The sequence below is a fragment of the Klebsiella sp. X1-16S-Nf21 genome (assembly GCF_002837615.1).
Taxonomy (GTDB): Bacteria; Pseudomonadota; Gammaproteobacteria; order Enterobacterales; family Enterobacteriaceae; genus Klebsiella; species Klebsiella variicola.
Window position 1 is genome coordinate 1 of sequence record NZ_PJDK01000036.1, and the last position, 57671, is coordinate 57671.

Below are 57671 nucleotides of genomic sequence, written 5' to 3' on the forward strand. Positions count from 1 at the left end.
ATAATGGTTGGTTACAGCATCTGAAGTAATGTCCCGCTCACGTAGCAGCCGTCCCGAGTCTTCATTAACCAGCAGAGGTGCATCGGTCCAGGTCCTGACAAACGCCTCGTTATACCCCTCTTCCAGCAACTGACGTATAAACCCCATGGCAAGCACTGCGTCAGTACCTGGGTTGATGTTAAGCCAGACATCAGCGTCGCGAGCAAATTCTGTGTGCCGAGGGTCAATAACCAGCATTCTGGCACCTTTCTTACGCCCTTCACCAATGGCGCTGGCCTGCGCCAGCCATGTGGCGGCCGGATTGTTACCCCACAACATAATCAGTTCCGCATTACTGTAATCGGCAGCCGGCGTTATGCAGCCAAAAGTGAAAGTGTGAGCGGTATCTTTATGCCAGTTACATACTTCAGTGCTGTAGCAGGTATTAGGGCTGCCGTAGTGGCGCACAAAACGTTCAATCCACTCCACACTGTCGATAATTGGGGTCCCACTAGGCGTGGTTACCCCAAACGCTACCGATTCTGCACCACTTTCCGTTTTAAACTGCGTTAGCTTTTCAGCAATCTCTGTCAGAGCCTTATCCCAGGAAATACGTTTCCAGCCGGGATCCGCAGCCCCTTTCTCTCGCGTCCGGCGCAATGGCCATAGAACCCGGGCTTCGCTATAAATCAGTTCCGGGGCCGCTTTACCTTTCAGACAAACCGCGCCTCCAGTAGGGTGATCTTCATCAGGGCAAACAGATACCAGCCGTCCGTCAATGATTTCATTTAAGGTTCCACAACGCGAACGACAGAGCGCACAATACCCTGGGACAAAATGTTCAGACATGCCAATTACCTTTGTATTTGAGTCAACAGCCGGGTAGCCAGGTACAGACATTTGAAATCGTTCTCTGGCAAGGTAGAGCTGTTTCTCCGGAAGTTAAAGTTAATTAATAAATGAATAAATAACGTGCCCATAATGAGCGAAAAAAATAGTCGTTATCAGAAGTTACACTGAACAGATGAATTAATGCCCCCACGACCGGAGAGAAAGCGCCGTCCAGCTTCATGTATTTTCTGTAGTTCTTTCTCTTGTTATCAATCCATTTTTATTGCTTACTACGCAGTTATTCTCTTCTCCTTACCATCGCTATCTTTCCCGGGCACATAGTCCTTGTATTCTCCAACTCTGTCGGAGGAGATTTACCGACAAATAAGACATTCACTCTTAATAAGGTCCAGAATAGAAGTCATCTCTACCAATGATAGCTAATCCCGGTATCCAGCTTGTCCGCGCAATCCACCCCCGCCGCCCTGTCTCGCGCATTGTTAAATTTATAATCGACGAAAACCTGCATATTCTTATTAAAATAGTAGCTGAACCCTAGCTCTTCATAATCGAGAATTTGAGTTCGTCTGCCAGCAACTGTTTGAGTCAGTCGGGTATAACTGATATCCGGCTGGAATTTGTTGGTCAACATATATTTTGCCAGTGCTTCATAACTTATGGATGATGTATTGTTATCCCGAACCTGAGGATTGATGGCGTTGTTACTTTGAGTCATCACTGTTGCCAGATACAGTTTTCTGCTGTTGTAGTTTAGCCCTTCCGCGAAGGTGCGGATGTTCTTCTGATAACCTGCATTCTGTTGCTGGTAAAAGGTCGTTGCGGAAGAGGAAGCTGAAAATAGCGCACTTAATTCTGGTGTGAAGTACCAGATCAGAGAAGCGCCATAACCATTGCCATTTTGCTGCTTTATAGTTCGATAGTCATTATTACCCTTAAACTGATACTGCAACGCCATCTTTAATGGATGCTGGAAAAGTGTTATTTCTTTACGCCATGTCATCAGATTAAGAGCACGGCCACGCATAAAGTTGTCGATGTAGTTATAGGACATCTCCCGAAAGAAAGGTGAGCGATCAGTCAACGAAGTCACATCGTACAATACGCCCCAATTGCGGCCAATATCCAGACTTCCCCAGTCGGGATTATCAATACCTATAAATGCCAGTCGAGTGGCGTTTCTGCTGGCATCTGATGCACTCACCGTATATTCCCATTGGGCGTAAGCTTGCCAGCGTCTGGCGAGATCTTTTTTTCCGGTTAACCCAAAGTAGAGATAGCTCCGATCACCATCGTCTTTTACAGTATTGCTGGTAAAACGTCTGGCGATAATTGTGCCGTAAAAATCGAGTTTTTTTCCATCCTGGTTCATAAGGTTAACCGCCAGTACACCTGGTGAGAAAAGTAGTGACAACGCGACAAGACAGTAGCGTGAAAATTGCAATGTCATGATAAATGCCCCAAAAGATGCCTCGGCATCTGAATAGTTGTAGGGAGAAAAATTTACCGGGACATATGCTCAGTGCTTCCTTCCAGTAAAATGTGAGGATATTGTTATGCTGAAACTGTTTGTTTATGACTAAAGTAGCTAACAACGCCGTTAGTAATGGCGGAAGCAATTTTGTGGCGAAATGCAGTAGTGCCCAATAATCTCTCCTCTTCCGGGTTAGTAATAAATGATGTCTCTACCAGGACAGAAGGAATGTAAGGAGATTTAAGAACAACAAAAGCAGCTTGTTCTGTCTGGTTTGAATGCATATGGTGAACTGGTGAGATGTGACGAACAATATGTGAGCCCAGCAGCAGGCTCTCTTTAATTGTCTCTGTCTGTTCAAGATCGAAAATTATCTTGTCCAGATATCTATCTTTATGGATGACGCTCTTACCGGCAACATCATCTGCAGCGTTCTCACTTTTAGACAAGTATTTGGCCATTGCACTACTAGCGCCCCGAGTTGAAAGAGCAAATACAGAGGCGCCGTGAGCCGCTGGGCTAGTGAACCCATCGGCATGGATGGACATAAACAGCGAGGCGTTATGCGCATGAGCAATCTGTACACGCTCATAAAGCGGAATGAACGTATCGTCTGATCGGGTCAGCACCCCCTCAATACCGTATCCTTTTAACAGATTTTTGACATTATTGGCTATTTCCAGCACAACATGTTTTTCCAGTGCCCCCTGATGACCCACGGCACCAGAATCAATACCGCCGTGCCCAGGATCGATCATTACCGTATATTTGCCACGGCCATGTGTTAGGGCTCCCGAATGAGGACTAATAATTGATGAGCGAGATTGTGCATAAGTAAACGGGCTAATGAGCGTATTTGCTGCGAGGGTGGCTAAGCTCGCAAGAAGTAGTTTCCGCCGGGTAATTTCGTAATCCAATGTAATAACCTCATACTGTAAATTTAAGTTATGTTATAACGTAACATTAAGCTCTAAGTCGAGGTTTTGTATGTTATATACTGTTGCAGTAGGTTACTTTGTGTTTCCTGTACTCCAGTGAGCGACAGGCAGACAAAAGCTGCAATAAAACCTCAGAAAACAATATGCTGCTTGCGGAAACATCCTGATACACACCCTTTCAAAAGATAATCATTCTCATTTAATAAAGTTATGTTATAACATAATAAATCATTATAAACCCGCTCAGCAGGTCATGATGACCCCATTATTCAATGACGCTTCCTGGGGAGGAATTATGTCTACCGAACTCATTAAAGAAGAAAAACTAAATATTGGTGCCGTGTTAGCAGTTTCACTCAGTACTGTTATAGCAATGTTGGATAGTACGATAGCTAATGTTGCATTACCGGTTATTGCTAAAGATTTTGCCGTTTCCGAATCGTCGTCCATCTTGATCATTAATGCTTATCAGTTTGCAGTGATCGCCTCTCTGCTGGTATTTGCAGCTCTGGGGAGAAAAGTGGGTAACAAGCGCATTTTCATTATGGGGACCATCCTTTTTGCTTTCTCATCGCTGGGCTGTGCTCTCTCTGAGACGCTGAATATGTTGACTGTTTTTCGTGTCGTTCAGGGTTTTGGCGCAGCTGCAATTTTGAGCGTAAACGCGGCACTGATAAAAGATATCTATCCGGCCAGGCTATTAGGCCGCGGATTGGGGATAAATGTCATGGTCGTATCCGTTTCCGCAGCTGCCGGGCCTTCAATAGCCTCTGCAATCCTGTCCATCGCGAACTGGAATTGGTTATTTACAATTAACGTACCCATTGCCTGTATTGCCCTTGTACTGTGCATAGTATCACTGAAACCCAGGCAACGAATGGAAGCTCGGTTTGATAAAGCAGGAGGTGTTCTGGTCTTCCTGACGTTTATTTCGTTCTCGACGATGATGTTAGGCTTAACCAAAAATAATCTGATTGAAGTTGTCTTGAGTGCGATAATACTTATCATTCTGGCATTCATTCTGTATAGGGATCAGCGAAAAAAACAGGATTCGGCTTTGATTCCGGTGGCTATGTTCCGCAGTAAAACCTTTTCCTTGTCATTGTTGATGTCAATGCTGTCATACAGCACGCAACTGCTGGCATTTGTCTCTTTGCCTTTCTATTTCCACAATGTGTTACACCGCAGCGTGATTGAAATAGGTATGCTCTTAACAGCATGGCCACTGGCAACGATGTTGACGTCACTGATATCGGGTGATCTTATAAAAAAACATGATCCCAACCTGGTGGCGCTCTCAGGGTTATCATTATTGCTGGCAGGAACACTACTAATGACATGGCTGCCTGCGGCACCTACAAATTTACAGATCCTTTGGCGAGTAGCAATTTGCGGTTTTGGTTTTGGTCTGTTTCAGGCTCCTAATAATTATCTCATTATGACTTCAGTTTCCCATGAGAATAGCAGTATTGCTAGTGGGCTGTTAGGCAGTTCGCGTCTGGTAGGGCAAATCATTGGTTCGGCATTGGTAGCCATATTCATCAATATTTATGCGAGCCACGGTACTTCGATTAGTTTGTTCGCTGGGGCATTATTCTCGTTACTGTCTCTGACTGTCAGTTACTTTCGTTATAAATCTGAAAATCAAACTCAAAATTTCAATAAAAAAATTGTATGAGGTTCCCTTTGAAAATCAAATCAATTATGACAGTGTTGTTACTCATGATTTTTTCGGTACTCTCTGGCTGTTCAACCTATAATCCAGTCAGTCTACAAAAGAAAAGCATTGCGCCGGAAACAAATTACTATGAAGTTCACCCTGCGATATATGTCGGCGATCAGCTTAAATATGGTTTACTGAACGGAGAGCATGGCGAACTGACCGTAGCGAAAATTGAACCAACCCGCATAACGGGCGTTAACGGAAAAGTTCTCCCTTTTTCAGAATTAGCATTTCTGGAACGGAAGGAAATTTCAACAGGTAAAACTGCTGCATTAGTCGGGGGTGGAGTAGCAGCGACAACGGTAGTTTTATTTTTAGCCGGTGTCACCATCATTGGTATAGGTACTGCGGCCGCTCTAACCTCATAAACGGAAATTTTAATCTACCGAGGCATTAAATATGGGAAACAATAGAGTTCTATTTGTATCATTTTTATCCATCATGCTTATTTTCCCTGTAGCGGGTTATGCTAAGAGTACATTGCAGGATCAAACAGGAACACGTGCAGAGAACGTCGCGAAGGCACCTGCGTTGAAATTTAACCGTATTGTCATTACCGGTAACTGTCCTTTTGGCGTCATCATGGCAAATAACCTGGCTTATAAGCATGTTGTGGGCGTAGGTCCATGGGCATTTTTGCACTCTAATATGAAAATCCTTAAAGATATGAAGCCGGATATCGCTCGTATCACAACAAACTTTATTAATAAAGACTATGTGGTTAATATGGAATCTTTACTGAATCTGAAGCCAGATATCATTTATTATTATGGTAAAAGTCAGGATGATAATCTTGAGCGAGCTGGTGTCCCTACAGTTAATCTTGATGAAGGTGGTGATACAAAATTCGAACCTGTTGAAACACAGGTCTACTGGGAGAATATGTATAATCAGACTTTGGGGCTTCCGCCAAGCCACAAATTTGCCGATGCCTGGAAGGCAACGCTCGCTATAGCGCAGCCTTATGTAAATAAGATTAAAGGACAGCATATTCGTGCACTTTATCTTGAACAAAGTGATGGCAAGCAACTTAAGGTAAGTGGGCCAAAAACCTATGGTGATACTTATCTCAAAATGGCAGGAATGGACAATGTTGCCAGTAACCTGGTTGTGAAAGGTGATGCCGGGAGATATATCGCTGTTTCGATGGAGCAAATCATTGAATGGAATCCTGATATTATCTTCGTTGTATTTGGTAGCGCTAAAGACATTCTTGACAATAAAAACCCCGGTCAGGACTGGCGTAATGTGAAGGCGTTCAAGAATAAAATGATCTTTTCCACACCGGTGGGGATACACAACTGGGGCGGGTTGACAGCCGAAACTGCTTTATTACCTTTATATATGATTAATAAATTCAACCCCAATTACATTAGTGACGAGAAAATGAAGGAATTTACACGTTTGCATTATAAAAAGATGTTTAACTATGCGATCCCTGATGCATTACTTGATGATGAGCTCAGCCAACATTAAATGTTGTGTTCAATAAAACAAATATTTCGGGATGACGATGCATGCAGAACAAAAAATACTTATTGGTAATGACAGTGTTGTTGGTATTACTCATTATTATATCAATTTCTTCACTTTTCATCGGACGCTATACGTTATCTTTTAGTGATATGCTAAGAGAATTAGTACACTATGATGGCAAGTACGGTCTGAGTACCGGACTTGCTGTTATTTCCAATCTCCGGTTGCCAAGAATAATTGCTGTCATGATGGTTGGAGCCGGGCTATCGGTAGCGGGATGTACCTATCAGGCTGTACTACGCAATGCGCTGGCGAGTCCGGATGTACTTGGCACATCTTCGGCGGCGGCATTCGGTGCTGCTTTAGGAATTTTGCTCGGCCTCCCCTTGCAGTTAAGCGCGTTTTCTTCGTTCATGTTTGGCGTTGTTAGCCTGTTTTGCGTTATGGGCCTTTGCCATCTCAAAAAAAATCACAGCGAACTAACCACTATTCTATCAGGTATTATTGTTGCTTCTGTATTCATGTCTTTTGTTTCAATTATTAAATACGTGGCCGATCCACAGGATCAATTACCAGCCATCGTATTCTGGTTAATGGGGAGTTTTGCTTCGTTGGTTAAAGGGCAAGTATATGAATTAATACCTCTGTTTGTGATTTGCTACCTGATAATCTACAGGCTCAGATGGAAAATGAATGTTTTATCACTCGGCGATGACGATGCCAGAATTGCCGGAATGAAACCGCAATCGCTAAAGGCCACATTGTTAATCACCGCCTCAATTCTGGTCGCCGCATCCGTCACGATTGCCGGTGTGGTTGGCTGGGTCGGTCTGGTGATCCCGCATCTGGTCCGGACGCTTGTCGGCTATAACCATGGAAAGCTTATCCCTGCATCTGCATTATGTGGAGCTCTGTTTTTACTGGTCATCGACAACCTGGCCAGAACAGTGACCTACGCAGAAATCCCAATTGGCATTCTGACTGCGCTAATTGGTGCTCCTCTATTTGCCGTACTCTTCATTATGAGTAATCGCTATGATCGAAGTAAATAATCTCACGTTTGCATTCAAAGGACGTAGCCCTACATTTGAAAACATCAGTTTCTCTTTGCCGGAGGGGGAAATACTGTGCATTCTGGGCCCGAACGGTGTGGGAAAAACCACGTTGCTTAAAACGATAACGGGACTGTACCAACCCTTAAGCGGCACATGCCATATCGGAGGAATAGACGGTAGAAAGGCCCGTCTGGCACATGTACCGCAGGCAAGGCACATTCAATTTTCCTATAGTGTACTTGATTTTGTTTCATTTGGACGTCCGTTATGCCGTGGTATATTACCCTCTCCCGGAAGCAAGGACCTTGAACAATCTGCACAGATGTTGGCCGATCTTGGTGTTTCATATCTTGAGTCTAAAAACATTAACCAGATTAGCGGCGGTGAACTGCAAATGTGCTATATCGCCAGAGCACTGGTTTCTGAACCAGACATCGTGGTACTTGATGAGCCTGAATCCAATCTGGATTTCAATAACCAGGCACGTATTATTAAGTTATTGCAACAACTATCGCGAGAGAAGAATGTCACTATCATTCTTAACACGCATTTTATAAATCATGCAAACAGTATTGCGGACAAATGTTTGTTGATGAAGAGAAAGGAGTATTTTTTTGGTAATAAAGAGGTGGTTCTCCAGGAGGAGCGTCTTGGTGAATATTTCAATGTCCCCGTAAAACGGTGCTATTTTGAGCATAGAGGTGTGCAAGAGGAGTCATTTGTGATTGCATTATAAATGACAGATAGTGAACATTAAGAATAACCGTTCTATTACCTCGTTATCATTTTCAGGAATGTTGTTTAACTATGTTTTATATTTTTACATCCACACAAATTCAAACGCAACTGAAACCATTTCAATCAAGGGTAGTTTTAAATTGGCTTCAAAAAGATCGCCTTTGTAATAAACAATAGTAACCAATAATATTATTAACTTGCGTAATTATTTCAAGGAGCCATGGAATTTAAATTTATTACACTACCTGGCGTTCTAACGACCGGCCCGATTCATTAGCCGAGGTTATCTAATAAATTATTTAACCACCATTTTATTATCTCTTGATAATATGCCACAAACAATAACATTGAGGTTAAATTATGAAACATAAAATTCTTTTTTATCTGATGCCGGTTATGTTAATACCGGGTGCTGTAAATGCAGCGGAAATCTATAACAAAGACGGAAATAAATTAGATATTTACGGTAAAATTGCCGGCTTACACTACGTCTCTAAAGATAAAAATGCTGATGGCGATCAATCATACGTTCGTAGTGGCTTTAAGGGCGAAACGCAGATCAATAATCAAATCACGGGTTACGGCCAGTGGGAATACAACATTCAGGCAAACAACACCGAGAGTGCCAGCAATCAATCATGGACTCGTCTGGCTTTCGCCGGCCTGAACTTTGGTGACGCCGGATCGTTTGACTATGGACGGAATATTGGCGTGGTCTACGATATAACCTCCTGGACTGACGTCCTTCCCGAGTTCGGCAGTGACGGTAGTAACGGAACCTATGATTCCGATAATTTCATGCAATCCCGTGCGAATGGACTAGCTACATACCGGAATAGTGATTTCTTTGGGCTGATCGATGGTCTTAATTTTGCTCTGCAATATCAGGGAAAAAATGGTAGCACTAGCGGCGAAGATGCTACCAATAATGGTCGGGGCGCACTCAGTCAGAACGGTAACGGATTCGGTACTTCCGTCACCTATGATATCGGAGATGGTTTTAGCGCAGGTGTCGCCTACTCTCATTCCAGACGTACTGATGCTCAGAACAAGCTAGCTGTTGGACGCGGCGATGACGCTGAAACTTATACGGGCGGGCTGAAGTACAATGCGAACAGAGTCTATCTTGCTACACAGTTCACGCAAACCTATAATGCCACTCAGCTGAGGGGGAATGGCGGACAGGATTCCATTAGCGGTTTTGCTAACAAAGCGCAGAACCTGGAAATGGTTGCTCAGTATCAGTTTGACTCGGGCCTGCAACCCTCCATCGCGTACTTACAATCTAAAGGGAAAGATATTGAAGGTTTCGGGGATCAGGATTTATTGAAGTATATAGATGTTGGTACGACATATAACATCAATAAAAATATCTCGACTTATGTTGACTATAAAATAAACCTTCTTAAGGACAACGACTTTACACAACGCGCCGGAATATCAACAGATAACATTGTTGCCGTCGGATTAGCATACCAGTTTTGACACTCTTATCACCCAGTTCAACCTCTTATAGGTTATTATAGGGGTTCGAAAAAGGATAAAAAATGAGAACGCAGAAAAAATGTCTTGCATATGTCTCTATTGTGGTTGATGACTACGATGAGGCTATCGAGTATTACACAGAAAAACTTGGGTTCATGCTTATAGAGGATACACCTCAACCGGGCAAGCGCTGGGTTGTCATTTCACCAAACCCAGAAAGCGATTGTCATTTGTTATTATCAAAAGCATCTAACGAAACGCAGCAGGCCTTTATTGGCAATCAGTGTGGTGGGCGTGTTTTTCTGTTTCTACAAACCGATGATTTTTGGCGGGATTACAACTCAATGAAGGCTGCTGGCGTACATTTCAGTGAAGAGCCGAGAGAAGAAGAATATGGTACCGTAGTGGTCTTTGAAGATCTATACGGTACTCGTTGGGACTTACTGCAAAAAACCTGACAGTAGTCATTCCCAGGCATGGATATTCTCCATGCCTGATCCAAACTTCTACCAGTCGTAGCCAAGGCTGACCGACTCTTCTTCTTTCTCACCGGTGTAGGGATTGAACTTCGTGGTACCGCTAATACTTATTTTCCCACTTTTCGTCGTATAGGTTTCTTCCTGATAACCCCCGCCGAACATCGATTTCTTTTGCGTGAACTCAGGATAGTTGGCCTTTTCATCATGCCACTTAAGCTGCTTCTCTTTGTATTCAGCAGCAGATGAAGATACTGTACTCGCAGGCTCCGGGCCGCTATAACCATAGCGACCGGCAGGAAGTTCGGCCATTGCGTTAACTGCAATAGCAACCAAAATAAAGGGGATGAAAATAGTGAGTGTATATTTTGTAGTATTATGCATATCCGCTTGCCTACCAGAAGACGATAGAATAATCACACAGGATTAATATTGTTATTTACCAACCGAAGCGAGCGACGCTATCAGTACTATTGTCTGTGCGTCCTCTTTCCTGAAGTCGTTGTATACATTGCTGTCTTAAGTATTCTTTTTTCTGCTCTTTACTCATATGACAGATTTTGTTGAGACCATAGGAGGATGCCAAACTATTATATGGATAAACACCATTGCGCTTTCTCATGGTTTCGGAGCAACAGGTCCGGACATCACCAGAATTGCAAGCTGTCAACACAAACAGCGGAATAACCAAAAATCCATTTCTTAAAACTATCAACACCGAAAATCCTTGTCTATTAAGCAATTTATTACGTAAAACCCGTTCTTTCCATTCTCGTTTTTACGATAGTAACACCGCAAAGAGATGATAACAATAATCATTACCATTTTATCACCTCTGCAGATGAGAGGTCTGAACAGTTTACCCTGTTAAAAGGTCATTATTATGTTGAGTCTGACAGCCACTGCTATTCACTATCGCTTTTGATTAAAACCTGGCTTCGTCGCGGCTATTTTCACTACCTCTTCTTCACCCAAGCCCCTTTACCCTTCGATGTCTCCGTTTGTGATCGCCATTCTGATAGCTTCTGCAGTCGCCGCAAGACCTAATCGCTGCCGGGCTGATCGAAGATGGTTTTCGACCGTACGGCGGGAAATTCTCAGCATCGCTGCGATGTCAGCCTGTCTCCGACCGGTTGCAGTCCATGCAAGTACCTCATGCTCATGTCTCGAAAGCGTTCCGCCATTGTGCCCACGAACAAGTCCCATCATTCTGCGCAAACGATAGAAAACCGTAACAGCAACCAGTGGGATCCCTGGTTGCTCCTCTGAGGAGCTGTCGACCTTCTCACCGCCAAAGCTTACCGCCCCCTCCAGCCCCGTGCAGGCCAATCACCGGGGTTTGTAAACCGTGGACGCCACTTTCCTATGGTTTACGCACAACTCGATACAACTCGCCTGTTTGTTCTGAAAACTTGCTCCAGTAAAATGCTCATCAGTTTCTAATACATGTTGGGTCATCGGGCAACGGCGCATATATGTCTGTTCATCGACGGTTCCACCGTTGTTAAACCAGTCCCCTTCGACCCAGAAAATTCTGTCAATCATGGCCACGTGATATGCAGAAGCAGAATAAAAAACATCGCGCCTCTAGCCTAATCATGTCGCAAATTGGCATACGGTAACCTGTATCTCCAGCAGGCTGTTGCTATTTTCGATAGTGATTGCCGTACGAACTGCATTATTTTCCAGCATGTCGTAGTTCTTTACTGACTTCGCTTAATAAAGCTTTCGCGGCAAGTTGACCTAACGCGTTACCGGCCAGCGGGCTATCGCCGGTCAGCATTTTCCTATCCTGACATGTAGCACCGCTGATATCCGTGTTAACTATCTCAAAACCTATGCTTTTTAGCTGCTCGCCAAATTTCCAGGTCAGGTGGCCTGGCATATACCCAATCTCAGGTGTCTGCGCATCCAGTGTATCCGGGAAAGCGCAAATCTTATACCCAGCAAACAGATCGCTACGTTCAACTGAGAGAAATGCAGCTGGGCCATGACAAAGCGAAATGATGAATTTATCGTGGGCGATGGCCCACTCGAGAAGATTTTTCACTTCGATACTAGCAGGAAGTCCGATAAGTGCGCCATGGCCACCGGGAATAAATATGCCAAGATAATCCGAATTGTCCCCCAGTTCAGTGCTGAGGACATCTGCGAGTTTCAGCGGTGATTTAAAGTGCTGATGGTATTTAGAAAACAGCCCCGTAACTTCAATATCCTCAGTTGGCATGGCCCAATACTCGAACTTTACCGGGTTACCGGATAGAGTGGCAATATCGAAACTAAAGCCTGCTTTATCGAGATGATACATGGGCAACAGCGTTTCTACCGGATGGTTTCCCGTGGAGAAGAAACTCCCGTTATCCATTTGCAAATAGCGCTCGTCGGTACATAACATCAGGATCTTCCAACGTCCCCCTGTGTAAGGTGAAGGATAATTGGCGTCGCTAAGATTTGATCGAGCTGATGTAAACTGGCTTAGTGAGTACGGTGAAGGGAAAAAAGCATCATATTCAGCCGGGTCCGCTGTCGGATGTTTGTCATTGGAGGTAGTTGCAGTCATGATATTCTCCTGAGATTAATGATATAGCCTTGTCACTATAGAATGATCAGATTACATGTAAATAAGGGATTTCCCTCAGGTATACGGCGAAATGCTATTTAAGGCAACCATTAACTCATTGTTTAACATTACACTTAGTATTGTTACCTATGGAAATAGATATCAATACTGCTTGTCGTGCTTAGCTCATCCATGAGCCGTATCCGCTTTCCCTAAATTATGCGCATGCGGCGATCCGCTCATTGAGCGTGGTGCTTATCTTCTCAACCAGCGATGAAATACTTTCCTTGGTTCTCTGATTGCGTTTGATATCAATGTCAAAAGTATCTGTGATTGTACTGGGAAGTCCCCCCAGTAGACATACCCGGTCCGAAAGCATCACGGCTTCTTCAACGCTGTGTGTCACCAGCAGCATCGAGCGTGTATTAATGACCCGCTCTTCCCATAATTCAATCAGATCCTGGCGAAGCTTATTGCCAGTGAAAATATCCAACGCAGAGAATGGTTCATCCATGAGTAAAAGATCCGGCTCAACTGCCAGTGCACGAGCAAACCCGACGCGCTGGCGCATCCCTCCTGAAAGCTCACGCGGGTAGGCTTTTTCATAGCCAGTCAGGCCAATCAAATCCAGCATATCCATTGTTCTTTTATCCACTTCATCAGACGAAAGCCCCTGCGCCTGAAGGCCAAATGCCACACTGTCAAAAACATTTAACCAAGGGAATAACGCAAATGACTGAAAGACCATGCTGGTATTTTTGCCGGGACCGTTGACAGGCAAATCGCAGCACACAATCGTGCCCAAATCAGGTTCGACCAGACCGGCAGCCATTCTCAACAACGTCGATTTACCTGAGCCGGAACGCCCGAGTAATGCAACAATCTCATTCTCTTTGACCTCAAGATTGATATGCTCCAACACCGTGATTTTTTGCTTCCGGTCTTTTTTATAAAATTTGGAGACATTCTTAACTTCCAATACCAAGTTTGAATTTTTCATATTATGTCCTGATAGCGAACTTTTAATTGTTAATCGAATTTGAAACGATTTTCTGCATAGCGATACAGGGGTTGCCAGACGAAAATAATGCACAGCAGCACCATCAAGCACATCGCCAGACATCCTAATGCTTCCTGCGGATTTTGCCCGGCATCGCTGGCGATAGAGATAAAGGCGCCCAGACCATACGTTTGTAGGGTAATTTTTCCCCAGTTTAATACCTCAGCAGCAATCGCAGTATTCCATGCCCCCCCGGCTGCCGAAATAACGCCTGTGACGATATAAGGGAAGACGGCCGGAAGCGTGAATTTAGTCCACCACAGCCATCCGCGAAGATGAAAAATTTTACTCGCCTCAACCATCTGGCTGGGGATCATTGATGTGCCAGCGATGACGTTAAACAGTACATACCATTGTGTACCGAGCATGATCATTGGGATGGTCCAGCTCCCCAAATTCTGGTGCCACGCCACAATCATAAAAGCAATCAACGGATAAAAGACGTTGGCAGGAACCGCAGCGAAAACCTGAATAATTGGCTGGAAAAAACGAACCAGACCGGGCCGTAGACCAATCCAGACACCAAGCGGCGTAAAGATAATGACGCTAAGTACCATAGCGGCAATGACCCGCCCCGCAGTTAACCCCATCCAGCCCGGAAGTGAAGTCAGATACTCCTTAGGAATAAACAACCACAGCTGATGACCGTAGTAAATGCAGCCAACTACGATTGCCAGATACCACAAGCTTGACCACAGCCAGTTCATTTGGCCCAGAACAGCAAACACGCGATGAAGCCGTAATCCATACCAGATTTTTGGTAATACAAACAACCAGATCCGGGAGAACTGTTTACAAACGTGCTCCAGCCCATGTCCAATCATTGAATGACTCAGACAGTGATAGAACCATGAACTGGGTACTTTTCTGTCACTCACATCCTCATATTTAAACTGATGAGCGTAGCGGACTAACGGGCGAAAGAGTAATTGGTCAAAGATGACGATATTAACGATAAGCGCCAATACCCCGCGAATAACACCAGGAACACTACCATCCTGAAGCGCAATACCGATATAAGAACCAACGCCAGGTAAATTTGTACTCCCATTACCTACTGTCAGCATCTCGGAAGCAATCAATGCAAACCAAGCCGCAGACTGCGATACCATCGTATTCCACAGTAACCCGGGAAATGAGTAGATAAACCCCAGCCGCCAGAATTTCTGCCATGGGTTATAGCGGAATGCATCCGCCGCTTCTACCAGTTCGTTAGGCACCACTCTTAGCGTCTGGTACAGCGTCAACATCATATTCCAGGCTTGCGCGGTAAACACGGCAAATATCGCTAAACCCTCAAGCCCCATAACACTATGTGGGTAAAGTCCCAGGAAAAAGGCGGTAGTGAAAGTCAGGAATCCTACTAACGGTACAGACTCCATAAAGTTGACAAAGGGCAAAATAACTCTTCTCATCGGTGCATATTTTGCTGCCAGAACCGCGAAGACAATTGAAAATAGCATTGAGTAAAAAAGCCCGATAACCAGGCGCATAGTGGTGCGCAGCGTATAATAAGGAAGAACATGATAATCCAGGCTAATCACAGGTAAATCACGCCCATTGAATACGCTATGCATCCCCTGCCAACCGTAGATAAATGAAGCAATACTTGCCATAAAAATGAAACAGACGACTACATCATTAAGCCATGAAGTTGTCTTACTTCTGTGTTCTGTCAATGAATACATAATAAGAGTCTCCGCTCATCAATTCACGCGCAGAAAACACCATTCACTGGACGCAAATGAATAATTTAAGATGGAATTTAAAACTCCAAACAGCCACAGAGGTACCCCGTTTTATCCGATCCTCTGTGGCGTATTATGAATTAAGGCAGCAGCGTATTTATATAATCTATAACAGCACGCTGTCTTTTTTTTGCTAATTTATGCAAGATACGACTAACGAGACTTTTCCTGCCCGGGAAGGTTTTATGAATGAAGAAAGGTGATGAATTCCGCGGTGGTTGGCAGACATTCGTCAACGCTGAAAAAGGAATAGTGCTATCAACATCAATTAAAAACATATAACGTTTGGTTGTGAGCAACATGCTACACCTCATCTAAGTGCATAAAATGAAAGGTCATTCTCGACAGTTTTAAGGCAACTGTAATGACTACCTCCATTGCATCCACCTAATTTCAATGCAGATAGTCAGCCTGTAGCTAGCCCTCTCGATGGAGGCTCATCAGAAATGTTGAGTGTCATATCATGTCTCCTCATGAAGATACTGGATTAATTAAGCGGTATCTGGATATTATTGATAAGCACACCGCACTACCTCAATGCTAATGTTATAGCGCAATCTCATGTTCCAGGTAAGATTGCTTCCCATCGGGACCGGCAAGCAGCGCCAGCAATTTTTCGCTAGTTTGCCTTGTTATTGATTGTAGAGTAACTGCTCAATGTCCGACTCCTGTTTTAAAGATGTCCTATTATAACTATGCATCCTCATTCGTAAATAAAAGAATCACTTCTGGTTATGAACTGTTTAGCTATGACAAAATAATAATCCATGTATCCAAATAATACGACATGTTCATTTTGATATATATATTGCCATTGTCACTGAACAATGGTTGTCGGCTAAATTTAATTACAGGGATAAACGTAATGACACATGATTTCATCGAATATCGAGGAGATAGAAAAGTTAGGTAAAGTTGAAAATAATCGCACAATATCTTACATAATCAGGCTTTATTGCCCGCGGAAACTATCATACTTTTATCCATCAAGGTATTTTAAAGAGGAAATTAACATGACGGATAAAATAAAGATTTCACGCCGGAACTTCTTGTTAGGATCTGGCGCCATTACGGCCGCAACCTTAGTCACCGCACCAGAAACATTAGCAAAGAATTTAGCGCCCTCCCCCGTAGCTGATAATCTCACCCACCAACAAGAGGAGGTATTATCCAAAAATTATCGTTATCATTTTAGTGGAAAGCTGCCTGATCAAATCCCCGAAGGCTACAATATTCTACTTATCACATCAGATCAGGAGCGTTATTTTGATCCATATCCGTTCCCCGTACCTGGACGTGAGCGCTTAATGGCATCAGGCACCACATTCACTAACCATCATATTTGCAGTAGTGTTTGTACGCCATCGCGCTCGGTGTTATATACCGGTTTACATATGCCAGAAACCAAAATGTTCGATAATCCTGGTTTCCCGTGGATGCCGGATAGCCTTGACCCTGAATTAGGCACCATTGGTAATATCATGAGTGACATGGGCTATTATCCTGCCTATAAAGGGAAATGGCACCTAAGTACTTTAATGGAAGATCCAGTAACCAAAAACACTGATGGAAGTACTGATCTCGGCATGATACCCAGGATCAAACTACATGAAATTATGGAAGGATATGGTTTTCACGACTATACCGGAATTGGTGACATTATTGGGCATAGCCATGGCGGTTATTTATACGATGAACTCACTGCTGCAGAAGCGATAAACTGGTTGAGAGATAAAGGTAGTGAAATGCAATCTAATAATAAGCCGTGGTTTCTGGCAGTCAACCTGGTTAACCCTCACGACACGATGTACATAGATACAGACAGTGACACCGATAAAAACCAATGGCACGGCGCTCTGATTCTCAACAGTAACTCTTCAACACCAAATAAAGCACCACAAAATACGATTTATCTGGACTCATGGCCCGAGGTTCCGCTCGCCCCCTCCAGACACCAGGCGTTCAGTGAGCATGGCAGACCACCAGCGCATCTTGAGTATCAACTATGTAATGGTTTAATGGTTGGAAATATTGCCGATCAGGATCGGCGCTGGCGAATTCTCCAGGATTACTATTTTAACTGCATTCGGGATAACGATACTCATTTGGTCAGGATCCTCGATGAACTAGATGCGTTAAATTTAACGAAAAATACTATCATTGTTTATACCGCCGATCATGGTGAGTTATGTGGCGCTCACCAGATGAACGGCAAAGGTACTTGTACCTATAAAGAGCAAGTTCATGTGCCAATGATAATCAGTCACCCTGCATTTCCTGGTGGCAGAAAATGTTCATCGCTCACTTCCCATGTAGATATCGCTCCCACCCTGGTTGGCTTGACGGGCAAAGCAAACAAAGCCAAAAGCCTTACACTGAAAAACCGTAAAGGATATGACTTTAGTACACTTTTATTTAATCCAGAATCATCTCCCATTGATGCTATAAGAAAAGGCATTTTATATTGCTACGACATGCTGTTATTTTCTGATGCGACCTATATTGGCAATATGTTTAAAATCATTAGAAATGAAACGTTAAGTAAAGAAGAAAAGCAACAACGTTTTTCTGTACTGTCCCCTGACCTCAGAAAAAGAGGTGGCGTCCGGATGATCTTCGATGGACGATATAAGTTTACACGCTATTTTTCATTACAGCAGCACCATACGCCTCAGACCCCGGATGCACTTTTTAGCCTTAATGATATTGAGTTATATGACTTGAAGACGGATCCCCATGAAATGAACAATCTGGCAAATAATCACCAAAACGTATCCCTAATTTTGAGCATGAACGAAAAATTGAATGCATTGTTCTCAAACGAAATCACAGGAAAAGACGACGGAAGCTGGATCCCTCCCCTTCATGGTATCCGCTGGGATCTCGATCCTGAAAGAGTTCGTCGTTTAATAAGAGATTAATTTTAATTGAGATGAAAACATCATGTATCGTCAATGTCATGTTATGGCTAAACCCGGTGGTGCGAAATGCAACATCGATTGTAAATATTGCTTCTATCATGAAAAGCAGTCGTTATATCCACAGCGTAAGCAGCACTGGAAAATGTCAGAAGAGACTCTGGAGGAGTATGTTAAGCAGCACATCGCGGCACAACACTCCCATCCGGTGACGTTCTCCTGGCAAGGCGGTGAGCCCTTGCTCTTAGGGCTTCCCTTTTTTAAGCGGGTTGTCGAACTCTGTCAGCGCTATGGTCAAGGGGTGAAGATAACGCACACGTTGCAGACCAACGGGATACTGCTTAACGAAGAGTGGGCAACCTTTCTCGCACAGCACCGTTTTATGGTTGGGCTCTCTGTTGATGGGCCCGAAACTCTCCACGATCGTTACCGCATCAGTCATTCGGGGAAAGGTAGCCATCGATTTGTGATGAAAGCATTATCGCTGCTGCATCGCTTCCAGGTCGATTTCAATACGCTGACGGTAGTGGGACACCATAATGTCGCCCACGCCGGTGAGGTCTATGAGTTTCTTAGGCATAGTGGTTCACGCTACATGCAATTCATTCCGCTGGTTGAACGAGTGAGTACAGAAGCAAACCCACGACTCAAATTGGTAACACCCGACGAACGGAAAGCGCGTCTGGCCCCATGGTCTGTACCTTCGAAGCAGTACGGCGAGTTTCTGAGTCAGGTATTTGACATCTGGATCCGCCGGGATATTGGCCAGATTGCGGTGCAAATGTTTGATGTCGCCATTGCGGCCTGGACTCGACAACCAGCCGTACTATGCGTTCATGCGGAGACCTGTGGACATGCTTTTGCATTAGAGGCGAATGGCGATCTGTACAATTGCGATCACTATGTCTATCCGCAACATCTTCTTGGTAATATCCATCATGATAGTATTGATGCAATCAATAACAGTGAAGCCGCCATGGCGTTTGGTCTGGCCAAAAAGTTAACCCTCACCGATGACTGCAAAGTCTGTCAGTTTCGCTTTGCCTGTCAGGGGGGCTGTCCAAAACATCGCTTTAGCCGGTCGTCATCAGGCACGGCAGGGCATAATTATCTGTGCGCGGGTTATCAGCATTTTTTCAAGCATATTCAGCCCGTTATGAACCTGTGGGCTGCGTTGCTGGCTCGAGGCTGTCCCCCTGCGGCTCTGATACAGTATTTGCGCAAGCAGCATCGATTCTCACTTCGTCGAGCGCGGTAAAGAATTGCTGCAATAGTCGAGAGCGAGTTTCCTTGCGGTGGAACATCACCATTGGAATGGTGAGCGTTTCTATCAACGGTATATAGGCTATCCCGGGCATTGAAATCAAACGGGCTGAGGCCGGTGCCACGGTCATTCCGTAACCAGAGGCAATGAGCAGTAGCGCCGAGTCGTACTGCTCTACCTCAATGACTCGCTGAGGTTTCACATCGAGTGAAACCAGTCGTGCCAGTAACTCATCGGCAAGGCTCGGTCTTTTTTGGTTGGTATAAATGATGAATCGTCCCCCGTTAAACGTGGCCAGTGAAACAGCGCAACCGCGTTTGGCCCGGGGATGTGTTTGTGGTAATACGGCGATAAGCTGTTCCTGATACAGCGTGATTTGTTCTATATCATCAGCAACCACATTGATTCGGCCTATACCAATATCAATATGCCCAGCACGTAGCGCTTCCACCTGCTGTATACTGTTCATCTCTACTACCTGAACTTCTACTTCAGGACACAACTGTATGAAACGTCTGACAACGGACGCTAAATGGGCGTGAAAATTGGCTGAGACAAAACCAATTTTGATTACGTTGACTTCCGGATGAAACATGCGCTGCGCGTAGCCTTGCATCTGTTCTGTGCGCTGCAAAATCTCTTTTGCTTGCTGATAAATAAGCGCCCCCGCTACGGTTGTCTTTAATGGCCGGGAACGCCTGTCGATGAGTTCCCCACCCATTTCATTCTCCAGCTCCTGGATCCGCTGGCTTAATGGTGGTTGCGATATACAAAGATGAGCGGCGGCTCTGGAAAATGAGCCTAATTCCACCACGGTGACAAAATACTTTAAACGCCTTAGATCCATCGAGCCCTCCTGGTTGTAAGAAAATGATACAACTCTATATCAAGCTGATATTCTGAAGACCATAATGATATTTCAATAGCGGACTTTTTTAAAACATACTTTGAAGCTCGTTTAATATCAGTATAAATATACGGAAGAGTATTTCAATATGAAAAATAAAATTGCATTAGAGGAACATTTCGCTACTGAGGATACTTTAGAAGACTCCTATGACTCTATCTATCCAGAGAAATGGCATGAAATTAAATATCATATTCAGGCGGTCGGCGAGCAACGTCTACGTCAAATGGATACCGCGGGTATTGAGTTGGCAATAGTGTCATTAAATGCACCTGCTATTCAGCGCATCCACGATCCTGTTCGTGCTATAGAGGTCGCGCATAGAGCCAATGATGCGCTGGCGGAACAGATCGAAAAACATCGCGATCGCTTTCGTGGATTCGCCGCTTTGCCAATGCAAGACCCGGATGCTGCTACGGAAGAAATGACCCGATGTTTTGTGGATTTGGGGTTCGTAGGTGCACTGGTCAACGGTTTTTCTCAACATGAAAGTGAGGATACCGCTCTTTATCTCGACGATGGTCGTTATGATGCATTCTGGGAGGTGTTTGCCGCCTTCCAGCGCCCTTTTTATCTCCACCCACGTAATCCGCTCCCGTCCCGAGCGCAGGTCTACCAGGGGCATCCCTGGCTACTGGGGTCTGCCTGGGCGTTTGGCGTTGAAACAGCCACTCATGCGTTGCGCCTGATGGGTTCAGGATTGTTTGACCGTCATCCCGATCTCCAGCTCGTTCTGGGTCACCTTGGCGAAGGTTTACCTGCCCTTATCTGGCGAATTGATCATCGGGTTGAGAATGAGCCTCGAGGGTATCCGTGCAGCCATTCTTTCCAGCACTACTTTAGCCATAATTTTCACGTAACCACCTCTGGAAATTTCCGCAGCTCCGCTCTGCAAGTTGCTCTTCAGGAACTTGGCATTGAACGCATAATGTTCTCTACGGATTTTCCCTTTGAAGAGATGCAATGGGCATCAGACTGGTTTGATACGCTACCGCTCAGTGAAAATGATAAATTGAAAATATCTCGTCACAATGCGCTGAATTTATTTAATCTTCCTCACTAATTAAAAGCCTATGAGGTCTGCGTCAGACCTCATTTTAAGTGCGTCTGTTAACAATTTATTGAATTAATATGTCATACCATGAGATTCACGCGACTTAGGTTTAAAGGATGAACGATGTCAATGATTCGACTGACCGGAGTATTTTTACTTCCCGGGTTATTATTGGGCTGTGGCGATCTGGATCAAATTGACATTCATCCGGAACTGAGGACGACGTTGATTGAACGCCCGCGCCTGGAGGTCGAACAGTGTTTGGGTAAGGCTGCGAAAGTGCATCAGTTGCATTTAGTCCACAGCGGGATTCTTCCCGACAATACCGATAAATTGTTGCTCCAGGGAATTCAGCAAAAGAATATTGCTGAAGTTGAGATCAGTGCGAGGGGAAACGATGTAACAGCAGTTGATTTTTATTACCTGCCACACAGCGTAAACCGTTTTGATGACATTGAAGCAATACTTGCGGCATGCAAAAGGTAACGGCAATCGAATTAATTATGAAACTACTCATCCACTCTATCCTGCTCTCCGCACTTTGTCTCTACGCCACTCAGGTCATGGCCTTTCAGAGCACATCACCAGAGCTGCCTTTTTCTACTGAACAGCCAATACGTTCGGAGCAACAGATCCAGCAATATGTCTACTCAGAACAACATGAGCCGTTACAGACAACACCGCTGGGAAACTGTCACGCCAGCCCAGTTCCGGGTTGTAACTATCCCTCTGAAGCAGAGAAGGAATAAAGCGATCATCGTCCGGACGGCTAACCGGCGGTGCTCTTACTGTAACGTCTTCATAGTAATTGGGTGAGTCGTCGGCGGCATATCGTATTTTCCATGTGTGATACCTGTGCCGTTACGCTCAGCCAGCAGAGGGCGGAAATTGATGGCCGTTTTGCTAGTTTCTGCCTCAACCAACGTCTTCCCTTGTATCTCACTGTTGGTCGTGTTTTGCGTATCTCAGCGGGCTGGCCTGGCGCCAGCCCGCTCGGTTTACAGCACCTTGCTGAGGAACGCGGCGGTGCGTGGGTTGCTCGGCGCGCTAAAGATCTGCCCCGGCTTGCCCTCTTCCTGAATCACGCCCTGGTCGATGAAGATCACCCTGTCGGCTACTTCGCGGGCAAAGCCCATTTCGTGAGTCACGATCACCATGGTCATCCCCTCGCTGGCGAGGTTTTTCATCACCTCCAGCACGTCGCCCACCAGCTCCGGATCCAGCGCCGAAGTGGGCTCATCGAACAGCATAATCGACGGCTTCATCGCCAGCGCACGGGCGATGGCTACCCGCTGCTGCTGGCCGCCGGACAGGCTCGAGGGCCAGGCGTCGCGCTTATCGCTTAAGCCCACCTTCGCCAGCAAGGCGTCCGCCAGGTCGACCGCCTGCTGGCGCGGCATATTGCGCAGATTCATCGGCGCCATAATCAGGTTTTCCAGCACCGTCATATGCGGGAACAGGTTAAAGCGCTGGAACACCATGCCGACGCTTTCGCGCATCTTGTTGAGGTCGGTGGTCCGGTCGTGGGCGGCAAAGCCGTTAACCACCACCTCGCCTTCGCTGACCGTTTCCAGGGCGTTCATGCAGCGCAGGAAGGTACTTTTTCCCGAGCCGGACGGGCCGATGATGCACACCACTTCCTGCGGTTTAATATCGCAGCTAATGCCGCGCAGCACGTGGCTGTCGCCGAAGCGCTTATGTAAGTTATTAATGTGAATCACTTTTGCCAAACCTCTTTTCCAGACGGTTAACCAGCTGCGCCAGCAGGAAGGTGATCACCCAGTAGACCAGGGAGATGGTCAGGTAGGGTTCCCAGTAGGTGGCGTAGGCGCCGGAGACGGTGCGCGCGGCGTAGGCCAGATCGGCCAGGCCAATCGCCGAAGCCAGCGACGAGTCTTTGACAATGGCGATGGCGTTGTTGCCCAGCGGCGGCAGAATGCGGCGAAACGCCTGCGGCAGGATCACCTTGCGCATGGTTTTCCACCACGGCATGCCCAGCGCGCGGGAGGCCTCCATCTGCCCTTTGTCGATCGACTGGATGCCGGCGCGGAAAATCTCCGACACATAGGCTCCGGCGTTAAGGGTGATCGCCACGATGCAGGAGAGGAACGCCCCGTAGCTGGCGCGCAGCTCGCGGGCAAAGTCAGCGCTCATCAGGCCGCTGGTCACCAGCAGGCCGTCGCGCGGGTTGATAAACAGCGGCACCAGCGCAAAGTGCACCACCATAATCTGCACGAACAGCGGCGTACCGCGGAAGGCGCTAACGTAAAAACGCACCGGAAACTGCACCAGGTAGCGGAGAATATATTTCCACGGCCCGTGCTCGGCCTTCGCCATCCGCCCGAGACCGAGAGTTAACCCCCACAGCGTCCCGAGGATCACGCAGATAATGGTACATTTAATCGTCATCAGGGCGCCGTCCACAAACAGCGGGCCGTACTCCTCGATGATCTCCCAACGGAATCCCGTCATAGTCCTTCCCTAAAAAATACGGCTATCGCCTGGGCGATAGCCGTGGTCACTGAAAATGGTGGATTATTGCGCTGGCAGCGTCGGCACGTTGTCGTCGAACCAGGTTTTATAGATTTTGGCGTAAGTCCCGTCAGCAACAATCTTTTGCAGCCCGGCGTTGATCTTGCCCAGCAGTTCGCTGTTGCCTTTCGCCACCGCAATACCGAAATACTGACGCTCAAATTTGGCATCCGGCACCAGCTTGAACTGCTTCTCCGGGTGCTGTTTGATGTAGTACTTCACCACCCCGACGTCGCCAACCGCGGCGCTGACGCCGTCCTCAAACAGCTCCTGGAGCATCAGCGGGGTATTATCGAAACGCTTGATCGCGGTGCTGTTTTTGCCCAGCACCTCAGAAACCACGATATCGCCGGTGCTGGAGTTCACCACCCCGACCTTCTCGTTTTTCAGGGCCGCCAGCGAATCAACCTGCGAGTCCTGGGCGACGACGATAGACTGCTCGGCCGGGAAGTACGGCGCGGAGAAATCGACCATCTGTTTGCGTTTATCGGTGATGGTGATCCCGGAGATGATGATGTCGCGGTCGCCGGTGTTCAGCGTGGCGAAGATGCCTTCCCATGGGGTATTGACCAGCTTGACGTCAAAGCCTTCGGCTTTAGCGATGGCTTTGATGATGTCGATGTCGAAACCTTCCAGCTGTTTCTGGCTGTTTTCAAATTCAAACGGCCGGTAGGTGCCGCCGGAACCGACGGTATAGGTTTCCGCAGCCGCCTGTCCGGCTGCCGTCAGCGCGGCCATCATGAAACACGCCTTGAGCAAATTCTTGACCATGAGATTTCCTTTTTATGCATTTATTTTGCATAAAAATACACACACTGACTTTTATATGCAACCGGAAACCTTCCCGCTGGTGAATTATCTCTTCAACTGCCCCGTTTACCGCCGGATTTACCGATGGCCCGGTGCAGGTCGTTGATTCGTTTCAGGGATTTCACCGTTTTTTGTGGCGTGGTGGAGGCCACCGACAGGACAATCATCTCCAGACAGACCAGCACCGTGCCGTGCAGCGGCATCCGGCTGCTGTCGCCGCCGCGCGGGACGTCGATCACTACCTGCGCCTCCTGGCTGAAGCGCGAGTCCACCGCCTGAGTCAGCAGGATCGTCGGGATACCCAGCCGCTTCGCCTCGCGCAGGGTGGTCATCCCTTCGCGATGGGGGGATTTTTGCCCCATCATGATCAGCACATCGCCGCGCTGCAGGCCGATAAGCTGCTCGGCGAGGCTGAAGCCCGTGCGGTTCATCACATACGCCGGCAAGCCAATGCGGCTGAACAGCCGGGCGGTGTACTCGGCGAGGATCCCCGAGGCGCCGATGCCGAAGATCCCTACCTGGCGCGCGTCGCTGAGCAATGCCACCGCCTGGGCCACCGCCGCGCGGTTGTCGGCGCGCGACAGGACCTCGCAGACCCGCTGATGGCCTTCAAGCACAAAATCAATACTGGAGTTGACGTCGCTGGAGAGCGCCGTGACCGTCGAGCGCATTTTTTCCGCCGAGGTAACCGAGGTGCCGAACCAGCGCTCCATGGTCTGCTTAAGCTCGCGCAGCCCGGCGAAGCCCAGCGCCTGGATGGCGCGCACCACCGTGGCGTCGGAGGTCTGGGTCGCCGTGGCGATCTCCATCGCCGTATGCTCCAGCACCACCTCGCGGTTGTCGTTGATATAGCTGACCACGGCCCGCAGCCGGGGGGAAAGCTGGTGCGCCCGGGCGCGATAGCGTTCGCCGAACAGATCGACTTTGCCCTTCTCTTTTTTTACCGCGCTTTTCATTTGGCCTCCGCCGGGATGGGCCTGCCGGCAATATGCGACTGCACCTGGGCCACCATCAGAGACAGCGCGGCGTAGGAGTTAGAGATCACCTCTTCCCGCGGCAGCAAAATATAGTGCCCGGTGCGGCAGGCACGCAAAAAGTCACACCAGCCGGGCATCACACCTTCCATCGCCTGCAGCTCATCTTGCGGCTTACCGCCGGTATCCGACCGCCAGGTGGCGAAGACAAAATCGGCATCCAGCTCCGGCAACTGTTCAGCGCTGACGTCAATGCGCTGACCGTCGGGGATCCGCTCAATCAGCGGCGGAAAGCGGAACCCGGCGTCGCGCAGCACCCGGCCCAGCGCATGATACGAATGGTGCACCGTGACCTTGCCGTTGTTCGCCTGGATCACGGAGACGCTGTACTGCGGTGGGTTGACCATCGCTTTAAGCTGTTTGATTTGTTCCTGATAGCGGCGCTCAAGGATCGCCAGCCGCGGCTGGGTGCCGGTCAGCTGCGCCAGCTTGCGGTAAATCTCCGGGGCGCTACCCTGCAGATGGTCGATGCTCACCGTCGGGGCAATCTTCTCCAGTTGCTCCACTGACACATGGCGGCTGGGCTCGGTGATAATCAGATCCGGCTTTGCGGCGGCTACCGCTTCCAGATCGATATCGGCGGTACCAATAAAGCGGATATCGCTGTTGTCGAAATCGACACCGGTGAGCTGGGCGCTGGCGCGCAGATAGTGGCTGCCGTCCGGGCGCGTCCGGCCGTGGCTGGCGATCGGCGGCACCCCGAGCTCAATCAACGGAATGGTAATATCGAGATCGTGCATCGAAACAATGCGCTGCGGATGCAGCGGGACGGTGACCGTGCGGCCTAAATCATCGGTGAAAGTTTGAGTTTGTGGGGCGGCGGCGCTGACGGCCCCCGTCAGCAACAGCAGCAATGAGACGAACCAACGCATACTACCTTCCTGGTTAAAGGGCATCACGGCGACGCCAGAGCAAGACAACAAAGAATGGGCAGCCCACCAGGGCAATGACAATCCCCGCCGGGATCTGCAGCGGGGCAAACGCCAGCCGGCCAAGGGTATCGGTTACCAGCACCAGCAAGGCGCCAATCAGCGCGCTGCCGCACAGCAGCGATACCTGGCCGCCGCGCAGCACAAAACGCGCCATATGCGGCGCCATCAGGCCCACAAAGCCCAGGCTGCCGACGCAGGAGACGCTGGCCGAGGTCAGCAGCACCGGCGCGAAAAAGCGCAGCATCGTCAGCTGCTGCAGACGTACGCCGAGGCCGATGGCGGTCCGGTCGCCCAGCAGCGCCACGTCCGCCGCCCGGGCGGTACAGAACAGGATGATGGCCCCGGGCAGCGCCCAGCAAAAGGCCACCGCCAGCAGCGGCCAGGTCGCGGCCTGCAGGCTGCCCGCCAGCCAGATCATCGCCGTCTGCACGTCGCGAACGTCGGCGGTGGTCATAAAGATGCCGACCGCTGCCGCCAGAGTCCAGGAGACGCCGATGCCAATTAAAATAAAGCGCGGCCGCGAACAGTCGCGCGCCAGCGTCAGGACCAGCAAGGCCACCGCCACGCCGCCGACCATTCCCGCCAGCGGCCGCCAGACCAGGCCTACCGCCGGGAAAAACAGCACCAGCGCCAGCACCACGATGCTGGCCCCCTCTTTGACGCCAATCAGCCCCGGGTCGGCCAGCCCGTTACGGGTGATGCTCTGCATCGCCGCGCCGGCCAGCCCCAGCATGGCCCCGCACAGCAGCGCCATCAGGATCCGCGGCAGGCGGATATCAAACAGAATAAAGCGCGGCTGCTCGCCCATATCCTGCGGCGCCAGCAGGGCCCGCGCCAGCGTCGACGCGGGCAACGGAAAGCTGCCGCGGCTGAGGCTGTACAGCCCGAGCGCCAGCAGCATCAGCATCATGATGGCGGCAATGTTGAGCGCCGCCGGGCGCAGCAGCAGCTGGCGGGAGGCGATAACCAGCGGCCGAAAACCGGCCCGGTGAACGGCGCGCGTCATTTAAAAAACCTCGCGGCGATAAAGATAAACAGCGGCGCGCCCACCAGGGCGGTCATCGCCCCGGTCGCCAGCTCCTGCGGCGCGACCAGCGTCCGGGCGGCGATGTCCGCCAGCACCAGCACCAGCGCCCCCACCGGCGCCGCCAGGGGCAGCGCCAGACGGATATCTTCCGTCACCAGACGGCGCACCACGTGCGGCACCACCAGCCCGACAAAACCGATCGGCCCGGCCACCGCCACCGCCGCACCGCACAGCAGCGCAATCGCCAGCAGACCCAGCAGCCTCGTCTGGACGAGATTAACGCCAAGGCCCAGCGCCACCTTATCCCCCAGCGCCAGCACATTAAGCCGTGGGGCAATGAGCAGCGCGACGCCAAGGCCGATCAGCGCCGGAACCAGCGCCGTCTGCAGCGTGCTCCAGTTCAGTCCGGCCAGGTCGCCGGCCAGCCAGGTACGCATCGCCAGCAGCGTCTGTTCATCGAGGATCAATATCGCCGCCGTCACCGCCGACGCAAACGCTGACAGCGCCACTCCGCACAACGTGATGCGCAGCGGCGTCGCCCCGCCACGCCCGGCAGAGGCCAGCGCCATCACGCCGCCGAACAACAGCGCTGCGCCGCAGGCGGCGGTCAGCGGGCGCCCGGCGGGGAAAGCGCCGAGAGACAGGCCCAGCGCCGAGGTCGCCACCACCGCCAGCGAGGCGCCGGCGTTAAGGCCGAGAATATGCGGCTCGCCAAGTGGGTTACGGATCACCGTCTGCAGCAGCAGCCCGGCGACGCCGAGCGCCGCGCCGGTCAGCAGCGCTGCCGCCAGCCGCACCAGGCGCAGATCGACGATGATTCGCTGGTCGAAGTTGCGCGGATTGTACTCCAGCAGCGCCTGCAGCACCGTCTGTGGGGCGATCCAGCGGGCGCCTAAGCCAAGATGCACCAGCGAGGCGGCGATAAGCAGTAGCGTTAGCAGCAAGAGCGCCAGTCGGGGGCGGGCATGACGCCGCGCGGCGTACAGAACGGCGGCGCTCATGCGTCAACGGCCTGGCGGGCGCGAAACGGCATAAAGAACGGTTTGCCGGTTTGCGGGTTAATCGACATCTGCACGTCAACGTCAAACACGCGTTTAATCAGCTCAGGGCTACAGACGTCGTTGTCGCTAATCGTGCCGGCGATGCGCCCCTGTTTGAGGAATACCAGCAGATCGGCATAGTTCACGGCAAAGTTGAGGTCATGGAGCACCGTCACCACCGTGCGGCCATGTTCGCGGGTGAGAGTCTGGAGCAGCTCGAGGATATCGACCTGATAGCGCAGATCGAGCCAGGTGGTCGGCTCATCGAGCAGAATGGTGGCCGTTTGCTGGGCCAGCGCCATGGCGATCCAGCAGCGCTGACGCTGGCCGCCGGAGAGGCTGTCCACCGGCAGATGGGCGAATTCGGCGGTACCGGTTAAGCGCAGCGCCTCCTCCACCGCCAGCTCATCGGCCTCGGACCACTGGCGCATCAGCCCTTGCCATGGGTAGCGCCCGCGCGAGACCAGCTCGAAAACCGTTAACCCTTCCGGGGTCACCGGCGATTGCGGGAGGATGCCCAGCTGGCGCGAGACGGCTTTCGTCGGCATCTGGTGAATGGCTTGCCCGTCCAGACGCACGCAGCCGCCGAGCGGTTTCAGCATTCTGGCGATGGTCGAGAGCAGCGTGGATTTACCGGAGCCGTTCGCCCCGGCCAGCACCGTCATTTTGCCGGTGGGAATGGTCAGGTTGATATCGTCAACGATCAGGGTCTGGCCGTATCCGGCCGACAGGGCATCCAGTACGATCCCCTGCTCTGCAGGTTTCACCCGCTGTGGCATAACTCGCTCCTGCGCCGCAGCGTTCCAGGCCATCGCTGAACAGTCTGCAGTCAAACAAAAATAAATCTCATTCTCTTTTGATCATGACGGGGATAGATGTAGTAGTCAATACTCGCCATTGTCATCCATCCGTCGCGAGCACTACAGCGAGGCTGCGCAACAGTAAAACCAATAAAATCATTTAATATCAATAAAATAACAACACACCACCTCATTGAAAAGACGTGATAACCCCGCCATTTCCCACCGCCAATTTTTTATCTTACATAACATTTACTACTACATCCCTTCATGATTGAATGATTCTCAATTACACATCTGAAGGCGCGTTCAGACGCTAAACAGAGTGCTTTTATTATTCAGGGCAATGATTTTATTGGCTTAATCTGACCGCAAAGGCAGATTCGTTCACGAGAAACAGATAATGACTCAACCCCATGTCGCCTGCAGAGCGTTGCAAGGGCGCGCGCTTTTTTCGCTTCTTTTTTTAGCCTCACCGGGATTAATGGCCGCCGACAATAGCGCGGCGAAAAGTAATAACGACGCGGAAGAGACCATCACCGTGGTGGCCGACGGCGCGCAGCAGAGCGCCACCAGCGGCTATCAGCCACTCAGCTCCGCCACCGCGACGCTGACCTCGATGCCGCTGCTGGATATTCCGCAGGTGGTTAATACCGTCAGCGATCGGGTTCTCGAAGATCAGCACGCCACCTCACTCGATGAGGCGCTGTATAACGTCGCTAACGTGGTGCAGACCAACACCCTCGGCGGTACCCAGGACGCCTTTACCCGCCGCGGCTTCGGCGCCAACCGCGACGGCTCGATCATGACCAACGGTCTGCGCACCGTGCTGCCACGCAGTTTTAACGCCGCCACCGAACGGGTGGAAGTCCTGAAGGGGCCAGCTTCGACGCTGTACGGTATCCTCGACCCCGGCGGGCTGATCAACGTCATCACCAAACGGCCGGAGCGGCAGTTCTCTGGTTCGGTTTCCGCGACGTCCACCAGCTTTGGCGGCGGTACCGGCAGCTTCGACGTCACCGGCCCCATCGAAGGCACGAATCTGGCGTACCGGCTGATTGGGGAATACCAGAATGAGGATTACTGGCGCAATTTTGGTAAAAACAAAAGCAGCTTTATCGCCCCTTCCCTGACCTGGTTTGGCGAGCGGGCGACGGTGACCGCGTCCTATTCGCACCGCGACTACAGCGCGCCTTTTGACCGCGGCACTATTTTCGATCTGAACACCGGCCATGCGGTGAACGTCGATCGCAAAACCCGCTTCGATGAAGCGTTTAATATTACCGATGGTTATTCCGATCTCGCTCAGCTCAACGCCGAGTATCGCCTTAACGACGCCTGGACCGCACGCTTCGACTACAGCTACAGCCAGGATAATTACAACGATAACCAGGCGCGGGTGATGGCCTATGATTCGGCGACCGGCAACCTCACCCGCCGGGTCGACGGTACCCACGGTTCAACGCAGAAGATGCATTCCACCCGCGCCGACCTGCAGGGCAACGTGGTGGTGGGCGGCTTTTATAACGAACTGCTGACCGGCGTCGCCTATGAGAATTACGATCTGTTGCGCACCGATATGCTGCGCTGCAAGAACGTGAAAGGCTTTAACATCTATCATCCGGTCTACGGCACCCTCGACACCTGTAATACCGTCTCCGCCTCCGACAGCGATCAGCGTATCCAGCAGGAGAGCTATGCCGCATACGTGCAGGACGCGCTGTACCTGACTGACAACTGGATCGCGGTCGCTGGCGTGCGCTACCAGTACTACACCCAGTACGCCGGTAAAGGCCGACCGTTTAACGTCAATACCGACAGCCGCGATGAGAAATGGACGCCGAAAGCCGGCCTGGTCTACAAGGTGACGCCGAACGTCTCCCTGTTCGCCAACGTCGCCCAATCGTTTATGCCACAGTCATCGATCGCCAGCTATATCGGCGAACTGCCGCCGGAAGAGTCCACCTCTTACGAAGTGGGCGCCAAATTCGACCTGTTAAACGGCATTACCGCCAATATCGCGCTGTTTGATATTCATAAGCGTAACGTGCTGTACACCGAGAGCATTGGTGATGAGACGGTGGCCAAAACGGCGGGCAAGGTGCGTTCCCAGGGCGTGGAAGTGGATCTGGCGGGGTCCATCACCGATAACCTCAGCGTGATCGCTAGCTACGGCTACACCGACGCCAAAGTGCTGGAAGATCCGGATTACGCCGGGAAACCGCTGCCAAACGTACCGAAACATACCGGTTCGCTGTTCCTGACCTATGACATTCATAACGTCTATAACAGCAACACCCTGACCGTCGGCGGCGGCGGCCATGCGGTCAGCAAGCGCTCCGGCACCAACGGCGCGGATTATTATCTGCAGGGCTATGCGGTGGCGGATGTGTTCGCCGCCTATAAGATGAAGCTGCAGTATCCGGTGACGCTGCAGGTGAATGTGAAGAACCTGTTTGATAAGACCTATTACACTTCCTCGATCGTCACCAATAACCTCGGCAACCAGATTGGCGACCCGCGCGAAGTGCAGTTCACGGTGAAGATGGATTTTTAAGCCGGACCATGGCGTCGCGCCGGATGTTCATTGCCGGGCGGCGCTGCGCTTGCACCGGCCTACAACTGCATAGCCTGCGGTCCTTCCCCTTCCTGTCGAGTTCGTAGGCCCGGTAAGGCGCAGCCGCCACCGGGCAATGCGTTCAGCTTACCAGTCCTCCTCCTGGCCGAGGATGCGCAATATATCCTGACGATGCTGCAGCAGCTGCGGGTTATCGCGATGACGGGGAAAATCCAGCGGCAGCGCGAACTCGGCGATAATCCGCCCTGGACGCGGCGACATCACTAGCACCCGCTCGCACAGCAGCAGCGCCTCTTCGATATCGTGGGTCACCAGCAGGCTGGTATACCCCTGCTGCTGCCAGAGGGCGATCAGCTCCCGCTGCATGCTGATGCGAGTCAGGGAATCCAGCTTACCCAACGGCTCGTCGAGCAGCAGCAGGCGCGGTTCGTTCAATAAGGCGCGCGCCAGCGCCGCACGCTGCGCCATCCCCCCGGACAGCTGCCGCGGCCACGCCTCGCTGAAGGCCTGCAGCCCGATGCGGTCAATCAGCGCGTCGGCCTTCGCCTCCAGCCCCTTTTTGCCCTGCGCCTGCGGGCCCAGCAGCACGTTCTGCCGTACCGTCAGCCATGGGTAGAGCGTCGGATCCTGAAACACAAGGATCCGCTCCGGCCCCGGGGCGCCGGGCGCCGCACCGTCGATCTGCATCTGTCCGCTCTGCGGCGCTTCCAGCCCCGCCAGCAGCCGCAGCAGGGTTGATTTACCGCAGCCGGAAGGGCCCAGCAGCGCCACGCTTTCCCCCGGGCGCAGCTGCAGACTGATATTCTCCAGCACCGGTACCGTCTGTTTGCCAAGTGTAAACGCATGATGAAGATGGCTGATGGATACCGCCGCGCCGCGCGCTATCGCCGGCGAATCTGGCGTCGCTGTTACCATTGCATTCCTCCTCGCTGCCAGCTCAGCAGCCGGTCACGCAGCATAAATAATCCGCTTATCAGGCCGGAGCATAACAACGCCATTACCAGCAGCGCGGCGTACATATTCGGATAGGCCGCCCAGCCCTGGGCCCACTGGAGGTAAAAGCCGATCCCTGACTTCACCCCGACCATTTCGGCGACAATCAGCACCGAAAACGACGCGCCGAGCCCCATAAACAGGCCGACAAAGACGTTCGGCAGCGCGGCGGGGATCGCCACCCGCAGGATCAGGAAACGCTGGCTGGCGCCGAGGGTCCGCGCCACGTCGTACCACGCCTTATCAATGCCCATCACTCCGGACCAGGTCAGCACCGTGACCGGGAACCAGGTGCTCAGCGCGATCAAAAACACGCTGGCCCCGAAGCTCGAGGGAAAAATAAACAGGCACAGCGGCAGCAGCGCGGTGGACGGCACCGGGCCCAGCAGACGTAACACCGGATGAACCCAGTAGCCAATCCGTTGCGACCAGCCGAGGGCCAGACCGGTGATGAACCCGCTGCTGGTGCCCAGCAGCACGCCGAGCCCCAGCAGCCCCAGCGAGTGCAGCAGGCTGTCGAGCAGGCGCGGCCAGTCGTCGTGCAGCACCTCGATCAGCGCCTGCGGCGGCGCGAAAAACGGCACCGGTAGCACGGCGCTCTTGGCGGTCAGCCCTTCCCAGACAGCAAACAGCACCGGCAACAGCGCCAGCCACTTGCCGGCATGCCGCACACGCGCGCCGCGCGCTCGCCAGTAGCGATAGCTCAGCGCCAGCAGCAGTAATCCACCGCCGAGGGTGAATTGCGCCAGCGCCCACCCTTCGCTAAACGGCCAGCGCCGCCCGGCATCGGGCCAGGCCAGGGTAAACAGACCGCCCAGCAGCCACAGCGCGGCGGCCAGCAGCCCTTCTCCCCACAGCGGCGCGCGGCCGGTGGAGCGCGCCAGAGCCTGCTCAGGCGAATACGTTGGCATAGATACTCTCCGCGAACTGATGGGGATCGGTACCCGGCTTGATCACCTGCACCCGCTGCAGGTCGACCGCGTACTGCGTCAGCTCTTTCACGAATGCTTCGCCCACCGCATGATGGCCGTGGCCCTGCCCGTGCAGGATGCCGCTCACCTCCGCTTCACTGGTGTTCAGGGCATGGGCGAGGAAGGATTGCGCCACGCTTTCCGGATGCGCAGCGGCATAGCTGTGCGCCTCAAGGATCGCCTGGGTGAGCGCGGCGGCGGCCGGTTTATGGTCCCGCGCCAGGCTCCCGCTCACCCCCAGCACGCAGCAGCTGAGGTTGGCATAATCCCCGGTCATATTGCTGGCGATCAGCTGATACTTGCCGGTCTCCAGCAGACGATAGCTGAATGGCTCGCTGCCGCTGATGGCGGCGATTTCGCGCTTGTCCAGCGCCACGCTGAGCAGATCCGCCGGGTAGACTTTCCACTGCACGTCGCTGATCGGGTCGATACCGTGGCGCTTAAGCAGAATGGCGAAGAAGTTTTTATCCGGCCCGGCCATGTCGGTGACGCCGATGGTTTGTCCCTTCAGGCTCTCGAGGCCGCCGAACGGCGAGTCTTTGGCCGTCAGCAGGTTCAGACAGCCGCCGTGGGTTCCGGCGGTGAGCTTGACGTCAAAGCCCTGCTCCAGCGCCTTCAGCCAGCGCAGCGCCATCCCCACCCCGGCGTCGGCCTTACCGGTGGCGATCGCCTCCAGCAGCACATCGGTGGAGTTGCCGAAGTTAACAAACTCAACGTCGAGGTTATATTTACTGAAAATCTTCTGCTGCTCGGCGACGGCGACTGGCGCGAGGCATACCGCGCTTTTATTGATCGCCAGCTTGATCTTGTAGGGCTCTGGCAGGCGCAGCGCCGGATGGGCATCGCCGCTGGCCATGTCCGCCATATCGTGAGCCCACAGCGGCAGAGAGACCCCGGCCAGCGCCAGGCCGCCGCTGAGCTGTAAAAAACGGCGGCGGGAAAAAGTGTTTCTGGTCATGGTGTCACCTCGGCGGCGGGCACGCTAAAGCTGGGGTCAAAGGTCGGCTTCACGTCCAGCCGGGTGCGGATCAGGCCGTTGGCGAGATAAAAGTCCGCCGTTGCCTGCTGCTGGGTCACCGTTTCCTCTGCCAGCGGCTGCCACTGCGACTGGCGGTTGGCAAACTGCGCGCGGGCGATCTCCGCCGGGAAGCGGATGATCTCCCCCAGCGTTTTGCCGTAGCTGTCGAGATTGGCGTAGGCCCAGCGCTCAGCGCCGGCCAGGCGCTGGAGATAATCCTGCAGCGCGGCGCGTTTTTGCGGATCGTTAAGCGCGGAATCCGTTGCCGCGAGGAAGGTATTCCCCGGCAGCAGCCCTTTGCCGCTCACCAGAATCTGCCCCTCGTTGGTCTTCACCATTTGGGTGGTGTAGGGCTCCCAGGTCGCCCAGGCGTCTACCGAACCGTTAAGCAGCGCCACTTTGGCGTCCACCGGGCCGAGGAACACCCACTGCACCTCCTTCGGTGAAATCCCCGCCTGCTCCAGCGCTTTCAGCGCCACGAAATGACCAATCGACCCTTTACCGGTGGCGATGCGTTTGCCTTTTAAATCGGCGCCGCTTTTTAACGTGCTGCCGGGGGAAACCAGCACCGCGGTCCCCGCCGGGTTGCTTTTATCCACGGCAATGGCCTTGACCGGCGCACCGTTGGCCAGGGCAAAGAGCAACGGCGCATCGCCGATGATCCCCGCGTCCACGGCGCCCGCGTTGAGGGCTTCCGCCAGCGGCGCGGCGGCCGGGAACTCGGCCCACTTAATGTCGTAAGGGAGATTTTGCAGGGCGTTGGCCGCCTCCAGCTGCGAACGCATGCCGCCTTTTTGATCGGCGATACGCAGGGTGATCCGCTCCTGCGCTGTCGCGTAGCCGCCCAGCGCCAGCAGCATCAGCGCTGCCGCCACCCGGCCTGAAAATGATAGACGCATCGTGATTATCCTTGTGATTGAAAGACGAAGTTGCCGGCTGCCAGCCAGGCGCTGTCGCTCTGTGGGGTATGTACCCGTCCGCAGAGCACGTTGCGGTAGTGGCGTTCCAGCGGGTTCTGTCGGCTCAGGCCATGATTGCCGGTCAGCTCGAGCGCAATATTCACCGCCTGAATGGCGTTGTCGGTGATGGTGACTTTCGCCAGATTGGCCTCGATAGCGGAAAAGCGCAGCGCGGCGGCCTGCTCCAGCAGGCTGCGGTTGACCAGCAGCAGCCCGGCGATCTGCCCGACTTTCTCCTGCACCCGTGGCAGACGAGAGAGCGGATGACCGAGACCGACGGGTACCCGTCCCGCCAGCCACCTCACCAGCCAGTCGTGAGCGGCGTGGGCAATGCTGTCATAGATCGCCGCCAGCAGCGCCGTCTGCCGGTTGGCGAACAGGCGAAACGGTTCGGCCTGGGCGGCGGGTGGCGCATCGGCCGGCCAGACATCCACCGCGTGCTCTGCCGCCACCCGCACGTGGTTAAAAATAACTTCATGGCTGCCGGTGGCCCGCATCCCGGCGTGATCCCAGCTTTTCACCACGCTGATACCCGGGCTGTCGCCAGCCACCAGCCAGGTGCCCACCAGCGGCGGGTTATCATCGCTTCTGGCCCACACCGCCAGCCAGCGCAGCCCTTCAATGCCGGTGGTATAAATTTTATGGCCGCTGATGTCCCAGCCCTCCGCGCGACGGGTCGCCACGGTGTCCGGCAGGCCGCCCCGCGCCGGGGATCCCAGCTCCGGCTCGACGCGCAGGCTGTTGATCAGGCCACCGTGTTCGACTGCATCGTGAAAAACCTGCTGGCGCAGCGGCGCGTGCCAGGCGTCATTTTCCGCCAGCCGCAAATGGTGCAGATACTGCATGCAGACAATCAGCGCTGTCGCCGGCTCTCCCCAGGCGATGGCGGCGATGACCTGCTGCAGCTGGGCCAGAGTGGCGCCCGCGCCGCCGCAGGATGACGGCACGGCGAGACTTAACCAGCCCCCCGCGCGCAGATGGTCGATATTACGCTGGGGAAAGTCGCCGCTGGCATCAAGGCTGGCCGCCTGCTCCGCCATCTGCTGGCGGAGCGCCGTCAGCTGCCGGGCCCAGTCGTCGCGCTCAGGATGGATCACGATGCGCGCTCCGCCACCGCACGCCGGGCAGCTTTTTCCCGGGCGATCGGCAGCAGCGCCCGGCCATAGTCGGCCGCGTCGTTCAGCGGATCGAAGCCGCGGATCAGGAAGTTACGCACGCCGAGGTCGTAGTAATCGAGCAGCGCATCCGCCACCTGCTCCGGGGTGCCCACCAGGGCGGTGGAGTTATGTCCGCCGCCCACCAGTTGGGCGATGCCGGTCCACAGACGTTTGTCCACCACCCTGCCCTGCGCCGCGGTGGCCCGCAGCCGCTGGGCGCCGATGCTGTCCGGTTTGGCTTTGAAACCCCCTCCGCGCTGTGCCGCCTGCTCGGTGGCGACGTGCAGGATATGCTCGGCTTTCTCCCAGGCTTCGGCTTCGCTGTCGGCGATAATCGGCCGGAACGAGACGCTGAAGCCGATATCACGCTGGTGTTTCGCCGCTTCGGCGCGCACGCGCTGGATGGTCTCTCCGGTTTGCGCCAGCGACTCGCCCCACAGAGCGAAGACGTCGGCATGTTTGCCGGCGACGGCGATGGCAGCTTCCGACGAGCCGCCGAAGTAGATGGGAAGATGCGGTTTTTGCAGCGGGCGAATGGCGGACCAGGCCTGCTCGGCCTGATAAAAATCGTTGTGAATATCCACCGGCTGCTCGCTGGTCCACACCTGGCGCACGGTGTCGAGGAAGGCGTCGGTGCGGGCGTAGCGCTGGTCGTGGTCGAGATAATCGCCATCCCGGCGCTGCTCGGCATCGTTGCCGCCGCTGATGATATGCACCGCCAGCCGGCCCCCCAACAGGTGCTCAAGGGTGGCGAATTTGCGCGCGGCGAGGGTTGGCGAAACAAAACCGGGGCGATGAGCCAGCAGGTAATGGATTTTCTGCGTCGACAGCCCGGCCAGGGCCGTCACCAGAAAGCCGTCGGGTTGATCGGACCAGTGGCCGACCAGCAGACGATCAAACCCGGCGGCTTCATGGGTTTGCGCAAAGCGAACGATATAGTCGCGGTCAAAGATCGGCCCCACCGGGGCAATCGTTTCGGAAGAGAGGCGGTGGCCAATCATGCCGAGAAACTGAATGCTCATGAACAACTCCTTGCGTCAGGGTAATGGAGTGGCCGCGACAGCGGCGCTGGTCATTACCCTATACAGAGTGTGTTAATGAGCAAAATGCATTTTTATCATATCTTAATATGCTGAATTAGCATTAAACAAAAATGCATAGTGCTTTCAGTCGGATACTGTCAGCTGCTGCACCACTTTGCTGGCGAAAAAGGTCAGCGGCGGCTGCAGGTTTGCCAGATACTGGGCGTGGATCAGCCACAGTGAGACCGCAGGCTGAAAATCGCTGAGATTGAGGACCGCGATCTCGTCCCGCCACGGGCTGCTGGCCAGCGCCGCCCGCGGCACCAGACCCAGCCCCTGTCCCTGCGCCACCAGCGCTATCTGCAGCTGCGCGCCCGCGCTTTCGACATTAAGCTTCAACCGCAATCCCTGACTCTGCAGCTGGCGAATAAGCCCGGCGCGCAGGCCACAGCCGTCGGGGTTAAGGATCCAGCCCTGTTCGGCGCACTCCCGCAGGGATGACGCGCACAAATTCAAACGCCGGCCGACGATCGGCACCACCTCCAGGGGACACAGCAGCCGTCCGCTGTAGCCCTCGGCGAAGCTTTGCTGGGCGGGCCCCATCGCCAGCATGCCGTCCAGCTCGCCGTTTTCCAGCCGGCGCTGCAGCTGTCCGCTCCAGCCGCAGGTGATCTGCGGCGACAGTCCGGGAAACTGCTGGCTCAGCGCCGACAGCGCCGCCGGCAGGGCAATCTCGCTGAGACTCTGCGGCACACCGAGACGCAGCGCGCCGCGCGGCTCGCCTTGCGGATCCAACAGGCTGTAGAGTTTTTTCGTCTCACGCTTAATGCTCAGACACTGCTCGTACACCCGGTGTCCGGCGGCAGTCAGGGTCAGCGGGCGGGTCTGGCGCTCCAACAGCGTCACGTTCAGCTCCTGCTCCAGGCGCTGCAGGCGCCGGGTGATGGCCGACTGGGTGATCCCCAGATATTCCGCGGCCTGATTGAGGGACGAAAACTGCACCGTGGCCAGCAAAGCGTCGATATCGTCAATGCGCATAGGATCCTTATGTGAAATTTGCATATTAATATATGCGTAAATTGCATTTAAATAATATTAACGCCTCTGTTAGCGTTTTGACCAGTCCCTCTCACAGGAACCGCACATGACTGCACCACGACTGGAAAAATTACGCCATTTCATTCATGAGGTAGACCGCCTGCACCGTGAACACCACCAGACCGCCCCGCTGCTTGACGCCGTGGCGCAGCGGCTGGCGGCGCTGGTGCGTTACGACGACTGGCTGCCGGAAGAGTACACCCTGCCGCATCCGCACCATTACCAGCAGTATCTGCTGCATGCCGACTCCGGGGAGCGCTTCTCGATTGTCAGCTTCGTCTGGGGACCGGGGCAAGCGACGCCGATCCATGACCACCGGGTGTGGGGGGCCATTGGTATGCTGCGCGGCGCGGAGGAAAACCAGCGCTACCAGCTGGATGCCGATGGCATCCCGCGCGCGCTGGGCGCCGCCACGCTTCTGGAAGCAGGCCAGGTGGAGAAAGTCTCCGCTGACGATGGCGATATTCATCGCGTCAGCAATGCGCTGGCGGATCGCGTCTCCATCAGCATTCACATCTACGGCGGCAATATCGGCGCGGTGAAGCGCGCCGTGTATAGCCCGGAAGGGCAGCAGAAACCGTTTATCTCCGGCTACTCTAACCGCCATTTACCCAATATCTGGGATTTGTCCCGCGAACATCAAGGATAACCACTATGCCCACCTACGCTTATCGCCAGGCCGCCGGGATACGCCAGGCGCTGCTCGATCGTCGTGAACTGGCGCTGATCGACGTCCGCGAAGAGGCCGATTTCGCCACCGATCATCCGCTGTTTGCCGTCAATCTGCCGCTCAGCAAACTGGAGCTGGAGGTCCGCCGGCGGATACCGCGCTTCACCACCCCGCTCACCGTCTACGACAACGGCGAAGGTCTGGCGGAGATCGCCGTCGAACGGCTGCGGGCCTGGGGCTATCAGGATGTGGCCCTGCTGACAGAGGGGCTCGCCGGCTGGCGCCGCAGCGGCGGCGAGCTGTTTCAGGACGTCAACTCCGCCAGTAAAGCCTTTGGCGAGCTGGTGGAAAGCGTGCGTCACACGCCGTCGCTCAGCGCCCAGGAGGTTCAGGCGCTCATCGACAGCCGGCAGGAGGTGGTGATCGTCGACGCCCGGCGCTTCGATGAGTACCAGACCATGAGCATCCCCGGCAGCATCAGCGTGCCCGGCGGCGAGCTGGCCCTGCGGGTAGAGAGCCTGACGCCCTCCCCGCAGACGCCGGTTATCGTCAACTGCGCCGGACGCACCCGCAGCATCATCGGCACCCAGTCGCTGATCAACGCCGGCGTGCCAAACCCGGTCCATGCCCTGCGCAATGGCACTATCGGCTGGACGCTGGCCGGCCAGACGCTGGCGCACCAGCAGCAGCGGCAATACGATCCCTCCGCCCGCGCCTCCGGCGTCCGGGCCGCTGAGGTGGCGCATCTTGCCGAACGGGCCGGGGTGGCGGTCATCGATGAGGCCACGCTGCAACGCTGGCTGCAGCAGAGCGACCGCACTACCTTCCTGTTTGATGTCCGCAGCCCCGAGGAGTACGCGGCGGGTCACTATCCCGGCAGCCTGAGCGCGCCAGGCGGCCAGCTGCTGCAGGAGACCGATCACTTCGCCAGCGTACGAGGGGCGCGAATTGTGCTGCTGGATGACGATGGCATCCGGGCGGCGATAACCGGCTCGTGGCTGGCGCAGATGGGCTGGGAGACGGCGCGGCTGAGCGCGCTGTCGGCCAGCCAGTTGAGCGAACGCGGGGTGCCGGCCGCCGAGGTGCCGCCCGGCCCGCAGGCGGAGGAGATAAGCCCGGCGCAGCTGGCGCAACAGCTGGACGAACCCGGTACGGTGGTGCTCGATTTTACCACCAGCGCCAACTTTGTCGCTCGCCATATCCCCGGCGCGTGGTGGCTGACGCGCTCGCAGCTGCGCCAGGCCCTGGATGTGATCCCTCCCGCACAGCGATACGTGGTGACCTGCGGCAGCAGTCTGCTGGCCCGCTACGCGGTGCCGGAGGTGGCGGCCTTGACCGGTAAACCGGTGCAGTTGCTTACCGGCGGGACGCTGGCGTGGATCGCCGCCGGTCTGCCGCTGGCGCATGGCGATAGCGGCCTCGCCGTCGAGCGCCGTGACCGCTATCGTCGTCCGTACGAAGGAACCGATAATTCCGCCGAGGCCATGCAGGCTTATCTGGAGTGGGAGTATGGCCTGGTGGATCAGCTGGCCCGCGACGGCACCCACGGTTTTCGGGTGCTCTAGCGCGAGCGCGCCTCAGGCCTCGCGCAGGATCCACGAATACTGAAAGCTCTTCGGCGCCGGAAAATGGGTCCGGCGTCGGTAGGAGCCCAGCGACTGCGGGGTGCAGTAGGTGCAACTCCCCAGCCATTCAACGCTCGCCGGCGACACTCCCGCCTCTGCGAAGATCGCTTCGGCAAAGGCGCGCAGATCAAACCACAGATTATCGCTGCCGCGTGCGGCGGCTTTGAGCGGATCGCTGACCGGGCCCGAACGGGAATGAAACAGCCGCTGGCGATGGCGGGCCACCCGATCACCGCCGGGCTGGTCCAGCAGTTGCTGATAAAATCCGGCGGAGACTTCGTAACAGCAAGGGTGAATATGCGGCCCCACGGCGATGACCAGATCGGCCAATGCCACCCCCTGCTGGCGAAAACAGGCCAGACTATTATCGACAATGCCGCTGACCAGCCCCTGCCAGCCGGCATGCACGCTGCAGACGGAGCGACCGTCGCGCGAGGCGATCAGCATCGGCAGACAGTCGGCGGTCACCACCCCCACCTTTTGCCCGGCTACCGCGGTAAACACCGCGTCGGCGTGCGGGCGCGTCGGCAGCGGCTGCTGATAATGATGAACCTCATTACCATGCACCAGCTTCACCGGAGCCAGCTCGGCATAGGGAAAGGCGGCGGTTTCGTGGACATCGAGAAAAGCGTGGCGGATGCCAGGGATAGCATTGAGCAAACGGGAGGTGTAAGCCATAGGGACGATAAGCGTCAGGGAATGATGTCTTACCATAGGCCAGGTGACGCGGACAGGCAAGGCGGCGGCCCGGCATTTTTTTGCCAGACCGCCGGATGCGTCTCAGACAATCGCGGCGCGCTGCTGACGATGCATCAGCCAGAACACCGCCACGCCGGCCAGCACAATGCCGGGCGCCGAGGCCGCCATCACCCCGATGGTGCCGGTGCCGAGGGCCAGCATCTTGCCGGCCAGCAGCGGGCCGCTCATTGCGCCAAGACGGCCCACCGCCACGGCGGTGCCGACCCCGGTGGCGCGGATCGCTGCGGGGTAAAAAAGCGGCGCCAGGGCATAGAGTACGCTCTGGCCGCCGGTGGCGAACAGCCCGGCGACAAACCCCGCCAGCAGCATTCCGTTTAGCGACGACGCGCTGCCCAGCGCCAGCAGGGAAGCCAGAATCCCGCTGTAGATCAGGAGCGACATCCGCAGCGGGGTGAGCTTATCCATTAGCGCTCCCAGCAGCAGCGTGCCGCAGGCGGCGCCGATCTGCAGAGAGAACATCACCCCCGCCGCCTGGCTGGCGCGGAATCCCTGGCCCACCAGCAGCATCGGCAGCCAGTTGATCAGCATATAGACCACCAGCAGGGTGAAAAAATAACCCAGCCACAACAGCAGGGTGGCGGCGGCATGCCCTGGGGCAAACAGGGTGCGCAGCGGCACGCTGGCCTCCGCGCGCTGAAACGCCTGCGACTCCGGTAGCCAGCGCATCAGCAGCGGGATCAGCAGTAACGGGACCACGCCGCCAATCCAGAAAATAGTCTGCCAGGCCGCGGCGAGACCGGAAAAGCCCAGCGCTGCCGCCAGCGCGGCGCCAATGGGTACGCCGCAGTACATCAGGCTTACCGCCCGGCCGCGGAAGCGTGAGCCAGCGGCTTCCGAGGTTAAGGCAATCAGGTTAGGCAATGCCGCCCCGAGCCCGACGCCGGTGAGCAGGCGCGCCAGCAGCAGCGTCGGGAAGCTCCATGCCACCGCGGTGGCCAGCGAGAACAGGCCAAACAGCAGCACCGACCCCAGCAGAATGCGCTTGCGCCCGTGGCGGTCCGCCAGCATGCCGCCCACCAGCGCGCCAGGCAGCAGGCCGAGGATCCCGGCGCTGAAGATCCAGCCCATCTGCATTTTATCCAGCGCAAAGGCCTGCGCCATGCCGACGGCGGCGATCCCCGCCGCCTGCAGATCCAGCCCTTCCATCAGGGCCACCATAAAACAGAGCCCGATGGTAACCACCAGGCGCGAGGGGTTTGCAGTCGTTATCTTGGTCATAGGGTACCTTGGCGATAGCCGAACAAACGGAGCAGGTGACTGGCGGCTGATGCTTTGTCAGCCGCACGTTTTTCGTTATTTATTGCGGTTAAGCAGATCCAGTGCGACGTCGACGATCATATCTTCCTGGCCGCCGACCATCCGCCGCTTGCCCAGCTCGACGAGAATATCCACCGCGCTGAGGCCATAGCGCTCGGCCGCCGCTTCGCTGTGGCGCAGAAAGCTGGAGTAGACCCCGGCGTAGCCCAGCGCCAGCGTTTCACGGTCGACACGCACCGGGCGGTCCTGCAGCGGCCGCACCAGATCATCGGCCGCGTTCATCAGGGCGTAGAGATCGGTGCCATGCTGCCAGCCGAGCTTGTCGGCGGCGGCAATAAATACCTCCAGCGGCGCATTGCCCGCCCCCGCCCCCATCCCGGCCAGGCTGGCGTCAATGCGATCGCACCCCTCTTCCACCGCGACGATCGAGTTCGCCACCCCGAGGCTCAGGTTATGGTGGGCATGCATCCCGGTGGCGGTCTCCGGCTTCAGCACCGCCTTCAGGGCACGGAAACGGTCGCGAATGTCGTTCATGTTCATCGCCCCGCCGGAATCCACCACATAGATACAGGTCGCGCCATAAGATTCCATCTTCAGCGCCTGCTGCGCCAGTGCCTGCGGGGAGAGCATATGGCTCATCATCAGAAAACCGACGGTGTCCATTCCCAGCTCGCGGGCAAAGGCAATATGTTGCGCCGCGACGTCCGCTTCGCTGCAGTGGGTGGCGACCCGCACCACCCGCGCTCCGGCCTGATACGCCGCTTTCAGATCGTGCAGCGTGCCGATGCCCGGCAGCAGCAAGGTGGCGATTTTCGCCTGGCTGACCGCCTCCGCCGCCGCTTCAATCCACGCGATGTCGCTGTGAGCGCCAAAGCCGTAGTTGAAGCTGGATCCCTGCAGGCCATCGCCATGGGCCACTTCGATGGAGTCGACCCCAGCCTTATCCAGCGCGCCGGCGATCTGCTGCACCTGCGCCAGGGAATACTGGTGACGAATGGCGTGCATGCCATCGCGCAGCGTCACGTCCGAGATATAAAGTTTTTTACCGTTCATGCTGTCGCTCCCGCCGCGCTGTGCATTGCCCCGGCCATTTGCTCCGCCGTCGCCAGCGCCGCCGAGGTCATAATATCGAGGTTGCCCGCGTACGCTGGCAGATAGTGCGCCGCCCCTTCCACTTCGAGGTAAACCGCGGTTTTCAGGCCGGAAAAACAGCCGACGCCGGGCAGGTTGACCGGCTTATCCTCGGGGATAACCTCAAACTGCACCTGCTGCTTCAGCCGGTAGCCTGGGACGTAAGCCTGCACTGCCGCCGCCATTTCGGCGATCGAGGCGGCAATCGCCTCCTGCGACGCCAGCTCGCTCAGTACGTAGACGGTATCGCGCATCATCAGCGGCGGCTCCGCCGGGTTCAGTACAATAATCGCTTTGCCCTTGCCCGCGCCGCCGACTTTTTCAATCGCCTGCGAGGTGGTTTCGGTAAATTCGTCAATATTGGCCCGCGTGCCCGGTCCGGCGGATTGGCTGGCGATCGAGGCCACGATCTCCGCGTAATGCACCTTCGCCACTCGCGAGACCGCGGCGACCATTGGGATGGTCGCCTGCCCGCCGCAGGTCACCATATTGACGTTGCCCTGATGGAGATTGGCCGCGAGGTTGACCACCGGTACGCAGTACGGGCCAATCGCCGCCGGCGTCAGGTCGATGACGCGGATCCCCGGCTTCGCTTCGCGCAGCGCGGCATCGTTTTTGATGTGCGCCCCGGCGCTGGTGGCGTCAAAAACAAAATCGATGTCGGCAAATTCCGCCATCTGCATCAGGCCGCCCACCCCTTCGTGGGTGGTCGCGACGCCCATGCGCCGGGCGCGGGCCAGGCCATCCGACTGCGGGTCGATGCCGACCATCACCGCCATCTCCAGATGCTGGCCGTGGCGCAGGATTTTAATCATTAAATCGGTGCCGATATTCCCGGAGCCGATAATGGCGACTTTACGTTTACGCATCACGATGTCCTTCTCCGGCGGCGACGAAACGTGCCGCGACTGAGCCAATACCTTCGATATGGGCGACAAAGCTGTCCCCTTCGTTAATCGCCACCATCGGGCCTAACGCCCCGGTCAGCACGATATCCCCCGCCCGCAGCGGTTCGCCGAGACTGGCCAGCTTGCGCGCCAGCCAGACTGCGGCGTTCAGCGGATGTCCCAGACACTCGCTGCCGCGACCGCTGGAGACCAGCTCCTGGTTGCGGGTCATGTGCATGGCGCACTGCTTCAGATCCAGTCCTGCCGGGCGCTGCGCTGGGCCGCCAATGACGTACAGGCCGCAGGAGGCGTTATCGGCGACGGTGTCGACAAAGCCGATTGACCAGTCGCGAATGCGGCTGCCCACCACCTCCAGCGCCGGCAGCACCCATTCGATGGCGTTATACAGCTCATCAAAGGTGGTATCGGCATGCGGCAGATCCTGCTTCAACACCAGGGCGATCTCGGCTTCCACTTTGGGCTGCAGCACGCGGCCAAACGGCACCTCGGCGTTGTCGCCGTAGCACATGTCGGCAAACAGAGTGCCGAAATCCGGCTGGTTGACCCCCAGCTGCTGCTGCACTTTGGGATGGGTCAGGCCCACCTTGCGGCCCACTACCCGCCGGCCATGGGCCACGTGGTGCTGGACGTTCAGACGCTGGATGGCATAGGCGGCGTCGGCATTGTCGACGCCGAGGATATCGCGCAGCGGGGCGATCGCCTGGCCGGTCTGTTCCGCGTCGCGCAGCTGCCGGGCCAGCGCGTCAAGAGAAAAAGTCATCATTTACTCCTTAAGCCCGTGCGAGGAAATTGAGCACCAGCTGATTAAAACTGTCGGCATGTTCCCACTGCGCCCAGTGGCCGCAGTCGCGGTAAATATGCAGTTCCGAACCGGCGATCCCAGCGAGCAGGCGCAGCCCGGCGTCCATCGGCACGAAGCGGTCGTTGCGTCCCCAGACGATCAGGGTTGGCGCGCTGATTTCGCCCAGCCGCGGGCCAAAGTCAGGAAACTGCTTCGGGTTGGCTTCGAGGCTTTTGACGAAGTTGTCCAGATGATCGCGACGCGACAGCATATTGTTGAGACGCGCCTCGAACAGCGCCTCGGTGAGGTCGCGGGTGTCGAAGACGAAGATGCTCATCATCTTCTTCAGGTTTTCTATGGTCGGCTCGCGGTACAGGGCGTTCAGCAGCTTGATGCCCTCCGTCGGCATCGGCGTAAACAGGCTCATGCCGCCGGTCCCCCCGCCCATCAGCACCAGCTTCGCCACCCGCTCCGGCCAGCTCAGAGTGAAGGCCACCGCGCTATGGCCGCCCATCGAGTTGCCCAGCAGATGGACTTTATCGATCCCCAGCTGATCGACCACGCTTTTCAGAATCCGGGCGTTGAGGTCCGAACGCGAGCCGCTGTTGACGATAGCATCGCTTTTGCCCCACCCCGGACAGTCGAGGAGCAGCACGCGATAGCCCGCCTCGACCAGCGGGTCAATGTTACGGCTGAAGTTGGCCCAGCCGGTGGCCCCCGGCCCGGATCCGTGCAGCATGACCACAGTCTCTTTCCCGTCGCCGCAGTCATTGATATGGATGCGCAGCGTGCGGCCCCCCTCGTTGGCATTGAGGAATCGGCTGGTGGCGGCTTCGGTTTGCGGTTGATAGCTCATGTTAGTCTCCCGGTTAATCAAATCTCGGTGGTGGCGCTCAGCGAGCCGAACCCGGCGATCCACTCGGGGATCGGCCGGTAATAGCGGCCCTCACTGCGCCAGCGGCCAAAAGCGGATAGCGCGGCAAAAGCGGCCACCCAGCTCTTAATTTCGTGCGTCGATTTCCCGGCCATCGCCGACAGCTCGTCGTTGCCGATCGCATCCAGCTCCGCCAGCCGCCCCTGCTCCAGCAGGCTCATAAAGCGGTTGTCCCAGACCGGGTTGAGGGGATGGAGCGAGTGCGGGTCTTCGGTAAACCGTCTGGCGGCGTTGATCACCCGCTGCTGGCGCAGCTCGCGCTCGTCCGGCGGCAGCTGTTTGCCACTGCCAAGCAGACGGTCACGCAGATGGGCGTCGGCCTTCGCCAGCTCCGGCACCGGCGGCTGGTGCGAGAGTCCGCCCGAGCCGAGGATCAGCACCCGCTTATTGAGGGTATTGAGAAAGCGGCCCATCGCCTCGCCCAGCAGCCGGGCACGTTGAAAACCCGGCAGCGGCGCGGCGACGCCGTTAATAAACACCGGCAGCACCGGCACACGGTCCAGGCCACCCAGCAGAAACTCCAGCGGCTGGGCGAAGCCATGGTCCACCTGCATGTTGTACGACACCGCCAGGTCGATACCGCTGTTGATCACGGCGTGGGCGCAGGCTTCCGCCAGCTCGGTCGGCACTGGCAGGTCGCCGGCGGCGCTGGCGAAGTCGCCGATGGCGGTGGCGCCGACGCCGAGGCAGAACGGCGGCATCACGTCATAGAAAAAACCGTTGTAGTGATCGGGAGCGAAGAGCACCACCAGCTCGGGCTCGAAAGCGGAGATCCGCCGCCGGGCGTCAGCAATCACCCCGTTCACTTCATCAAGGACCGCCTGCTCCGGGTCCACGAATCCCACCAACGGAGTGTGGGAGAGACAGTGCAAATAGGCATCCATATCAGGCCACCTTCTCTTCAGTGCGGGCGGTATCCCCGGTTGCGAGGGTCATTTTTTCCGCCAGGGCGGTCAGCTGTGCGCCGAGGGTCTGCGGGATGGCGAGAGCGGCGACAAAGCGGTCCGGTCTGACCACGGCAATGGCGGTGTTATGCTGAGCAAACCAGCTCTTCAGGCGATTTTGCGTATCGCCTACCTGCAGCGTGCCGGGGGCGTTATCCTGCTCGCGATGGATCTGCACCGCCGGCACCACCTGGATAAAGCGCACGCCAATCGCGCGCCAGCGTGCGATCTGCCCGGCGTCGAGCCCCCACTGCGGGTTGCAGCCCCAGCCGATAATGGCGAAATTCGCGCCGATGACGTCGTCGAGCAGCACGCTCTCGCCGCTCTCCAGCGTCACCTGCGGTTGAATAAACATTTTGCCCACCGGCGAGGTCTTGCCGGCGGCGTCGATCAGCAGCGCCCCCTCGCGGTACTGCGGCATCGGCTTAAAGCGCATTTCGAGGAAGTAGCGCTTCACCGGCGGCAGGTAGTTCAGCAGCCAGGAGAGACCGTCGCGCACGGCCCCCTGCCAGCGCTTCGGCGGCGCCAGCACGTGGCCGGCGGTGACCGACAGATCAATCATCGCTTTCGCGTGGTCGCGGCGCTCCTGCTGATAGCTGTCGAGCAGCGCCTCTCCCGCTTTACCGTTGACCACCAGCGCCAGCTTCCACGCCAGGTTGAAGGCGTCGCGCATGCCGCTGTTGTATCCCTGCCCCTGCCAGACCGGCATGATGTGCGCCGCGTCGCCGGCCAGCAGCACCCGGTCAATGCGAAAGCGCTCGGCAAGGCGGGCATTATGGGTGTAGACCCGCTGGCGGATCAGCTCGACGCGGTCCGGGTCCGGCAGCACTTTGCTCAGCAGACGACGCATATTGTGCGGCTCGCTGAGCTGGGCTTCGGTTTCTCCGGGCATCACCATAAATTCAAAGCGGCGCACGCCATGGGGCAGCGCGGCGGAAACGTAGGGTCGCACCGGGTCGCAGCACAGGTAAACGTGCGGGGTGGCCAGCGGGTCGTTAGCGATATCGATGACGATCCACTGATTCGGCGCGGTCTTGCCTTCGAAGGGGACGTTCAGCGTACGACGAATAAAGCTGGCGCCGCCGTCGCAGGCCACCAGCCAGTCCGCGCGCACCGTCTCCCGCTCGCCGTCCGGTCCTTTAAGATTTAACGTGACACCGTCACCGTTCTGGCTAAAGGCTTCTACTTCGCGGGAGAAGAGGCAGCGGACCTGCGGGAAACGCTGCAGGCCGTTATACATCACCGCATCGACCTGCGGCTGAATGAAGGCGTTGCGCCGCGACCAGCCAAACTCATCGGTCATCGGCTGGATATCGGCAAAGCAGCGCCCCTTCGGGGTCAGAAAGCGCATGGCGTGCCACGGCGTGGTGTGCGGCAGCACGTCGTTCACCAGCCCTACCGCCTGCATCGCCCGCAGGGATTCATCGTCAATGCCGATGGCCCGTGGGTAATCGATCAGTGTGTCGAGCTTTTCCACCAGCAGCACGCTGATGCCCATCTGGCCAAGGTAGTTGGCCATCATCAGGCCAACCGGACCGGCGCCGGCGATGGCGACCTGAGCGGTATGCTGCACGGCGGGTTGAATATCGGGTGTAGATGTTGTCATTTTCAGCGACCTCACGACTCGGAAACTGCCCGGCTGACAGGCAATTTGTTAATCATGTGTAAACGTATTTTTATAATGGGCTGAGTATAGGGCGGGGGTTTTCGGCTACAATCAAAACATCGCCGAATGTGCACCAGGTGCACAACGCTGTTTATAAAGCATTTTAAGGAAGGATTTATGCGTGACGATGGGTCCACTGAGTACAAAACGGTGCGTGGGTTAAGCCGGGGTTTATTGTTATTAAAATTGTTAAATAAATTCGACGGCGGCGCGACGCCGGGCCTGCTGGCGGAGTTTAGCGGCCTGCATCGCACCACCGTGCGCCGGCTGCTGGAGACGCTGCAGGAGGAGGGTTTTGTCCGCCGCAGCCGCTCCGACGACAGCTTCCGGTTGACCATTAACGTCCGCCAGCTGAGCGATGGATTTCGTGACGAACATTGGATTTCTGCCCTCGCCACACCGCTGCTCGGCGAGCTGCTGCGCGAGGTACAGTGGCCCACGGATATCACCACCCTCGACGTCGACGCCATGGTGGTGCGCGAGACTACCCACCGCTTCAGCCGACTGTCGTTTCACCGCGCGATGGTCGGACGGCGGCTGCCGCTGTTGCTCACCGCCTCCGGGCTGACGTGGCTGGCCTTTGCCCCCGACGCGGAACGCGATGCCATCGTCAGCATGCTGGCCGCCCGTCCGGAAGCTGAGTATCAGCTGGCCCGCGAACCGGAACGGCTGGCGGCGATCCTCGCCCGCACCCGCCAGAACGGCTACGGTGAAAACTTCCGCGGCTGGCGGCAGGAGGAGAAAATCGCCTCCATCGCCGTGCCGGTCTGCAGCCAGCAGCGGGTTATCGGCTGCCTGAATCTGGTCTATATCGCCAGCGCGATGACCATTGAGCAGGCGGCGCAGAAGCATCTTTCCGCCCTGCAGAGGGTGGCGAGTCAGATAGAGGCCCGCATGGAAGAGGAAGAAGTGTGGTACGAAATGCCTTAATCGTGATGAGGGTAAATGCGATCACCCATTGCGCCCGGCTTCGTTATATACTTTAATACATAACGAATTTTTCACGCCATTCGGGCCACACCATGTCAAAACACCCCTTACTGCTGGGCCTGACGCTGCTCAGCGCCAGCCTGTTCACCGGCCAGGCCTTTGCCGACCGCACCGTCACCGACCAGCTGGGTCGCCAGGTCACGCTCCCCGACCACATCACCCGCGTCGTGGTTCTGCAACATCAGACGCTCAACCTGCTGGTGCAACTGCATGCCGCAGAGGATATCGTCGGCGTCTTAAGCAGCTGGCAGAAACAGCTCGGGCCGCAGTTCGCCCGCTTTATGCCTGAGATCGGGCAACTGGCGACCCCGGGCGATCTCACCCAGGTCAATATTGAAAACCTGCTGGCGCTGCGTCCGCAGGTGGTTTTTGTCGCCAACTATGCGCCGCCGGCGATGATCGCGCAGATCCAACAGGCCGGGATCCCGGTGGTGGCCATCTCGCTGCGCCAGGACGCCGCCGGGGAAAAAAATAAAATGAACCCTACCATGGCTGACGAAGAGCAGGCCTATAACGCCGGGCTGGTGGAGGGGATCCGCCTTATCGGCGAGGTCGTCGAGCGCCAGCCCGAGGCCGAGGCGCTGATTCACTACACCTTTGCGGCGCGCAAACAAGCCAATGCGCCGGTGGCCGATATTCCCCAGAACCAGCGGGTGCGGGTGTATATGGCCAACCCCGATCTGAATACCTACGGCGCCGGTAAATACACCGGGCTGATGATGGCGCACGCCGGGGCGCTGAACGTGGCGGCCGCCAGCGTAAAAGGCGCCCGTCAGGTGTCGCTGGAGCAGGTACTGGAGTGGAACCCGCAGGTGATCTTCGTCCAGGACCGTTATCCGCAGGTGGTCAAACAGATAGAGAACGACCCGCAGTGGCAGGCGATCGATGCGGTGAAACACCACCGCGTGTGGCTGATGCCGGAGTACGCCAAAGCCTGGGGTTACCCGATGCCGGAGGCCCTGGCGCTGGGCGAGCTATGGATGGCGAAAAAACTCTATCCTTCGCGCTACCAGAGCATCGATGTGGACAGTAAAGCCAGGGATTACTATCAGCGTTTTTACCGCGTGGCGTGGACGCCAGATGCGCGCTAACCACCATCCCTGGCGGTTGCAGGGTAGCCTGGCGCTGGCGACGCTGGCGATCGCGGTCGCCTCGCTCTGTTTCGGCCAGTACCCGTTAAGCCTGCGCGCCGTTGGCCACACCCTGGTCCATTTGCCGCCAGGTGAAGGGGTGATCGGGCAGATCGTCTGGTCGGTTCGCCTGCCGCGCGTGGTCATGGCTCTGCTGGCCGGGGGCGCGCTGGGGCTGTGCGGCGCCACCTTGCAGGGCGTGTTCCAGAACCCGCTGGTGGACCCGCACATCATCGGGGTGACCGCCGGCTCCGCCTTCGGCGGCACGCTGGCGATCCTGTTGGGCGTCGGCGGTCTGCTGATGATGGCCTCGACCTTTTTCTTCGGCCTCATCGCGCTGGGGCTGATTTACGCCCTCGCCGCCCTGCAGGGGCGGGACAGCACGCTGGGGCTGATTCTGTCCGGGATCATTCTCAGCGGCTTCTTCGCCGCGCTGGTCAGCCTGATGCAGTACCTCGCCGATAGCGAAGAGACGTTACCGAACATTGTTTTCTGGCTGCTCGGCAGCTTCGCGACCGCCAGCTGGCATAAGGTTCTGCTTATGTCCCTGCCCATGGCGCTAGCCGCCGGGGTGCTGTGGAAGCTGCGCTGGCGTATCAACCTGCTGGCGCTGGAGGAACGCGATGCCCGCAGTCTTGGCGTTCCGGTGGCCGCGCTGCGTCGCGGCGTGCTGGTGTGCTGTGCAGTGCTGGTGGCAGCCCAGGTGGCGGTCAGCGGCAGCATCGCCTGGATGGGGCTGGTGGTCCCGCACCTCGCCCGTCTGCTGGTGGGCGCTGACCATCGTCGCCTGCTGCCCACCGCCTTCTGGCTTGGCGCCGCGCTGATGCTGGTGGTGGACGATCTGGCGCGCACGCTGACCCAGGCGGAAATCCCGATCGGGATCATCACTGCCCTGCTCGGGGCGCCGCTGTTTACCTTTTTACTGGTGCAATCCCGGCGCCGGAGTACCGCCCGATGAACAGCTCATTATCGCTGGAAGCGCTACGCTACGGCCACCGTCAGCCGCTCTTCGCCCCGCTCACGCTGACCTGCCGGCCCGGTGAGATCTGGGCGGTGCTGGGCGCCAATGGCCGGGGAAAAAGTACCCTGCTGGACACCCTGACCGGCGTGTTGCCGCCGCTGGGCGGCCAGGTGCAGTGCGAGGGGGGCGTCGCCCTGGTCCCGCAGTCGTTTCGTCCCGCTTTTCGCTGGCGCGTGAGCGATGTGGTGCTGATGGGCCGCGCCCGTCATGTGGATCTCTTTGCCCAGCCGGGCGAGGAGGATGCCCGGCGGGTTGAGAACGCGCTGGCGCAGCTGGGGATTGCCGCCCTGGCCGGGGATGACTTCGGCGCCCTCTCCGGCGGCCAGCAGCAGCTGGTGCTGATTGCCCGCGCGCTGGTCAGCGCCAGCCAGAATATCCTGCTGGATGAGCCCTGCTCGGCGCTGGACCTCGGTAACCAGCAGGTGGTATTGCAGCTGATCGGCGACCTCGCTCACCGCCAGGCACGCACCGTCCTGTTCACCACCCATGATCCAAACCATGCGCTGCAGGTGGCCAGCCATACGCTGCTGCTTCTGCCGGAGGGCCAGTGGTTGGCAGGCGAGACCGCCGACGTGCTGAGCGAAACGCACCTCCGGCAAGCGTACGGCCTGCCGGTACGTCTGATCTACCATCCAGCGTCCGCGTCCCCTCTGCTGGCGCCGGGGTTTACTCTGCGTCGCTGAACGGCATAAAACCCGCCTGCCGGAGATACCCCTGGCCAACGTCGCCGAGGATAAAGCGATACAGGGCCAGCGCGGCGGGATCCGCCCTGAGGCGCGCCAGCTGGTAATCGCAGCGAATATTCCACGGCGCCGGGATGGTCAGGGTACGCAGATCGTCGCAGGCGGCCAGCGCGGGGCCATAGTGCGCGTAGCCGATAAACAGATCCGCCAGATTCTGGCGAATAAGCCACGCGCCGGCTATCTCGCCCGGCGGCACGCTCAGTGAGTCTCTGCCGCCGACCCGCGGCTGCGCCCGCCCGGCTATCGCGTTGCCCAACCCAGGATAGTGCGCCTCAATTCGGGCAAACAGTTGCCAGGTATAATCTCCCGACGGATCGCATCCCGGCGTGGAGGTCGCCAGCCGCAGGCGGGGCGTGCTGAGCAGCGCCAGCCAGTCCAGGCCATCGTTGTCCGGCGACCGCCGGGCGGTCAGCATCAGCTGGTTGCCGGCAAATCCCTGGCATTCCTGCGCCAGACCGGCCTGCAGCAGCGCCTGCGGGTGCGCCGCGTTGGCGGACGCAAAAACCGCGCACGGCGCCCCGGCCTCGATCCGCTCGCGCAGCAGGCCGGCAGGGCCAAACTGCGCATCGACCGCCAGGCCAGTGTGCTGCTGAAAGTGCGCCACCAGCGGCAGGAAAGCGCTTCTCAGGCTTCCCGCCGCCAGCAGCGTGAGAGGAGTGGACATCATAGAGAGTCGCTATAAACCGGATAACATAACGCTATATTACCCGGTTTGCCGTCGCGTCAGTAGCGAATTTCCGCCAGCGCGCGCAGCTGCTCTGGAGTGGCTACCGGCAGGTCGAAAAAGCGCAGATAAGCGGGGATCATTTCAAACAACATGTCGGTCCCGCGCTGGATATGGCACTGTCGCGCCTGAGCGGCCCTCAGCAGCGGGGTGTACTCCTGGGTCATCACCACCTCCCCCACCCAGGTGCCTGGCGCCAGACGGTCAACGTCCAGCGGCAGCGGATCGCTGGCCTTCATCCCCAGCGGGGTGGCATTGACCACCAGCTCGTGTCCGACAGGGTCGTGCCGCATCAGGGTGATATCGAGCTGCGGATAGTGCTGATGCAGCCGTCCGGCGAGGGCGTGCGCCACCTCGGGCCGGGTATCGTACAGGGTCAGGGCGCTGACTCCCGCCGCTGCGAGAGAGGCGGCGATAGCCGATCCCACCCCGCCGCTGCCGACCACCAGCGCCCGCGTCCCCTGCGGATTAAACCCTTTACGACGCAGGCCCAGCACAAAGCCGTCGCCATCGAACATATCCCCGGAGAGGCTGCCGTCGGCCTCGCGACGGATGGCATTGCAGGCGCCGGCGATGGCCGCCGTCGGGCTCAGGCGCTGGACCAGATCGCAGGTGGCGATTTTATGCGGCATCGTCACCAGCGCGCCGATGATGTTGGTCATCGTAAACAGCGGCGGAATAAACGCGGCGTAGTCCTCCGGCCTGACCCCCATCGGCACCACCTTTACGTCCACCTGCTGGTCGACGAACCACGGGTTATAGATCATCGGCGCCTTAAAACTGGCGGTCGGATAGCCAAGGTGCGCTATCAGCCGCGTATTTCCACTAATCACCATGCCTTGCTCCTTTGCTTACTGCGATAACTCGATACGTTTGACGTCGCCGAGGATAAACAGATAGGCCACCACGCCCAGCAGCGCGGCGCCGCCGATGTAGATCAACGCGTAGAAGAAATTGCCGAACCCGGCAACGATAAAGCCGATCACCAGCGGGGTGAGGATCCCCGCGAGGTTGGCGCAGAAGTTAAACAGGCCGCCGGTCAGGCCGCCCAGCCCCTTCGGGGCAATATCGGAGATCAGCGTCCAGCCGAGGCCCACCATCCCCTGGCCAAAAAAGGCAAACGACATCACCAGGATCACCGCCAGGTCGCTCTGCAGCCAGTTGGCGGTAATGATGCAGCTGGCCATCAGCAGACCGGCGACGATCGGCAGCTTACGGCCAAGGTTGGCCGACCCGGTGGCCTTGAGCAGTTTGTCGGAGATCCAGCCGCCAAACATCACCCCGCCCGCGGCGGCGACAAACGGCAGGATGGAGAAGAAGCCGACCTTCAGCCAGGGCATATGCCGCTCGGTGGCCAGCCAGGTCGGGAACCAGGTGAGAAAGAACACCAGCACGGTATTGCCGGCAAACTGGCCGATGCTGGCGCCGATGATCTGCCGCTTGCTCAGCAGCTGGCGGACCAGCGGCCAGCTGAACGCCACCTGCTGGTCCGTCGGGGCGCTCAGGCCGCCGCCGTTTTCGATATGCTCGCGCTCCTGCTGGCTGAGGCGCGGATCTTCATGCGGTTCGCGGTAGCAGCGCCACCACACCAGGGCAAACAGAATACCGACCGCGCCGACGCTGACGAACAGCACCCGCCAGCCAAAGCCGTCCATGATCCAGAACAGCAGCGGCGCAAAGCAGGCCAGCCCGAGGTATTCCCCTACCGTGTACACCGCTGTGGCTTTCGCCCGCTCATGCTGCGGGAACCAGGCGCTGACCACCCGGCTGTTGACCGGAAAGCACGGCGCTTCGCTAATGCCGAGTCCGAAGCGGCACAGCAACAGTGTTTTCAGCCCCACCGCCATGCCGTGGAACAGGGTAAACAGCGACCATAGGGTCAGCGACAGAAAATAGGTCACTTTGTTGCCAAAGCGGTCAAGGAACAGCCCGCCGGGGATCTGCGCCAGGGCATAGGTCCAGGCGAAGGCGGAAAAAAGGATACCCATGATCGCCGGGTCGATCCCCAGCTCACCGGTGAGCTTTGGGGCGGCGATCCCCAGCACGGTGCGATCGAGGTAGTTGATCATGGTACCAATGGCCAACAGCGCAAGGATGCCGATGCGCCGCCGGGAGCGGCGCACGGTGACGGCAGGCTGGGCGGCAGCCGTCGGGTTAGGGCTATATGAGCTCATAGTCAGTTCCTGTCTCGGGTACAGAGGATGTTGTTATTGTGTTTAAAGCATAATGAACCATTTGATTCGGGCTAACAATACTGCATCGCCGCCAGACGGACGGCGGCATTCGCCGCGCCATAGAGCGCGTAACCGGCCCGTCGTTCGGTTAATTCAAAGAAAAAGCGCCCGGCGGTAAAGGGGCGGGTATAAAGATGCAGGAAGGCCCCGCCCTGCGGATCGCGGTCGTAGAGGAGCTGCCGCCGCTGCAGTTGCCCAACGTCCAGCTCGCCGCCGAAGCGCGCCAGCAGATCGTCATAATAATTGGCCGGGATCGGCAGCGCATGGCGGGCAACGTCGGCAAGCTGGTCGCAGGTGGCCGGCAGATCGCGGCAGGCAAAGGCCGCATGCTGCAGCCCTGCCCCCTGGTAGCAGGCGACCGAGCGGGCAATCTGCGTCGCCCGGCTCTGCGAAATATTCAGCGCCAGACGGATATCGCCCTGCGGGCTGCGCACCGCCAGACTGCGCACCAGTCCATACGGGTCCGGCAGCGTCTGCTC

At 56.0% G+C, this 57671-nt stretch carries 53 protein-coding genes and 2 pseudogenes (1 of these 55 running past the window's edge); 19 read left to right on the plus strand and 36 right to left on the minus strand.

Annotated features, from left to right (window positions below):
* The 3 genes from CW267_RS16860 to amiA all read right to left on the minus strand — a co-directional run.
* Positions 1–828 (minus strand): molybdopterin-dependent oxidoreductase (locus CW267_RS16860; RefSeq protein WP_165787449.1); only part of this gene is annotated, 828 nt, incomplete at its 3' end.
* Between the two features lie 409 nt (positions 829–1237).
* Positions 1238–2278 (minus strand): porin, encoded by a 1041-nt coding sequence (locus CW267_RS16865; RefSeq protein ID WP_032735841.1) that lies wholly within the window; start codon positions 2276–2278, stop codon positions 1238–1240.
* A gap of 104 nt (positions 2279–2382) precedes the next feature.
* Positions 2383–3219 (minus strand): N-acetylmuramoyl-L-alanine amidase AmiA, encoded by an 837-nt coding sequence (amiA, locus tag CW267_RS16870; protein WP_176600875.1) that lies wholly within the window; start codon positions 3217–3219, stop codon positions 2383–2385.
* A gap of 316 nt (positions 3220–3535) precedes the next feature.
* Here amiA and CW267_RS16875 point away from each other — a divergent pair, with 316 nt between their 5' ends.
* The 7 genes from CW267_RS16875 to CW267_RS16905 all read left to right on the plus strand — a co-directional run bounded on the left by CW267_RS16875 (position 3536) and on the right by CW267_RS16905 (position 10175).
* A complete protein-coding gene (locus CW267_RS16875; protein WP_046620180.1) occupies positions 3536–4918 on the plus strand; it encodes an MFS transporter in 1383 nt (460 codons plus the stop codon).
* Between the two features lie 8 nt (positions 4919–4926).
* A complete protein-coding gene (locus CW267_RS16880; RefSeq protein ID WP_032736176.1) occupies positions 4927–5331 on the plus strand; it encodes a hypothetical protein in 405 nt (134 codons plus the stop codon).
* 31 nt (positions 5332–5362) lie between these two features.
* Positions 5363–6439, plus strand: coding sequence for an ABC transporter substrate-binding protein (locus tag CW267_RS16885; protein WP_023322801.1), 1077 nt, complete (start codon positions 5363–5365; stop codon positions 6437–6439).
* A gap of 41 nt (positions 6440–6480) precedes the next feature.
* Positions 6481–7491, plus strand: a complete 1011-nt coding sequence (locus CW267_RS16890; RefSeq protein ID WP_023340318.1) for a FecCD family ABC transporter permease — start codon at positions 6481–6483, stop codon at positions 7489–7491.
* A complete protein-coding gene (locus CW267_RS16895; protein ID WP_100780936.1) occupies positions 7475–8230 on the plus strand; it encodes an ABC transporter ATP-binding protein in 756 nt (251 codons plus the stop codon). The genes CW267_RS16890 and CW267_RS16895 overlap by 17 nt, the downstream gene beginning before the upstream one ends.
* A gap of 362 nt (positions 8231–8592) precedes the next feature.
* A complete protein-coding gene (ompC, locus tag CW267_RS16900) occupies positions 8593–9717 on the plus strand; it encodes a porin OmpC (RefSeq protein ID WP_023322804.1) in 1125 nt (374 codons plus the stop codon).
* A gap of 62 nt (positions 9718–9779) precedes the next feature.
* Entirely contained in the window at positions 9780–10175 is a 396-nt protein-coding gene (locus CW267_RS16905; protein ID WP_023322805.1) for a VOC family protein, read from the plus strand.
* A 48-nt stretch (positions 10176–10223) separates the two neighbouring features.
* On the opposite strand, the gene CW267_RS16910 is transcribed toward CW267_RS16905, so the two are convergent.
* From CW267_RS16910 to CW267_RS16930, 5 genes are all read right to left on the minus strand, one after another.
* Positions 10224–10577, minus strand: coding sequence for a hypothetical protein (locus CW267_RS16910; RefSeq protein ID WP_023322806.1), 354 nt, complete (start codon positions 10575–10577; stop codon positions 10224–10226).
* A 597-nt stretch (positions 10578–11174) separates the two neighbouring features.
* The gene (locus tag CW267_RS31360; protein WP_306058802.1) at positions 11175–11402 is read right to left on the minus strand and encodes a LuxR C-terminal-related transcriptional regulator; all 228 of its coding nucleotides are present in this window, start codon (positions 11400–11402) and stop codon (positions 11175–11177) included.
* 469 nt (positions 11403–11871) lie between these two features.
* Positions 11872–12753: a glyoxalase III HchA gene (hchA, locus tag CW267_RS16920; protein WP_023322807.1), complete on the minus strand. Its 882-nt coding sequence runs from the start codon at positions 12751–12753 to the stop codon at positions 11872–11874.
* 217 nt (positions 12754–12970) lie between these two features.
* Positions 12971–13876 carry an ABC transporter ATP-binding protein gene (locus CW267_RS16925; RefSeq protein ID WP_224224576.1) on the minus strand — a complete coding sequence of 302 codons (906 nt, stop codon included), beginning with the start codon at positions 13874–13876 and terminating at the stop codon, positions 12971–12973.
* Positions 13783–15501: an ABC transporter permease gene (locus CW267_RS16930; protein WP_044612783.1), complete on the minus strand. Its 1719-nt coding sequence runs from the start codon at positions 15499–15501 to the stop codon at positions 13783–13785. The genes CW267_RS16925 and CW267_RS16930 overlap by 94 nt, the downstream gene beginning before the upstream one ends.
* Positions 15502–16568: 1067 nt before the next feature.
* Here CW267_RS16930 and CW267_RS16935 point away from each other — a divergent pair.
* Complete coding sequence (locus CW267_RS16935) at positions 16569–18482, plus strand: sulfatase-like hydrolase/transferase (protein WP_086070306.1); 1914 nt, start codon at positions 16569–16571, stop codon at positions 18480–18482.
* A 22-nt stretch (positions 18483–18504) separates the two neighbouring features.
* Entirely contained in the window at positions 18505–19737 is a 1233-nt protein-coding gene (locus CW267_RS16940; RefSeq protein WP_023322811.1) for an anaerobic sulfatase maturase, read from the plus strand.
* Here the strand turns inward: CW267_RS16940 and CW267_RS16945 are convergent.
* On the minus strand, positions 19634–20590 hold the full coding sequence (locus tag CW267_RS16945) for a LysR family transcriptional regulator (RefSeq protein WP_023322812.1): 957 nt from the start codon (positions 20588–20590) through the stop codon (positions 19634–19636). The two genes, CW267_RS16940 and CW267_RS16945, sit on opposite strands and share 104 nt — an antisense overlap.
* A gap of 148 nt (positions 20591–20738) precedes the next feature.
* On the opposite strand from CW267_RS16945, the gene CW267_RS16950 reads away from it, so the two are divergent.
* The 3 genes from CW267_RS16950 (at position 20739) to CW267_RS30110 (ending at position 22453) form a co-directional block, all read left to right on the plus strand.
* Positions 20739–21713, plus strand: coding sequence for an amidohydrolase family protein (locus CW267_RS16950; protein WP_039103779.1), 975 nt, complete (start codon positions 20739–20741; stop codon positions 21711–21713).
* A gap of 114 nt (positions 21714–21827) precedes the next feature.
* Entirely contained in the window at positions 21828–22190 is a 363-nt protein-coding gene (locus tag CW267_RS16955; RefSeq protein ID WP_032735853.1) for a hypothetical protein, read from the plus strand.
* Positions 22191–22207: 17 nt separating this feature from the next.
* Complete coding sequence (locus tag CW267_RS30110; protein WP_128205811.1) at positions 22208–22453, plus strand: hypothetical protein; 246 nt, start codon at positions 22208–22210, stop codon at positions 22451–22453.
* A 249-nt stretch (positions 22454–22702) separates the two neighbouring features.
* Here the strand turns inward: CW267_RS30110 and CW267_RS16960 are convergent, their stop codons facing one another.
* The 8 genes and pseudogenes from CW267_RS16960 to CW267_RS16995 all read right to left on the minus strand — a co-directional run bounded on the left by CW267_RS16960 (position 22703) and on the right by CW267_RS16995 (position 29858).
* Positions 22703–23425, minus strand: a complete 723-nt coding sequence (locus CW267_RS16960) for an amino acid ABC transporter ATP-binding protein (protein ID WP_012967953.1) — start codon at positions 23423–23425, stop codon at positions 22703–22705.
* Positions 23412–24176, minus strand: a complete 765-nt coding sequence (locus CW267_RS16965) for an amino acid ABC transporter permease (protein ID WP_004151161.1) — start codon at positions 24174–24176, stop codon at positions 23412–23414. Before CW267_RS16965 ends, CW267_RS16960 begins: the two co-directional genes overlap by 14 nt.
* Positions 24177–24239: 63 nt before the next feature.
* The gene (locus CW267_RS16970; RefSeq protein WP_008804504.1) at positions 24240–25007 is read right to left on the minus strand and encodes a basic amino acid ABC transporter substrate-binding protein; all 768 of its coding nucleotides are present in this window, start codon (positions 25005–25007) and stop codon (positions 24240–24242) included.
* A 92-nt stretch (positions 25008–25099) separates the two neighbouring features.
* Positions 25100–26033, minus strand: a pseudogene (locus tag CW267_RS16975) (MurR/RpiR family transcriptional regulator).
* The gene (locus CW267_RS16980; RefSeq protein ID WP_074456603.1) at positions 25999–26976 is read right to left on the minus strand and encodes an iron-siderophore ABC transporter substrate-binding protein; all 978 of its coding nucleotides are present in this window, start codon (positions 26974–26976) and stop codon (positions 25999–26001) included. Before CW267_RS16980 ends, CW267_RS16975 begins: the two are co-directional and overlap by 35 nt.
* A complete protein-coding gene (locus CW267_RS16985) occupies positions 26966–28018 on the minus strand; it encodes a FecCD family ABC transporter permease (protein ID WP_008804502.1) in 1053 nt (350 codons plus the stop codon). Before CW267_RS16985 ends, CW267_RS16980 begins: the two co-directional genes overlap by 11 nt.
* Positions 28015–29040 (minus strand): FecCD family ABC transporter permease, encoded by a 1026-nt coding sequence (locus CW267_RS16990; RefSeq protein WP_023297799.1) that lies wholly within the window; start codon positions 29038–29040, stop codon positions 28015–28017. Before CW267_RS16990 ends, CW267_RS16985 begins: the two co-directional genes overlap by 4 nt.
* Positions 29037–29858 carry an ABC transporter ATP-binding protein gene (locus CW267_RS16995; protein ID WP_023297800.1) on the minus strand — a complete coding sequence of 274 codons (822 nt, stop codon included), beginning with the start codon at positions 29856–29858 and terminating at the stop codon, positions 29037–29039. Before CW267_RS16995 ends, CW267_RS16990 begins: the two co-directional genes overlap by 4 nt.
* A 505-nt stretch (positions 29859–30363) precedes the next feature.
* Here CW267_RS16995 and CW267_RS17000 point away from each other — a divergent pair.
* Positions 30364–32436: a TonB-dependent siderophore receptor gene (locus tag CW267_RS17000; RefSeq protein ID WP_101148642.1), complete on the plus strand. Its 2073-nt coding sequence runs from the start codon at positions 30364–30366 to the stop codon at positions 32434–32436.
* A 147-nt stretch (positions 32437–32583) separates the two neighbouring features.
* Here CW267_RS17000 and CW267_RS17005 read toward each other — a convergent pair whose 3' ends face one another.
* The 7 genes and pseudogenes from CW267_RS17005 to CW267_RS17035 form a co-directional block, all read right to left on the minus strand.
* Entirely contained in the window at positions 32584–33372 is a 789-nt protein-coding gene (locus tag CW267_RS17005) for an ABC transporter ATP-binding protein (RefSeq protein WP_012541422.1), read from the minus strand.
* Complete coding sequence (locus CW267_RS17010; protein ID WP_100780937.1) at positions 33366–34361, minus strand: ABC transporter permease; 996 nt, start codon at positions 34359–34361, stop codon at positions 33366–33368. Before CW267_RS17010 ends, CW267_RS17005 begins: the two co-directional genes overlap by 7 nt.
* On the minus strand, positions 34342–35379 hold the full coding sequence (locus tag CW267_RS17015) for an ABC transporter substrate-binding protein (RefSeq protein WP_032733194.1): 1038 nt from the start codon (positions 35377–35379) through the stop codon (positions 34342–34344). The genes CW267_RS17010 and CW267_RS17015 overlap by 20 nt, the downstream gene beginning before the upstream one ends.
* Complete coding sequence (locus tag CW267_RS17020) at positions 35376–36338, minus strand: ABC transporter substrate-binding protein (RefSeq protein ID WP_008804495.1); 963 nt, start codon at positions 36336–36338, stop codon at positions 35376–35378. Before CW267_RS17020 ends, CW267_RS17015 begins: the two co-directional genes overlap by 4 nt.
* Before the next feature lie 5 nt (positions 36339–36343).
* Positions 36344–37495, minus strand: coding sequence for an acyl-CoA dehydrogenase family protein (locus CW267_RS17025; RefSeq protein WP_012967946.1), 1152 nt, complete (start codon positions 37493–37495; stop codon positions 36344–36346).
* Positions 37482–38577 (minus strand): annotated as a pseudogene (locus CW267_RS17030) (LLM class flavin-dependent oxidoreductase). Before CW267_RS17030 ends, CW267_RS17025 begins: the two are co-directional and overlap by 14 nt.
* Before the next feature lie 144 nt (positions 38578–38721).
* Complete coding sequence (locus tag CW267_RS17035; RefSeq protein ID WP_032741111.1) at positions 38722–39615, minus strand: LysR family transcriptional regulator; 894 nt, start codon at positions 39613–39615, stop codon at positions 38722–38724.
* Between the two features lie 106 nt (positions 39616–39721).
* On the opposite strand from CW267_RS17035, the gene CW267_RS17040 reads away from it, so the two are divergent.
* On the plus strand, positions 39722–40324 hold the full coding sequence (locus tag CW267_RS17040; protein ID WP_046881209.1) for a cysteine dioxygenase: 603 nt from the start codon (positions 39722–39724) through the stop codon (positions 40322–40324).
* Positions 40325–40329: 5 nt separating this feature from the next.
* Positions 40330–41910 (plus strand): rhodanese homology domain-containing protein, encoded by a 1581-nt coding sequence (locus CW267_RS17045; RefSeq protein WP_047666647.1) that lies wholly within the window; start codon positions 40330–40332, stop codon positions 41908–41910.
* A 12-nt stretch (positions 41911–41922) separates the two neighbouring features.
* On the opposite strand, the gene CW267_RS17050 is transcribed toward CW267_RS17045, so the two are convergent.
* From CW267_RS17050 to CW267_RS17085, 8 genes are all read right to left on the minus strand, one after another.
* Positions 41923–42648, minus strand: coding sequence for a polyphenol oxidase family protein (locus tag CW267_RS17050; protein ID WP_038422708.1), 726 nt, complete (start codon positions 42646–42648; stop codon positions 41923–41925).
* A 102-nt stretch (positions 42649–42750) separates the two neighbouring features.
* Positions 42751–43947: a 3-(3-hydroxy-phenyl)propionate transporter MhpT gene (gene mhpT, locus CW267_RS17055; RefSeq protein WP_040968611.1), complete on the minus strand. Its 1197-nt coding sequence runs from the start codon at positions 43945–43947 to the stop codon at positions 42751–42753.
* A gap of 75 nt (positions 43948–44022) precedes the next feature.
* Positions 44023–45039: a 4-hydroxy-2-oxovalerate aldolase gene (mhpE, locus tag CW267_RS17060; protein WP_043875125.1), complete on the minus strand. Its 1017-nt coding sequence runs from the start codon at positions 45037–45039 to the stop codon at positions 44023–44025.
* Positions 45036–45986 (minus strand): acetaldehyde dehydrogenase, encoded by a 951-nt coding sequence (mhpF, locus tag CW267_RS17065; RefSeq protein WP_023297812.1) that lies wholly within the window; start codon positions 45984–45986, stop codon positions 45036–45038. Before mhpF ends, mhpE begins: the two co-directional genes overlap by 4 nt.
* Positions 45979–46785, minus strand: coding sequence for a 2-keto-4-pentenoate hydratase (mhpD, locus tag CW267_RS17070; protein ID WP_012967940.1), 807 nt, complete (start codon positions 46783–46785; stop codon positions 45979–45981). The genes mhpF and mhpD overlap by 8 nt, the downstream gene beginning before the upstream one ends.
* Before the next feature lie 10 nt (positions 46786–46795).
* Complete coding sequence (gene mhpC / locus CW267_RS17075) at positions 46796–47662, minus strand: 2-hydroxy-6-oxonona-2,4-dienedioate hydrolase (protein WP_047666651.1); 867 nt, start codon at positions 47660–47662, stop codon at positions 46796–46798.
* Positions 47663–47679: 17 nt separating this feature from the next.
* Complete coding sequence (gene mhpB, locus CW267_RS17080; RefSeq protein ID WP_047666652.1) at positions 47680–48624, minus strand: 2,3-dihydroxyphenylpropionate/2,3-dihydroxicinnamic acid 1,2-dioxygenase; 945 nt, start codon at positions 48622–48624, stop codon at positions 47680–47682.
* A 1-nt stretch (position 48625) separates the two neighbouring features.
* Complete coding sequence (locus CW267_RS17085; RefSeq protein WP_100780938.1) at positions 48626–50290, minus strand: bifunctional 3-(3-hydroxy-phenyl)propionate/3-hydroxycinnamic acid hydroxylase; 1665 nt, start codon at positions 50288–50290, stop codon at positions 48626–48628.
* A 177-nt stretch (positions 50291–50467) separates the two neighbouring features.
* Between CW267_RS17085 and CW267_RS17090 the strand changes: the two genes are divergently transcribed.
* The 4 genes from CW267_RS17090 (at position 50468) to CW267_RS17105 (ending at position 54174) form a co-directional block, all read left to right on the plus strand.
* Positions 50468–51280 (plus strand): DNA-binding transcriptional regulator, encoded by an 813-nt coding sequence (locus CW267_RS17090; RefSeq protein WP_023340341.1) that lies wholly within the window; start codon positions 50468–50470, stop codon positions 51278–51280.
* A gap of 92 nt (positions 51281–51372) precedes the next feature.
* Positions 51373–52431, plus strand: a complete 1059-nt coding sequence (locus tag CW267_RS17095) for an ABC transporter substrate-binding protein (protein ID WP_100780939.1) — start codon at positions 51373–51375, stop codon at positions 52429–52431.
* The gene (locus CW267_RS17100; protein ID WP_016161290.1) at positions 52421–53428 is read left to right on the plus strand and encodes a FecCD family ABC transporter permease; all 1008 of its coding nucleotides are present in this window, start codon (positions 52421–52423) and stop codon (positions 53426–53428) included. Before CW267_RS17095 ends, CW267_RS17100 begins: the two co-directional genes overlap by 11 nt.
* Positions 53425–54174 carry an ABC transporter ATP-binding protein gene (locus CW267_RS17105; RefSeq protein WP_038422714.1) on the plus strand — a complete coding sequence of 250 codons (750 nt, stop codon included), beginning with the start codon at positions 53425–53427 and terminating at the stop codon, positions 54172–54174. The genes CW267_RS17100 and CW267_RS17105 overlap by 4 nt, the downstream gene beginning before the upstream one ends.
* Here CW267_RS17105 and CW267_RS17110 read toward each other — a convergent pair.
* The 4 genes from CW267_RS17110 to CW267_RS17125 all read right to left on the minus strand — a co-directional run.
* Positions 54158–54901: a substrate-binding domain-containing protein gene (locus CW267_RS17110; protein WP_012967935.1), complete on the minus strand. Its 744-nt coding sequence runs from the start codon at positions 54899–54901 to the stop codon at positions 54158–54160. The genes CW267_RS17105 and CW267_RS17110 overlap by 17 nt on opposite strands.
* A gap of 56 nt (positions 54902–54957) precedes the next feature.
* Positions 54958–55794, minus strand: coding sequence for a shikimate dehydrogenase family protein (locus CW267_RS17115; protein WP_100780940.1), 837 nt, complete (start codon positions 55792–55794; stop codon positions 54958–54960).
* A 15-nt stretch (positions 55795–55809) separates the two neighbouring features.
* On the minus strand, positions 55810–57132 hold the full coding sequence (locus CW267_RS17120; RefSeq protein WP_012541401.1) for an MFS transporter: 1323 nt from the start codon (positions 57130–57132) through the stop codon (positions 55810–55812).
* 71 nt (positions 57133–57203) lie between these two features.
* Positions 57204–57671 carry part of the coding region annotated (locus CW267_RS17125; RefSeq protein WP_206054919.1) for a 4-hydroxyphenylpyruvate dioxygenase family protein on the minus strand (this coding region is incomplete at its 5' end). Its footprint extends 267 nt past the window's final position, so 468 of the 735 annotated nt are shown.

What these genes read in the sequence shown, in the direction of transcription:
- CW267_RS16865 (WP_032735841.1), bottom strand. Translation starts at nt 2,278, where the DNA reads ATGACATTGCAATTTTCACGCTACTGTCTTGTCGCGTTGTCACTACTT.
- CW267_RS16875 (WP_046620180.1), top strand. Translation starts at nt 3,536, where the DNA reads ATGTCTACCGAACTCATTAAAGAAGAAAAACTAAATATTGGTGCCGTG.
- CW267_RS16885 (WP_023322801.1), top strand. Translation starts at nt 5,363, where the DNA reads ATGGGAAACAATAGAGTTCTATTTGTATCATTTTTATCCATCATGCTT.
- CW267_RS16890 (WP_023340318.1), top strand. Translation starts at nt 6,481, where the DNA reads ATGCAGAACAAAAAATACTTATTGGTAATGACAGTGTTGTTGGTATTA.
- CW267_RS16895 (WP_100780936.1), top strand. Translation starts at nt 7,475, where the DNA reads ATGATCGAAGTAAATAATCTCACGTTTGCATTCAAAGGACGTAGCCCT.
- ompC (WP_023322804.1), top strand. Translation starts at nt 8,593, where the DNA reads ATGAAACATAAAATTCTTTTTTATCTGATGCCGGTTATGTTAATACCG.
- CW267_RS16905 (WP_023322805.1), top strand. Translation starts at nt 9,780, where the DNA reads ATGAGAACGCAGAAAAAATGTCTTGCATATGTCTCTATTGTGGTTGAT.
- CW267_RS16910 (WP_023322806.1), bottom strand. Translation starts at nt 10,577, where the DNA reads ATGCATAATACTACAAAATATACACTCACTATTTTCATCCCCTTTATT.
- CW267_RS31360 (WP_306058802.1), bottom strand. Translation starts at nt 11,402, where the DNA reads ATGATGGGACTTGTTCGTGGGCACAATGGCGGAACGCTTTCGAGACAT.
- hchA (WP_023322807.1), bottom strand. Translation starts at nt 12,753, where the DNA reads ATGACTGCAACTACCTCCAATGACAAACATCCGACAGCGGACCCGGCT.
- CW267_RS16925 (WP_224224576.1), bottom strand. Translation starts at nt 13,876, where the DNA reads ATGTCTGGCGATGTGCTTGATGGTGCTGCTGTGCATTATTTTCGTCTG.
- CW267_RS16930 (WP_044612783.1), bottom strand. Translation starts at nt 15,501, where the DNA reads ATGTATTCATTGACAGAACACAGAAGTAAGACAACTTCATGGCTTAAT.
- CW267_RS16940 (WP_023322811.1), top strand. Translation starts at nt 18,505, where the DNA reads ATGTATCGTCAATGTCATGTTATGGCTAAACCCGGTGGTGCGAAATGC.
- CW267_RS16945 (WP_023322812.1), bottom strand. Translation starts at nt 20,590, where the DNA reads ATGGATCTAAGGCGTTTAAAGTATTTTGTCACCGTGGTGGAATTAGGC.
- CW267_RS16950 (WP_039103779.1), top strand. Translation starts at nt 20,739, where the DNA reads ATGAAAAATAAAATTGCATTAGAGGAACATTTCGCTACTGAGGATACT.
- CW267_RS16955 (WP_032735853.1), top strand. Translation starts at nt 21,828, where the DNA reads ATGTCAATGATTCGACTGACCGGAGTATTTTTACTTCCCGGGTTATTA.
- CW267_RS30110 (WP_128205811.1), top strand. Translation starts at nt 22,208, where the DNA reads ATGAAACTACTCATCCACTCTATCCTGCTCTCCGCACTTTGTCTCTAC.
- CW267_RS16965 (WP_004151161.1), bottom strand. Translation starts at nt 24,176, where the DNA reads ATGACGGGATTCCGTTGGGAGATCATCGAGGAGTACGGCCCGCTGTTT.
- CW267_RS16970 (WP_008804504.1), bottom strand. Translation starts at nt 25,007, where the DNA reads ATGGTCAAGAATTTGCTCAAGGCGTGTTTCATGATGGCCGCGCTGACG.
- CW267_RS16980 (WP_074456603.1), bottom strand. Translation starts at nt 26,976, where the DNA reads ATGCCCTTTAACCAGGAAGGTAGTATGCGTTGGTTCGTCTCATTGCTG.
- CW267_RS16985 (WP_008804502.1), bottom strand. Translation starts at nt 28,018, where the DNA reads ATGACGCGCGCCGTTCACCGGGCCGGTTTTCGGCCGCTGGTTATCGCC.
- CW267_RS16990 (WP_023297799.1), bottom strand. Translation starts at nt 29,040, where the DNA reads ATGAGCGCCGCCGTTCTGTACGCCGCGCGGCGTCATGCCCGCCCCCGA.
- CW267_RS16995 (WP_023297800.1), bottom strand. Translation starts at nt 29,858, where the DNA reads ATGCCACAGCGGGTGAAACCTGCAGAGCAGGGGATCGTACTGGATGCC.
- CW267_RS17000 (WP_101148642.1), top strand. Translation starts at nt 30,364, where the DNA reads ATGGCCGCCGACAATAGCGCGGCGAAAAGTAATAACGACGCGGAAGAG.
- CW267_RS17005 (WP_012541422.1), bottom strand. Translation starts at nt 33,372, where the DNA reads ATGGTAACAGCGACGCCAGATTCGCCGGCGATAGCGCGCGGCGCGGCG.
- CW267_RS17010 (WP_100780937.1), bottom strand. Translation starts at nt 34,361, where the DNA reads ATGCCAACGTATTCGCCTGAGCAGGCTCTGGCGCGCTCCACCGGCCGC.
- CW267_RS17015 (WP_032733194.1), bottom strand. Translation starts at nt 35,379, where the DNA reads ATGACCAGAAACACTTTTTCCCGCCGCCGTTTTTTACAGCTCAGCGGC.
- CW267_RS17020 (WP_008804495.1), bottom strand. Translation starts at nt 36,338, where the DNA reads ATGCGTCTATCATTTTCAGGCCGGGTGGCGGCAGCGCTGATGCTGCTG.
- CW267_RS17035 (WP_032741111.1), bottom strand. Translation starts at nt 39,615, where the DNA reads ATGCGCATTGACGATATCGACGCTTTGCTGGCCACGGTGCAGTTTTCG.
- CW267_RS17040 (WP_046881209.1), top strand. Translation starts at nt 39,722, where the DNA reads ATGACTGCACCACGACTGGAAAAATTACGCCATTTCATTCATGAGGTA.
- CW267_RS17045 (WP_047666647.1), top strand. Translation starts at nt 40,330, where the DNA reads ATGCCCACCTACGCTTATCGCCAGGCCGCCGGGATACGCCAGGCGCTG.
- CW267_RS17050 (WP_038422708.1), bottom strand. Translation starts at nt 42,648, where the DNA reads ATGGCTTACACCTCCCGTTTGCTCAATGCTATCCCTGGCATCCGCCAC.
- mhpT (WP_040968611.1), bottom strand. Translation starts at nt 43,947, where the DNA reads ATGACCAAGATAACGACTGCAAACCCCTCGCGCCTGGTGGTTACCATC.
- mhpE (WP_043875125.1), bottom strand. Translation starts at nt 45,039, where the DNA reads ATGAACGGTAAAAAACTTTATATCTCGGACGTGACGCTGCGCGATGGC.
- mhpF (WP_023297812.1), bottom strand. Translation starts at nt 45,986, where the DNA reads ATGCGTAAACGTAAAGTCGCCATTATCGGCTCCGGGAATATCGGCACC.
- mhpD (WP_012967940.1), bottom strand. Translation starts at nt 46,785, where the DNA reads ATGACTTTTTCTCTTGACGCGCTGGCCCGGCAGCTGCGCGACGCGGAA.
- mhpC (WP_047666651.1), bottom strand. Translation starts at nt 47,662, where the DNA reads ATGAGCTATCAACCGCAAACCGAAGCCGCCACCAGCCGATTCCTCAAT.
- mhpB (WP_047666652.1), bottom strand. Translation starts at nt 48,624, where the DNA reads ATGGATGCCTATTTGCACTGTCTCTCCCACACTCCGTTGGTGGGATTC.
- CW267_RS17085 (WP_100780938.1), bottom strand. Translation starts at nt 50,290, where the DNA reads ATGACAACATCTACACCCGATATTCAACCCGCCGTGCAGCATACCGCT.
- CW267_RS17090 (WP_023340341.1), top strand. Translation starts at nt 50,468, where the DNA reads ATGCGTGACGATGGGTCCACTGAGTACAAAACGGTGCGTGGGTTAAGC.
- CW267_RS17095 (WP_100780939.1), top strand. Translation starts at nt 51,373, where the DNA reads ATGTCAAAACACCCCTTACTGCTGGGCCTGACGCTGCTCAGCGCCAGC.
- CW267_RS17100 (WP_016161290.1), top strand. Translation starts at nt 52,421, where the DNA reads ATGCGCGCTAACCACCATCCCTGGCGGTTGCAGGGTAGCCTGGCGCTG.
- CW267_RS17105 (WP_038422714.1), top strand. Translation starts at nt 53,425, where the DNA reads ATGAACAGCTCATTATCGCTGGAAGCGCTACGCTACGGCCACCGTCAG.
- CW267_RS17110 (WP_012967935.1), bottom strand. Translation starts at nt 54,901, where the DNA reads ATGATGTCCACTCCTCTCACGCTGCTGGCGGCGGGAAGCCTGAGAAGC.
- CW267_RS17115 (WP_100780940.1), bottom strand. Translation starts at nt 55,794, where the DNA reads ATGGTGATTAGTGGAAATACGCGGCTGATAGCGCACCTTGGCTATCCG.
- CW267_RS17120 (WP_012541401.1), bottom strand. Translation starts at nt 57,132, where the DNA reads ATGAGCTCATATAGCCCTAACCCGACGGCTGCCGCCCAGCCTGCCGTC.